Source organism: Ruegeria profundi (assembly GCF_001507545.1).
In the GTDB taxonomy this organism is placed as follows: domain Bacteria; phylum Pseudomonadota; class Alphaproteobacteria; order Rhodobacterales; family Rhodobacteraceae; genus Ruegeria; species Ruegeria profundi.
Window position 1 is genome coordinate 1 of the sequence record NZ_LQBP01000001.1, and the last position, 57671, is coordinate 57671.

Consider the following 57671-nt stretch of genomic DNA (forward strand, 5'->3'; position numbering starts at 1 on the left):
CGCCACACGCTACGAGAAAACTTCACGCAACTTCCTGGCAATGATCAAACTGGCATCAGTGCGCCTTTGGATCGAGTTTTATGAGTCGGCTGCCTAGTCGTTTATGTCATGCCGAAAAGTTTTCACCTGACCACGGGGCAGGGCGTATACGCGCCGCAAGAGCAACCAGGCGACCAACGACAGCGCCGCAAAAATCATCAACAAAACGGGCAGCGACGGTGAAATGCCAGGTATGAGAAGCAGTAAACCAGTCACAGCAGCGCCAATTGCAAAGCCTAGAAAGATAAAGCCGGGCAGGGCGATCTCGAGTATGGCTAACAACAGCGCCCCGGCTAGCCAGATCCACCAGGTCATCCAGAAGAGATCAGCCATTATTTACCTCCTTTCAGCATCTTGAAGGCATCGCCAAAGGCTTCTAGCGCGTTGGCGGGCACGACGATCGTTTGCGATCCGGTACCATTACCTAGTGCATTCAGCGCCTCGACCTGTTTCAGCGCAACCTGATATTGCGCGGCCTCCATGCCATTGTCCTGAATGGCCTTGGCAACAACTCCCGTTGCATAAGCTTCGGCGTCCGCTTGTATGCGGCGTGCCTTGGCCGATTGTTCGGCCGCATAAAGCTCGGCATCGGCTTGCAATTCGACAGCACGTTTTTGGCCTTCCGCTTCGGTTACCTGCGCTCGGCGCGCGCGCTCGGCGTTAAGTTGTTGAAGCATCGCGTCGCGGGTGGCCTGATCCAGATTGACGTCCAGAATCTCGGCGCGGGTGACTTCAATGCCCCAATCGTCGACCGCAGTTTCGACGCTTTCCTGAATACGAGCGATCAACTGCGACCGGTTCGATTGGACCTCGTCCAGATCCATTTTACCGATTTCAGCCCGCACGATGCCGGCGACCGTGGTTGCGATGGCACCATCCACATCACGGATACGATACACTGTCTTTTCCGGTTCGAGAATGCGGTAAAACACGGATGTGTCGATCTGGACCAGAACGTTGTCCTTAGTGATTGCGTCCTGCGTCGCGTTTGGAAGCTGACGTTCCAGAATAGATATCTGATGACGTGCAACATCCAGAAAAGGAACAATAAAGTTGATACCGGGTCCAAGTACCGAATGCAGGCGTCCGAACCGCTCGACCACGAATTTTTCAGACTGCGGAACGATCTTCACACCTTTGAAGATGACAATGACGATCAGGACCGCTGCCAGCAAGTAAATGATGTTTGACGTCAGCAATCCAACAATCTGATCTTCGGTCATATCTGCCCTCTTTCTTGTGTACTGTTGTATACATTTATGAGTTGAGTCGTATAAATTCAACTTCGGTATGAGGGAAACGGGCGTAAATACAAGTCATTGACGCGGTAGATACACGGCGGAAGTTAACGATTGTGACTGCTTTGCATCCTGTTTTGTGCGCGGGTTCAATGGTTTGAAATACAATGGCGTCAGACATAAGGCTCAGGTAAATCGAGTGCCGCGCCGCCCGGACCCTTGGGTTGCAATAACCTAGCAGATCAGGCAAATGCTGCCGGGCTCAGTGACCCCGAGGCATCCAGATGACCAAGCGTTTTTCCTTTGACCTGAAAGCCACCGACGGCAAGGCCAGAACTGGCGTTATCAACACGCCGCGCGGCGAGGTGCGCACACCTGCTTTCATGCCCGTCGGTACTGCGGCGACGGTCAAAGCGATGATGCCCGAAAGCGTTCGCGCAACGGGCGCTGATATTCTGTTAGGCAATACCTACCACCTGATGTTACGGCCAACGGCCGAGCGGATCGACCGGCTGGGTGGGCTACATAAATTCATGAACTGGGAACGGCCTATTCTGACAGACTCGGGCGGTTTTCAGGTCATGTCGCTGGCCGGGTTGCGAAAGCTCACTGAAAAAGGCGTGACGTTCAAATCACATATCGACGGGTCAAAACACGAACTAACACCCGAACGATCGATCGAGATTCAGCGGCTATTGGGTTCGGACATCGTGATGTGTTTCGATGAATGTCCTGCCTTACCCGCTGACCGGGAACGAATTGCCGAGTCGATGCGCCTGTCGATGCGATGGGCCGAGCGGTCGCGCGAAGCGTTCGGGGATCGTCCTGGTCACGCACTGTTTGGCATCATGCAGGGCGGGCTAGAGCAAGACCTGCGCGAAGAAAGTGCCGAGGCGCTTAGGAAGATCGGTTTCGAAGGTTACGCCGTTGGTGGTCTGGCTGTGGGCGAGGGGCAGGAGGCCATGTTCGGTTGCCTCGATTATGCACCAGATTTCCTTCCGGTTGATAAGCCCAGATACCTCATGGGTGTTGGCAAACCGGACGACATCGTCGGCGCGGTCGCGCGCGGGATCGACATGATGGATTGTGTTCTGCCGTCGCGCTCAGGCCGCACCGGGCAAGCATTCACTCGACACGGTGTGGTGAATATCAAGAATGCCCGCCATGCGGACGATCCGCGACCGTTGGACGAGAACTGCTCGTGTCCGGCATGCTCGAATTACTCGCGCGCCTACTTGCACCACGTATTCCGTTCGAACGAGATGATCTCAGGAATGTTACTTACTTGGCACAACCTGCACTATTTCCAAGAAATCATGCAGGGCATGCGCGACGCAATTGCAGCTGGAACTTTTGAGGCATGGCAAGCAGAGTTCCATGCGCAGAGGGCGCAGGGCGATATTGAGCCGCTGTGACGGGGTACTCGTTTCGGCCTTGGTTTTTCCTTTAAGCCATCCAACTGCCTGCGGGTTTACACGCTAGATGAACCCGCCAAATCAGGTGAATTCCTTTTCGAAACGTCGAATATGGACGCGAACAAGCAAACTGAGCTTGTCACGACATTTTTTTGCCGCGAGCAGTTGACCCATTTTGTTAAATTCGGTGGATATATGCACCGGATGCCTTGCAGTCCGGAAAAGCTCGGGTCATTCTGACTCCTGACAATTGGCGGTAAGGTTGAAAAAGGGCATCGCGGCCCCACCTTTATCGTCCAAGACAGGAGATGGCCAAAGGTTGCCTCAGAAGGGACCAGAGCCATCTTGCCAACGATAAGGATTGAGCATGCAAGAGCCCCTTAACTCTTCGTACCCCGTACTTCCGCTGCGCGATATCGTGGTTTTCCCGCATATGATCGTGCCGCTGTTCGTGGGTCGGGAAAAATCCGTTCGCGCGCTGGAAGAAGTGATGCAGGACGACAAGCAAATTTTGCTGTCCAGCCAAATTGATCCGGGCGACGATGACCCGACGACCGACGGTATTTTCCGCGCCGGGGTTTTGGCAAACGTCCTGCAACTGCTGAAATTGCCCGATGGTACCGTGAAGGTCCTTGTTGAAGGACAAGCGCGCGTTCAGATCACCGAGTTTTTGGAAAACGAAGAGTTTTTCGAAGCCCGTGCAGAGTATCTGACTGAAATCCCCGGCGATGTGACGACAACCGAAGCGTTGCTGCGCACGGTTGCCGATGAGTTCGAGCGCTATGCCAAAGTGCGCAAGAACATCCCTGAGGAGGCCTTGTCCGCTGTCGGAGAAACGACAGAACCGGCGAAATTGGCTGATCTTGTCTCGGGCCACTTGGGTATTGAGGTCGAGCAAAAGCAGGAACTTCTGGAAACCCTCAGCGTTAGCGAGCGGCTTGAAAAGGTCTATGGCTTGATGCAGGGCGAAATGTCGGTTCTGCAGGTCGAGAAAAAGATCAAAACGCGCGTAAAATCCCAAATGGAGAAAACGCAGCGCGAGTACTATTTGAATGAGCAAATGAAGGCCATTCAGAAAGAGCTGGGCGATGGCGAGGACGGCTCGAACGAAGTGGCCGAGCTGGAAGCTAAGATCGCTGAAACCAAGCTGTCGAAAGAAGCGCGCGAAAAGGCAGAAGGTGAGCTGAAAAAGCTGCGCAACATGAGCCCGATGTCCGCTGAGGCGACGGTTGTGCGCAACTATCTGGACTGGATTCTGTCGCTGCCGTGGGGCAATAAATCCCGCGTTAAAAAAGATCTTGGCCGCGCGCAGGATATTCTGGATGCCGATCACTATGGCCTTGAAAAGGTCAAAGAACGGATCGTTGAATATCTGGCTGTCCAGCAACGTTCGAAGAAGTTGAAAGGCCCGATCTTGTGCCTTGTAGGCCCGCCGGGTGTGGGTAAAACAAGCTTGGGTAAGTCGGTGGCAAAGGCCACGGGACGCGAGTTTATTCGTATCTCGCTTGGCGGCGTACGTGATGAATCCGAGATTAGGGGACACCGCAGGACCTATATCGGCTCGATGCCGGGCAAGATCATCCAGTCGTTGAAAAAGGCAAAAACCACGAACCCGCTTATCCTGCTCGATGAGATTGACAAGATGGGCCAGGACTTCCGTGGTGATCCGGCGTCGGCAATGCTTGAGGTGTTGGACCCGGAACAGAACAACACGTTTATGGATCACTACCTTGAGGTCGAATATGACCTGTCCAACGTGATGTTCCTGACGACGTCGAACAGCTATAACATGCCCGGGCCACTGCTGGACCGGATGGAGATCATTCCGCTGGCCGGTTATACCGAAGAGGAAAAGAGTGAGATCGCGAAACAGCACCTGATCGGCAAGCAGGTTAAAAACCATGGTCTGAAGGCCAAGGAATTTGAACTGACAGACGAGGCGTTGCAGAAGATCATTCGCACTTATACCCGCGAAGCAGGTGTACGAAACCTTGAGCGCGAGATCGCCAAGGTGGCCCGTAAATCGCTGACCAAGATCATCAAGAAAGAGGCCGAGTCCATAACGGTGACTCCCGAAAATCTTGATGAATTTCTTGGCGTTCCAAAGTACCGTTACGGCTTGGCCGAGCAGGATGATCAGGTTGGCGTTGTAACCGGCCTCGCCTACACATCCGTGGGCGGCGACCTACTGCATATCGAAGCGCTGAAGCTGCCCGGTAAGGGGCGGATGAAGACCACCGGTAAGCTGGGCGATGTTATGAAGGAGTCCATTGACGCGGCGTCGTCTTATGTTCGCTCGATCTCTCCCCAGATTGGGGTAAAGCCGCCGAAATTCGATTCACTCGATATCCATGTCCACGTGCCGGATGGAGCAACGCCCAAGGATGGTCCCTCTGCCGGGTTGGCGATGGTAACCTCGATTGTATCCGTGCTGACTGGCATTCCGGTGCGGAAAGACATTGCCATGACCGGAGAGGTATCTCTGCGTGGCAACGCGATGCCGATTGGCGGTTTGAAAGAGAAACTGCTGGCGGCCCTTCGTGGTGGTATCAAAACAGTGCTGATACCAGAGGAAAACGAAAAGGACCTGGCCGAGATACCGGACAATGTGAAAGAAGGGCTTGAAATCATCCCCGTCACACATGTTTCCGAGGTGCTCAAGCACGCCTTGGTGAGTGTGCCAGAGCCTGTCGAATGGGACGAGGCGGCAGAAGAGGCTGCTGCGGCCGCAGCCAAATCGGCGGAGAACTCAGGGCCGTCTCAAACAGCACATTGACACAAAGAAAAGGCGGGTTCATCCCCGCCTTTTTTGTTCCCGAAAGCTCGCGATCTGTTTCGTTTCTGTGCTTTTGAGCTCTTTCCGTGACAACACTTGGCGGTCGGAAACGCAACGTGTTCGAAAGCGTGTTTGCAGAACAAATTTCGTGTCAACCGACCAAATGCTGAAGTGATCGTTCAACTATCTGGAAATCGCAGAGGAGTTTGGCCGTTTGGCCTTACCGAACTGTAGGTGCGTTCAGAAAGAGAATACCGGAAAAATGGTGGGTGATAAGAGATTTGAACTCCTGACATCTTCGATGTGAACGAAGCGCTCTACCACTGAGCTAATCACCCGTAAGGACGCGTAATACATAGAGTTTGGAGGGCTTGCAAGAGCGCCTAAAGCCCAATTCTTCAAGTGGCTCAAACCAGACAACGAGCGGTGCGAAACTGCTGCCGCTCGTATACGGGTCTGGTTCTACAGAATGAAATCGCTTTCGGTCAGATCATGCAGACCCGCCAGTTTGATAACCATTTCCGCGTCGCTGTCGCCATCAGTATCGACATAGACCAGCGTTTGATCCAAGTCGTTATTGGCATAATCCTGCTTTACGTAGTAGATTTCGCCTTCATCCGATGAGCTGATCGGAGTTTCTCCATTAAAAATAAAGGCTTCATTGCCACCAAGAACACTGCTGGCGTCGATTGCGCTTAGATTGATTTTGTCCTCACCCCTAGTGAAGTCCGTGATCTTGTCGGCCAAGCCCCCCCTTTGGCCACTGTCAGTGATGTCGTTGAAAACGAAGGTGTCCGTGCCAGCGCCACCGGTCATCGTATCCAAGCCAGCCCCACCAGTGATCAGGTCGATCCCCATGCCGCCGAAGATTGTGTCATTGCCGTTTCCGCCGTCAATGGTGTCAGCGCCTTTACCGCCCCTTAGGGTATCCCAGCCATTGTCGCCCGTGACGGTATCCTTACCAGCGCCTCCCTTCAGCAGGTCCGCGCCCTTGCGACCAACAAGTGTGTCGTATCCGTCGCTTCCGATAAGGGTATTTGCCTGATCATCGCCTGAGAGTTGATCGTCTTGAGCAGTGCCAGTGACATTTTCGACCAAATTGATTGTATCAATGCCGTAGCCGGTGTTCTGAGCCGTCGTTACAGATAGGTCGACCGTTGCGCCGACAGAACCGTTGAATGAGAGCGTATCAATATCTTCGCCGCCTGTTATGGTATCGTTGCCATCACTGTCTTTGACGACGAAATTGTCCCATCCAGCACCGCCCGTAATCGTGTCATCACCTGGACCACCAATCAGATAGTCGTTTCCCTGACCGCCTTTGATGGTGTCGTTTCCGTCGCCGCCAGCAACCGTGTCATCGCCCGAATTGCCAATCATCAAATTCGCAACATCATTGCCGTACAGGAAGTCACCGGCGTTTCCTCCGATGGCGTTTTCGATGACAACCCCGTTGGCGATCGTGAAACCACCGCTGACACCAAAGGCATACGAAGGCGATCCCCCGGCATCATGGCCTTCCAGATCAGCTGCTTTCAAGCTGATCAGAACGCTTTTCGACAAACCGCTGGCCGAAATTGCATCTGTTCCACCTGTATCCCAGATAGCTTTCCAGTAAGTACCAGGCGCATTGGAACCTTTCAGAGAATACACATTATCGCCAGTATTGTTCTCAGCAGTTCCGTAAATCGCCTGAAGCGCCGCGATGTCCAGCGCCATGGGTGACGCCACGCCGCCGAACTTGAACGAGGGCAGGGGGACTTTCTGCGGATAGCCTGAATTATACGACATGATTGTGTACACGGCCTGGTTCTGACCATCCGTTCCATAGTCATTGAAGGGTTGGGTTACGCCATCGTAAATCGTTGAACTTCCGCCTGCGTCATGCGGGTGTGCCAGGCCAAGGCCGTGCAAGATTTCGTGCAGGATGATTGCGAACCCTTCACCGCCTTTGGCGAGCGCTTCCCGACTAAAGAAAGGTGAGTCATATGCGAACAACCCGAACAGGGTGTCGATACCAAAGTCCTGTTGATACGGGGGCGTGTCGCCCGGAATCTGGTGAAAGCCCGCCGCGCCACCAAGGTCATCGGTGGTCACCAAACCCCACGAGATGTTCTCGTAGTAGGGTGTCCCTTGAGGAGCAAGGAAACCAACCTCGACAAAGTCAATTGGGATGAACGTTTCAATGACCGCGACTGCTTCGCGGAAGGCTTGTTTCTCATACTCAAAAAAATCTGCGAAACCCTGAACTGAAGAATCCGCAAAAGAATAGGTGATAGTGCCGGCTGGCCCCCCCACATTTGTTCCGATGTTCCATGAGGTTCCCCATATTATTCCGTCCAGGTACTCGTAGCCGGTAAAATTGGCACCCGGATAAAGCTCGTTAACAACTGACATTCTTTCAATTCCATCCGTTAAAACACAGCGAAGGGGCAGCGTTGCTTGTTCACGCTTCGGGTTTCGTAACAAATTCGGAAACCACAGCTCTTTTTTTGTTCAGATTGTTCCACGGCGAAGCTTTCTGGTGCAAGTAAAATTGCACGATATCTTTGACTGCGAGGAATGGTGTCGTCTCATGCTCACGCAATCTGGCCAACAAATGCTTTAAAGGTTTTGCACGTTAAGCCACCATCGCTTGCGGTCTAGCCTGCGAACCGGGAATGGACGTTGTTTGGAGTTTCTGTGCCGCGGGAAAGTCCAAATTGGTTCGATTTGGCGCACCGGGGCAACGCGCACTCAGAGTTTTCTGAGCCAAGGCACTGGAGGCTCCAAACCCTGCGGGTGGCTGTGCAGCCGTTCAGGCAACAACAAGTTTCCAAGAAGACAGTGCCCAAGTTGGGAAACATTTTTTGTGTTCTTCAAAAAAACTTCAAAACGCCGCTTGACGATGTGCAAGCGTAGCCATAATACACCCCAACGTTCAGCAACGAACGGGCAGCGGGCGGTTGTAGCTCAGTTGGTTAGAGTACCGGCCTGTCACGCCGGGGGTCGCGGGTTCGAGCCCCGTCAACCGCGCCATCGCTGCCAGCCTTTGATCCGGGCTAATGGATCAGACATAGACCCTAATGCGCGGTTGTAGCTCAGTTGGTTAGAGTACCGGCCTGTCACGCCGGGGGTCGCGGGTTCGAGCCCCGTCAACCGCGCCACTTTCTTTCGATTTGCCATAATACAGCCCCTCTCTTGGGGAACCTGATCGGAAATGGGTCACGTTGTCAGGAGATGTCGGCAATAATTCGTTCGTTCACACTTTGTTCTAACTTTTCTGTTGGAGACTCGGTGCTGCTCGCCTATCTCTATGACACTTGTGTGTTGGGGGCCAAAATGGCTGAGCTGAAGAATATCGAAGTGCGCGGCGCGCGTGAACACAACCTCAAAGGCATCGACGTGGATATTCCGCGCGATCAGTTGGTGGTGATCACCGGGCTGTCGGGCTCGGGCAAGTCCTCACTGGCATTCGACACGATCTACGCGGAAGGCCAGCGTCGCTACGTCGAAAGCTTGTCGGCCTATGCGCGCCAGTTTCTTGATATGATGGAAAAGCCGGATGTGGATCATATCAGCGGCTTGTCCCCGGCGATTTCGATTGAGCAGAAAACAACCTCGAAAAACCCGCGTTCGACGGTTGGGACAGTAACCGAGATTTACGACTATTTACGTCTTTTGTTCGCACGTGCCGGCACGCCCTACAGCCCAGCGACCGGTTTGCCGATCGAGGCACAGCAGGTGCAAGACATGGTCGATCGGATCATGGCGATGGAGGAGGGTACGCGTGGCTATCTTTTGGCGCCCATCGTGCGCGACCGGAAGGGCGAATACAAAAAGGAATTCCTAGAACTGCGCAAGCAGGGTTTCCAGCGCGTGAAAGTGGATGGTGAGTTCTACGAACTTGACGAACCGCCAACGTTAGACAAGAAATTCCGCCACGATATTGATGTTGTGGTCGATCGCCTGGTCGTTCGCGACGGGATGGAGACGCGGCTGGCCGACAGCCTGCGCACCGCTCTGGACCTTGCAGATGGTATTGCGGTTTTGGAGACTGCACCACGTGAAGGCGACCCAGAGCGCATCACGTTCAGCGAAAATTTTGCCTGCCCTGTCAGCGGCTTCACGATCCCCGAGATTGAACCCCGCCTGTTTTCGTTTAACGCCCCCTTTGGTGCGTGCCCGGACTGCGATGGGTTGGGGGTCGAGCTGTTTTTTGACGAACGGCTTGTGGTCCCTGACCAAACGTTGAAGCTCTACGATGGGGCATTGGCACCATGGCGCAAGGGAAAGTCGCCGTATTTCCTGCAAACCATTGAAGCTATTGCGCACCACTACGAATTTGACAAGAACACCCCGTGGAAAGACCTGCCCGAGAAGGTACAGCAGGTATTCCTGCGAGGCTCTGGCGATGAAGAGATCCAGTTTCGCTATGATGAAGGTGGCCGGGTCTATCAGGTCACGCGCAGCTTTGAAGGCGTCATTCCTAACATGGAGCGCCGTTACCGCGAGACGGACAGCGCCTGGATTCGTGAGGAATTCGAGCGCTATCAAAACAATCGCCCTTGCGGTACCTGCCACGGGTACCGGCTTCGGCCTGAGGCACTGGCTGTAAAGATAGCCGGGCTTCACGTGGGGCAGGTAGTTCAAATGTCGATCAAAGAGGCTTTGGCTTGGGTCGAAGACGCGCCAAACCATCTGAGCGTTCAAAAGAACGAAATTGCGCGGGCTATTCTGAAAGAAATCCGCGAAAGGCTCGGCTTTCTGAATAATGTGGGGTTAGAATATCTTACACTGTCACGTTCAAGTGGTACGTTGTCCGGTGGGGAAAGCCAGCGCATCCGCTTGGCAAGTCAGATCGGGTCGGGCCTGACCGGCGTTTTGTACGTGCTGGACGAACCTTCAATTGGGTTGCACCAACGCGATAACGACCGCCTGCTTGGCACTCTGAAAAACCTCCGTGATCAGGGCAATACCGTGATCGTGGTAGAGCATGATGAGGAAGCCATCCGCGAGGCTGATTACGTTTTTGATATTGGTCCCGGCGCGGGCGTACATGGCGGTCAGGTCGTCAGCAAGGGTACACCTGCTGATATATCATCCGATGCCGCCTCATTAACTGGTCAATATCTGGCCGGTACGCGTGAAATTCCCATTCCGACTGGCCGGCGCAAGGGGAATGGGAAAAAAGTCTCGGTCGTTAAGGCGACAGGGAACAACCTAAAAAACGTCACTGCCGATTTCCCTCTGGGTAAGTTTGTCTGCGTGACTGGTGTGTCTGGCGGTGGAAAATCGACCCTCACGATCGAAACGTTGTTCAAAACCGCGTCGATGCGCTTGAACGGGGCGCGGCAAACCCCGGCTCCTTGTGAAACGATCAAAGGTCTGGAACATCTCGACAAGGTGATTGATATCGACCAGCGTCCTATCGGCCGAACTCCGCGTTCAAATCCAGCGACTTACACCGGCGCTTTCACGCCAATCCGCGACTGGTTCGCCGGTTTACCCGAAGCCAAAACGCGCGGTTACAAGCCCGGCCGCTTCAGCTTCAACGTCAAAGGTGGACGGTGTGAGGCGTGCCAGGGCGACGGCGTCATTAAAATCGAGATGCACTTCCTGCCTGACGTTTATGTCACCTGCGAAACCTGCAAAGGCGCGCGGTACAACCGCGAAACGCTTGAAATCAAGTTTAAGGGCAAGTCCATAGCGGATGTGCTTGATATGACGGTAGAAGACGCGCAGGAGTTCTTTAAGGCCGTACCTTCGATCCGGGACAAGATGGACGCGCTTGCAAGGGTCGGTCTGGGTTATATCAAAGTTGGTCAGCAAGCGACGACCTTGTCAGGCGGTGAAGCGCAGCGGGTGAAGCTATCCAAAGAGCTTTCGAAACGCTCAACCGGACGGACCTTGTATATCTTGGACGAACCGACAACCGGGCTGCATTTCGAGGATGTGCGTAAGTTGTTAGAGGTGCTTCACGAGTTGGTCGATCAGGGCAATACGGTTGTCGTGATCGAGCATAACCTGGACGTTGTGAAAACGGCGGACCACATCATTGATATCGGTCCTGAAGGCGGAGATGGCGGTGGTGAGATCGTAGCTACAGGAACGCCCGAAGAAGTCGCGCAGGTCGAACGCAGCCATACCGGACGTTACCTGAAACCCATGTTAAATCCGGACCGAGTCGCGGCGGAGTAGGGCATACAACAACTTTCAACGTCGATCACGTACTGGCTGCAAGGATGGGTAGCAACGCCAAAAGGGTCGTGCACTGCAAACTGCTATGCACGGCGTCAAAAAGACGTAGATCAGGTCAGCTCCGCCCGCGCTTTTCGAACCGAGGAAGCATGGCGCTGAAGTCTTTGCCCAATCCGTCCTCAGCTTCGACAAATTGTTCATACAGCGCGGTTGCGGTCTGACCCAGCGGTGTGTCGGCATTGGAACTTTCGGCTGCCTGCTGGCTTAGGCGCAGGTCCTTCAGCATCAGTTCAGCGGCAAATCCGGGCTTGTAGTCGTTGTCCGCAGGACTTTGAGGGCCAACGCCCGGGGCAGGGCAATAGGCGTTCATTGTCCAGCTATAGCCTGATGAGGTACTGACCACGTCGAACATCTTCTGCCGGTCTAACCCTAGCTTGTCAGCAAGGGCGAAAGCCTCGCACGTGGCGATCATGGTGACGCCCAGAATCATGTTGTTGCAAATCTTAGCGGCCTGGCCGGCCCCGGACTTGCCGCAATGAACGGCCTTTTGGCCCATTATGTCGAATAAGGGGGCGGCTTTGGCAAAAGCCTCTTCGCTGCCACCGGCCATAAAGGTCAGCGTACCCGCGGCCGCACCGCCTATTCCACCCGAAACCGGTGCATCAACCGCAAGGACGCCAGCGTTCTGAGCCTGATCCGCAACTGCGCGGGCGCTATCGACGTCTACTGTCGAGCAATCAATCCAAACCGCGCCGGGCTGCATCGCGGGAATTATCTCATCCGCGACCGCGCGCAGGATTTTCCCGTTTGGCAGCATGGTGATAACAACCTCGGCGTCGGCAGCAGCTTCGGCGCCTGATCCAACCAGGGTGACACCCTCAACAGCGACATCTGCCATGTCGAAACCGGTCACGTCATGCCCGGCTTTGGCAAGGTTGGTGGCCATAGGATTGCCCATATTGCCTAGGCCGATAAACCCGATCTTCATCTCTTAGGTCTCCTCAAATGTCAGCATATTCTGGCCCAATGGTTGGAGCATTTTTGACACCGCCACTGCGGGGACGGACTGATCCGAAAACTGCCACCTTGGGCTGCGATCCTTGTCGATGATCTGGGCGCGAATGCCCTCCAGAAAATCTCCGTGCTCCATGGCGCGGTATGTGAATCGGTATTCAAGCTCTAACGCTTTGCGCTGTGTCAGGCTTGGGCCGCGCAGCCGGTGTAGCATCTCAACGATGCAGGCCATGGACAGCGGTGAATTGCGTCCCATCAACCTCAGTATTTCAGCCGGCGTTTCCTGTTCCGAATGCGACAGGGTGTTGAGGATATCACCCAGGCTTTCCCCGGCAAAATAGGAATCAATTTCGGGCTGTTGATCTTCAAGTTCGCTTTTAGGCGGCGTTTTGGCGTGTGTTTTGATCAGTTCCGCGTTGCCTGAGGCCTCAAGCATTTCGATCAGGTCAGACCATTCTGCGATAGGGATGAAGTGATCTGCAAACCCTGCGAAAATGGCGTCTCCTGGTCCCATGCGATAGCCCGTGGTGCCCAGGTATTCACCCAAACGTCCGGGGGCCAGGGCCAGCATCAGTGTGCTGCCCACGTCAGGAACCAGTCCGATCGAGCATTCCGGCAGTGCGATTTTTGAGCTTTCGCCAACGACACGGTGGCTGCCGTGACACCCTATCCCAACACCCCCACCCATCGTGAAACCCTGAAGAAAGCTGATCACCGGTTTGGGATACTCAAAAATCATTGCGTTCAGACGGTATTCGTCCCGCCAGAACTTTCGACCAAAATCGTAGTCCCCCTTGATGCCCGTTTCGTAAAGCTCGGCAATATCTCCGCCAGCGCAAAAAGCCTTGTCGCCTTCGGCGTCCATAATCACCAGATCCACACCGTCGTCTTCACGCCAGTTGCGCAGAGCCGTGTCGATCGCCATGCACATTTCATAGGTCAACGCATTCAGAGCCTTCGGACGCGTCAGTGTGATACGTCCTGCGCGACCAGTGGTGCATATTTCGATATCGGGCATAGTGTCCTCAGCGGTCAGCGAGCATTTGTCGGGCTACGATAACCCGCATGATTTCATTTGTACCTTCAAGGATCTGATGGACGCGCAGATCACGGACAAGTTTTTCGATACCGTAATCAGCCAGATACCCATAGCCGCCGTGCAACTGAAGACACTGATCGACGACTTTCGATCCTGTCTCGGTTACGAATTTCTTGGCCATAGCGCAGAACTTTGTGGCGTCTGGTGCGCCCTGATCCAGTTTCCACGCGGCTTGTCGCAGAAACGTACGGGCGGCCTGAAGCTCAATCTCCATGTCGGCCAGCCGGAACTGAAGCGCTTGGAATTGGTCGATGGACTGCCCAAAGGCTTTGCGTTCAGACATGTATTGAAGCGTCATATTCAGCCCGGCTTGCGCGGCGCCCAACGAGCATGAGGCGATGTTCAGCCGCCCGCCATCCAGACCCATCATCGCATACTTAAACCCGTCGCCCTCGGTGCCGACCAGGTTCCCGGATGGAATGTGACAGTCATCGAATTGCACCTGCGCCGTGGGTTGGCTTTTCCAACCCATCTTTTGTTCCAATGCCCCAAAGCTTAGACCCGGTGTGCCATCCTCAACATATACGGTTGAGATACCTTTTGGCCCATCCTGACCGGTGCGAACCATGCAAACATAGGCGTCGGAATACCCGCCACCTGAGATGAACGCCTTGGTCCCGTTCAGGGTATAGCCTTCATTGGTACGGTCCGCGCGGGTTTTCAGCGCCGCAGCGTCTGAGCCCGAGCCCGGCTCGGTCAAGCAATAGCTAAGCACTGTATTCAGGCTCAGAACGTCCGGCATGATGCGGGATTTCAGCGCGTCGCTGGCGAAACTGTCCAGCATCTTGGCGCACATATTGTGGATCGACAAAAACGCCGCGACCGAGGGGCAGGCCATCGAAAGAGCCTCGAACACAAGGGTCGCGTCAAGACGGCTTAAGCCGGAACCGCCACTGTCTTCGGACACATAAAGCGCACCAAAACCTAGTTCGCCAATCTGCGGCCAAAGCTCCTTGGGGATGGTTCCATCTGCCTCCCACTGGCGAGCGAATGGGGCGATGTTGTCCTGTCCGAAATCATACGCCATGTCGAAGATTGCGGTTTGCTCTTCTGTCAGTGCAAAATCCAAGGCTTGCCTCCCACGCTGCCGGATGAATTGAACGAGTGTTTATTTCGCAATCCTTACAGAAATTTTGCAGGTCCGGCAATCATTGGCACATGGGGCTTAAAGGTCATGATGATACTCGTCTATCAGATGCTTTACGACGGCTTTTCCGGGGTCTTCATCCCGCGCTGCGGCTTCGGCATAGGCGCGGCGTTGTCGGGTTGCCGAGGTTCCGTTCTGCGCAATCTGCTGCAGCCGCGCCAATTCTGTCATGGTACCAAGGGCTTCGGCATCTTCGGCCAGCAAGCCCATTAATTCTCCCATCAACTCGGGCATTGGCTTGATCGAACGGTCGCCAAAATCTATCAGACCTTCGCCAACTCCATAGCGCTGCGCCCGCCAGCGATTTTCACCGATAAGAAATCGATCATAGTGCCGCCAGCGGAGGTTGCGATCTTTCAAACGGCACAGCATACGTGTCAGCGCCTGAACCATTGCCGCCAACGACAGGGCGTCCTCTAACCTTGGCTGCACATCCATTATCCGCGTTTCCAGCGTTGGAAAACGATGAGACGGCCGCAGATCCCACCAGATTTTGGTAGTGTCCTCAATCACGCCGAGATCAACCAGAATACCAGTGGTACGCTCATAGTCCGCCCAACTGGCCAGAACCGGAGGCAACCCTGTGCGCGGAAGGTTGTCGAACACGGTCAGGCGATAGGATGACAGGCCCGAATCCTCTCCGTTCCAATACGGCGAAGACGTGGACAGCGCCAACAGATGCGGCAGAAAATACGAGAGCTGAGGCATTAGGTCAGCGCGCAGGGCAGGGTCCTCGACACCGACGTGAACATGCATGCCGCAGATCAACATGCGCCGTGCAACGCCTCCAAGGGCATGATGAAGCGCGTCGTAGCGATCTTTCCGGGTATGATGCTGTTTCTTCCAGTCTGCGAATGGATGGCAGGACACGGCAATTGGAGCAAGATTGAATTCAGCGGCCCTTTCGGCCACGCAAAACCGCAGGCGCTTCAAGTCTTCGCGGGCTGAGTCCACAGTAGTATGGGGTCGGGTACCGACTTCGATCTGGCACTGCAAAAACTCGGGACTGACCTGTCCTTCAAAATCTGACTGACAGGCTTCCATCAAGGCCTCAGGCGCTTCGGCGAGTTCAAGACTGTCGCGATCGACCAGCAGATACTCTTCCTCGATACCCAATGTGAATTCCTGCTGCATGGCTGCCCTCGATTTTTTCCGTTCCAACCAGTGAATACGCAAATTTCTGTTTTGCCAAGCGTTTGGCGCCGCACTTCTTGCAGAGCCCGGTCAAGCAACGGTAAGGAAAAGGCGTACCGAAAAGTGGAGCCGCCCGTGAAACCCAGAAAATTTCCCAAGATCAACGACGCCCTTGATGAACTGGGGGTTAAGCTGGTTGACAAGGCCGTTGAGCGGGAAGAACGCGCTAGGCTTGAGGCGTTTGAGAAAGCGGGCGGATTGGCTCGCCCGGCCTATGCCCTGTCGCCGGGGATGGAGGGGTTTGATATCAGCCAGATCGTTGCCGAATACACGCGCCATGCCGATGCGTTGATGGCTCTCAAAGACCCTGCGCGAAATCAGACAGGCTATTGTCCGGGTAACGGGTACTACGACAGTCCGGATGCTGACGCGCTTTATCTTATGATACGTCGGTTTGAACCCAAACGGGTGATCGAGGTTGGCTGTGGCAACTCAACCCGAGTGACTCGGCAGGCGATCCTTGACGGTGCGCTAGACACCAAGATAACTGCGATTGATCCTCATCCACGGGCTGATATCGCCCATGTCGTCGATCAATTCGAACAAAAACGGCTAGAGGACGTTGATCCGGCCGTATTCGAACAGCTTGAGTCAGGCGACGTGCTGTTCATTGACTCCAGCCATGTGGTTCGGATCAGCAACGATGTTGCGCATCTTTTCTGCCGCATCATTCCATCGTTGAAACCGGGTGTCGTCATCCATGTACACGACGTTTTCCTGCCCTACGAATACCCCAAGCGTTTCTTCTATGATTGTCCAGGGTGGGGCGAACAGTATGTTCTGCACGCCTTGTTGCAATCCGATTTCTATTCAATGCTGTGGCCGGGATATTACCTGCAACAAGAGCGGCCCGATGCCGTCAAGGCTTTGCCGTTCCTCAACGAGGGTCGCGCGCAGAGTCTCTGGTTTCAGGTAAAAGAAAATTGATCAAATAGTGATCCACTGCGGCAAAATGCCCGTAATCCCTTCTGTAACAAGCTGGAAAGGAGACAACAGCAATGTTCCGTCGCACATTCATGGGCGCCGCCGCCGCACTTGCCCTTGCACTGCCTGCACAGGCCCAAGACGCTGATATCGTGGATACCGCCGTATCGGCAGGTTCGTTCAACACTTTGGTCGCTGCTGTTCAGGCCGCCGGTCTGGTTGATACGTTGAAGGGGGATGGCCCGTTTACCGTATTCGCCCCAACAGACGAAGCATTTGCCGCGCTGCCCGAGGGCACGGTAGAAACATTGCTTTTGCCCGAGAACAAGGATCAATTGGTTGAAATCCTGACATATCACGTTGTCCCGGCCAAAGTCATGTCAAGCGACATCGCGGGCAAGCGTGCGCAGGTCCTGACTGTGCAGGGCGACCGTCTGAGCGTCAATGCAAAGCGTGGCGTCAAGGTCAATGACGCCGAAGTGGTTCAGGCTGACATCGAGGCCAGCAACGGTGTGATCCACGTGGTCGACGCTGTGATCCTGCCAGAGTAATTCCTGCCCAAACAAAAAGCCCCGGTCCATTTGGCCGGGGCTTTTTCTGTCAGACCAATCTGACCTGAGTTCCGATCTGCACCAGAGGATACAACTCCTCAACATGCTGATTATACAGGCCTATGCAGCCAGAAGAGCTTTGACGGCCAATCTTGCGCGTGTCGTGGGTGCCATGCACAAGGTAAGCAGGCCAATCCAGATACATCGCGCGTGTACCCAGCGGGTTTCCGGGATCGCCGCCTTCCATGCGGACGGGCAGGGACGGATCACGCTCGCGCATGGACGCGGTTGGGGTCCAGCTTGGGTATTCTGTCTTACGCACAACTTTGGTGTAGCCGCGCTTTGTCAGTTCTTCACTCATCGGCACTGAACTGGGATATAGCTTATATGTCCCATCCGAGCCCCAGTAATGCACCGCGCGGCTTGTGATATCGGCCAGCAAGCAACCAACGCCAATCTCACTGAAATGATCCTGCCAGTTCTGGTGTGAGAACGAGGATACGTTTCGACGCACAGGCAATTGCGTGCTGATGGCTTCTTCACTCTGCGGAAATGCATCGGTGCTTTGCGCACGCACAATTGCGGGCGTCGCAACAAGAGATGCAGCGCCCAACAAAGCAGAGCGGCGAGTCATTCGATGGTTTGACAAATTAGCCTCCGGTTCAGGAACTGCTCAAGCGTTAATAACCCGGTAAAATATAAGTTATCGCATCGATTTTCCAGAGTTCGCAGTCTGAAATTTTTGTGAATCTGCTTGTTTTGGGGCGGATCTACAAAAATAAACCCGACCGTTTTAAGGCCGGGTTTATCTTTTGTGCTAAGCGCCTGAATCAGTCCATCGCTTTGAAATTGAACTCGCCACCTTCTTTGATGCCCGAGGGCCACCGAGATGTGACCGTTTTCGTGCGCGTGTAGAACTTGAAACTATCCGGTCCGTGCTGGTTCAGATCGCCAAACATGGATTTTTTCCAGCCGCCGAAAGTGTGATAGGCCAGCGGCACGGGGATCGGAACGTTAATACCGACCATGCCAATGTTAACCCGGCTGGCGAAATCGCGCGCAGTGTCACCATCGCGCGTAAAGATGGCGGTACCGTTGCCGTATTCATGGTCCATGGCCAGTTTCAGCGCTTCTTCATACGATCCGGCGCGGACGGTGCTGAGGACGGGACCAAAGATCTCCTGTTTGTAGATGTCCATATCCGGTGTCACGTGGTCGAACAAATGGGGGCCGACAAAGAAGCCGTCCTCATACCCTTGCAAGCTGAAATCGCGGTTATCGACAACCAGTTTCGCGCCTTGCTCGACGCCCGAGTTGATCAGCCCGAGAATACGCTCTTTCGCGGCCTTGGTCACAACGGGACCCATGTCAACGTCATCGCCGGCGGTATAGGGGGCAACCTTCAGCTTTTCGATCCGCGGCACCAGCTTTTCTATCAGCGCATCGGCTGTTTCCTCACCCACGGGGACAGCAACGGACACGGCCATGCAGCGTTCGCCCGCAGCACCGAACCCAGCACCGACCAAGGCGTCAGCGGCCTGATCCATGTCTGCATCCGGCATGACAATCATGTGGTTCTTGGCGCCACCGAAACACTGCGCGCGCTTACCGTTCGCCGTTGCGCGGGAATAGATATACTGCGCGATCGGCGTTGAACCGACAAAGGAAACGCCTTGAATGATCTCGCTGTCCAGCAGGGTATCCACGGCCTCTTTGTCGCCATTTACGACTTGGAAGACACCTTTTGGTAGGCCAGCTTCGACGAACAATTCAGCCAACATCAGTGGCACCGAGGGATCACGTTCAGACGGTTTCAGAACAACAGCGTTACCACAGGCCAGCGCCGGGCCCACGTGCCACAAAGGCATCATGGCGGGAAAGTTGAAGGGCATGATCGAAGCCACGACACCCAAAGGCTGACGCATCGAATACATATCGATACCGGGGCCCGCGCTGTCAGTGAACTCTCCCTTCAGCATCTGAGGCGCACCGATGCAGTATTCGATCACTTCCAATCCACGCTGCAAATCGCCTTTTGCATCTGGTAGGGTTTTGCCATGCTCGCGGCTCAGCGCTTCGGCCAGTTTGTCCATGTCGCGGTTCATGAGGTTGACCATCGCCATCATGACGCGCGCGCGTTTTTGCGGATTGGTCGCGCCCCATGCGGGCTGTGCGATCGCCGCCTGTTCTATGGCTGCTGTGGTTTCAGCCGCGCTTGCCATCGGACACTTATACTGTACTTCACCCGTGGCAGGGTTGAAGACGTCGTCGAACCGGCCCGACGTGCCAGCGACATATTCACCATTCAGGAAGTGTGTCAGGTCTTGCATCGAAAACTCCTCCGATAATTTGCGGCTAGAATAGGCTTGCATAAATCGCACGAACAGAGGCAATGTTTCAAAATTGCTTTGCAAAAATGCAAAAGGAACACCATGACCCCGAACTGGGATGACATGCGGATTTTTCTGGCCGTCGCACGCGAGGAAAGCCTGTCTTCCGCAGGGCGTATCCTAAAGATAGATCCGGCCACGGTCGGGCGGCGGATTGCCCGGCTTGAGGCATCTTTGGACACAACTTTATTTACGAAGTCACAACAAGGATACGTGTTGACCGCCTCGGGTGAACGTCTGCTGGATCACGGCTTGCATGCGGAAGAAGCGATGCGCGCGGCGGCGGGGGCCGTTGCAGGTTCTGCCAAATCACTCAGTGGTCAGATACGGATCGGCGCCCCGGACGGTAGCGCCAACTACTTGCTACCGCAGGTTTGTGCGAAAATCAGCGATGCCAACCCGGATTTGGATATCCAAATCCTCGCCCTGCCTCGAATCATAAACCTGTCCCGACGAGAGGCGGACATGGCCGTCACCGTCAGCGCGCCCACTGCTGGCAAGCTACTAATCAAGAAAATCAGCGACTACAGACTGCATTTGGTGGCGGCGCAAGACTACCTGGATCGTCACGTTCCAGTTCGGTCAGTCGAGGAACTCAAGGGGCATCGCCTGATCGGGTACATCCCGGATATGATCTTTGACCGAGAGCTGGACTATCTCAGCGACATAGGCATTGACCGTGTCGTCCTTGCATCAAATTCGGTTTCGGTTCAGCTGCGACAAGTTTCGCTGGGTACCGGTGTCTGTGTAGCGCACGACTTTACCTTGCCGTTCCATCCAACACTGCGGAAAATCCTGACGGATCAAGTGAGTTTGACGCGAAGTTTCTACCTTGTCCGGCATCAGGGGGATCAGCGCAACGAAAGGTTGAACCGCTTTGCCGGAGCGTTGATGCAGGGCATCCGGGAAGAGATCGCGCGACTTGAGGCCGAAGCCGACGCTTGACAGGGTTGGCCATTCCGGCAACGCTTTGGAAAACAGTACGTTATTTTCCGGAGGTTTTTATATGCTTGTTCAGGCTATTCTTACATCCAAGGCGACGGACGGGGTGGTTACGGTTGCCCCGACAGCGACGGTTTCTGAGGCCGCTAAGATTCTGGCCCAAAAACGGATCGGTACAGTTGTCGTGTCAGAGGATGAAGGCAAAACGGCCATCGGCATCCTGTCCGAAAGAGATATCGTGCGAGAATTGGCCGCCAGCGGCAGCGGGTGTCTGAACCAACCGGTCGAATCTTACATGACGCGCGAGTTGATGACTGCGACGCAACAAGAAAGCGTGCAGGATATAATGACCCGCATGACCGAAGGTCGCTTTCGCCATATGCCAATTGTCGAAGACGGAAAGCTGATTGGCATCGTAACCATTGGTGACGTGGTCAAAGCGCAACTGACCGAACTGGCTATGGAAAAAGACGCCCTTCAGGGCATGATTATGGGGCACTAACAGGCCCGGTTTCTTTGCGACCTCTTGCGCTGTCAGCAAAGTTGTGTTTGCTGACGCGTAATTTCCAGGACGCAGGAGAGTGCGATGCGGGTTGCTCTGTACCCAGGAACATTTGACCCGATTACTCTGGGCCATATAGATATCATTCGCCGCGCCTCGGCCTTGGTGGACAAACTGGTTATCGGTGTCGCCATAAACCGCGACAAAGGGCCGTTGTTCTCATTGGAGGAACGCGTGGCCATGATCGAGGCAGAGTGCGCGTATCTTTCGCAGCAGACCGGAACCGAGATTGTAGCCCACCCGTTTGAAAACCTGCTGATCGATTGCGCCCGTGATGTGGGTGCTCAAATCATCGTACGTGGGCTGCGGGCCGTGGCGGATTTCGAGTATGAATTCCAGATGGTTGGCATGAACCGCGCACTGGATGACTCGATCGAGACTGTCTTTTTGATGGCTGAGGCGCGGCACCAGGCCATCGCATCAAAACTTGTGAAAGAGATCGCTCGTCTTGGCGGGGACGTGTCGAAATTCGTCACGCCCCAGGTTAATGAAGCCTTGCGAGAGAGATTAGGCTAGGGCACCCATTGCGGCCGCTGTGTCCAGCATGCGGTTCGCAAATCCCCACTCATTGTCGTACCAGGCCAACACACGCACCAGCGTGCCATCGGTGACTTTGGTTTCAGCCAGCGACACGGTCGAGCTGTGTGAATCGTGATTGAAATCAATCGACACCAGCGGGCGATTTTCGGCGGCCAGAACACCGGGGATTTTTGCAGCCGCTTCAACAAACAGCGCATTCACCTCTTCATCCGTGGTCGGGCGCGAAACCTCTGCCACCAGATCAACAACCGACACGTTCGGTGTGGGTACGCGAATGGCCTGACCCGTCAGTTTACCGACCAGTTGCGGCAGAACCAGACCAACTGCAGCAGCAGCGCCGGTGGTGGTTGGGATCATCGATAGGGCTGCAGCGCGGGAAAGATAAGGGTCTTTGCCTACTGTGTCATGAACTGGCTGGCTGGCGGTGTAGGCGTGTACGGTTGTCATGTTACCGTGTACAATGCCAAGGCCCGCGTCAAGAACGGCTGCGACAGGTGAAAGACAGTTAGTGGTGCAGGACGCATTTGAAACGACTGTGTCTTCGGCTGTCAGCTCGTGATCGTTCACACCAAAAACAATCGTTTTAACCGCCGCATCTCCGCGTGCAGGTGCCGAGATCAAAACCTTCTTCGCGCCGTTTTTCAGGTGGCGTTCCGCCGCTTCGCGCGTGCGAAACACGCCGGTGCATTCCAGAACGACATCTACATCCGACCAATCAAGCGCTTCGGGGTCGCGTTCGCTAGTCAGACGGATCGGGCCAGCACCAACATCCAATCCTTCGTCGGTCAGCGTAACCTTATGAGGGTAACGGCCATGAACGCTGTCAAACTCAAACAGGTGTGCGTTCATTTCGGGTTTGCCAAGGTCGTTGATTGCGACGACTTCCAGATCAGTACGGTTGTTCTCCATCACTGCGCGAAGAACTCCGCGTCCGATCCGTCCAAATCCGTTGATTGCCAGCTTTAATGTCATGTTCTGCTCCGTCCGAATTTCGGCTGTTGACGAGTTAGCGCTAACAAATCCAGTTGGGCAGAAATGTCAAGTAAAACATCTATCAGCGCCAGAATGCGAGCCAGTCCAAAAAGGCAAACAGCTTCTTGCCAAGGAAGACCAAATGCTCGGACCCAAACATGGTTAAGTCTAAAATAATTCCACCAAGAATCAAAAGGCCAAGCCAGATAGCGATTTGGTTGGTCATTGCGGCCCCAAACGAAAATGCCCGCCCAGATAACCTGAGCGGGCAAAAAGGTTCAAGAAATCAAATCGCTGTTAGTTAAGCCGACCCATCGCGACGGCGACATCGGCCATACGAACCGAAAAACCCCATTCGTTGTCGTACCACGCCAGAACGCGTACCATGCGGTTGTCGACAACACGCGTTTGATCCGGCGCAAAGATCGAGCTTTCCTCGGTATGGTTAAAGTCGGTCGAAACCAGCGGGGCAGGTTCATAACCCAATACACGCTGCATCGGGCCTTGTGCGGCGTGGCGCACGATGTCGTTGACTTCGTCAACCGTTACATCACGCGCAGCGCGGAAGGTCAGGTCCACCGCCGACACATTCGGGGTTGGCACACGGATGGCTGAGCCGTCCAATCGACCTTTCAGATTGGGCAGAACCTCGCCCAAAGCCTTCGCAGCGCCTGTCGAGGTCGGGATCATCGACATAGCGGCCGCACGGGCGCGGTACAGATCGCTGTGGCGACGGTCCAGCGTCGGCTGGTCGCCCGTATAGGCGTGGATTGTCGTCATTATACCGTTCTCGATGCCGATACCTTCATCCAGAACCTTGGCAAGCGGAGCAAGGCAGTTCGTGGTGCAGGAGCCGTTCGAAACCATATTATCGTTTGCAGTCAGTGTGTTGTGGTTCACGCCAAACACGATGGTTTTATCGACATTCTTTCCGGGCGCCGACAGCAGAACCTTGGCTGCACCACGCTCGAGATGGGTTTTCGCCTTGTTGCCATCATTGAATTTGCCAGTGCATTCCAGAACGACGTCGCAGCCTTCCCAGTCCAACTCAGCCATATCGTAGGTCGAAAACATCTCCATTGGGCCGCGCCCCAGATCCATCGTATTGCCGTTGACGGCGATATCGCGCGGAAAGCGACCGTGGATGCTGTCATATTTCAAAAGATGCGCCGAGGTTTCCAGCGGGCCGGTTGCGTTGACCTTGATCACTTCGATGTCGTTACGTCCTGACGCGGCGATGTGCGACAGGGTGCAGCGGCCGATGCGGCCAAATCCGTTGATCCCGACCTTGATGGTCATGTGACGTCTCCAAATGCGCTTGCGTTGCAGGCCGTATAGCGGTGATTTCTGAATCCCAAAAGACTAAAAACGGCATATTTTTAAGGTGTTAGCGCAAACCTCACGCGATTGCGCTAACGCTTGCGCTAGCTGTGAGATCGGGTAGGGTCCGAGTGCGGCAGGTGACACGAAAGGATGCGCGATGAGCGGTCTACTGGCCCTATTGGATGACGTGGCGGGCATTGCCAAAGTGGCGGCAGCTTCGGTGGACGACGTGGTTGCAGCGGCCGGTAAGGCAGGCACAAAAACGGCTGGGGTCATCATCGACGATGCGGCGGTCACGCCGAAATACGTGCAAGGTTTTGCGCCAGCGCGCGAGTTACCAATTATCTGGCGCATCGCCCGCGGGTCGGTGTTCAACAAAATCGTGCTTCTGCTTCCAGTAGCACTATTGCTGGCAAATTTCGCGCCTTGGCTGATTACACCACTATTGATGATTGGTGGCTCGTATTTGTGTTTCGAGGGGGCAGAAAAGATATTCCATGTCCTTTTCCCGCACGGCAGTCAGGCAATCGAAGAAGACATGAGCGTGAAAGATCCGGGCCATCTTGAGGAACAAAAGGTCAAAGGTGCAATCAAGACCGATTTCATTCTGTCCGCGGAAATCATGACCATCGCTCTTGCCGCTATTGAGGCACCGAACCTTTGGATGCAAGCGGCTACCTTGGCAGTAGTGGGTCTTGGCGTAACGATTGCCGTTTATGGATCGGTAGCGATGATCGTTAAGATGGATGATGTTGGGCTATACTTGGCCCAGAATGCCTTGACCCCGATCGGGAGGGGGTTCGGGCGCGGTTTAGTCAGGGCGATGCCGAGCGTAATGAAGACCCTTTCGATTGTCGGCACGGCGGCAATGCTGTGGGTCGGTGGGTCGATCATCATCCACGGGATGGAGGTTTTAGGCTTTGCCTGGCTTGGGCACCACATTCATGACTGGGCCTATGCCATTGGACATTCGGTCTCGGAACAATGGGTCGGGGCAGTTGAGTGGATATCCAAGGCCATGATGGATGGCGTTTTTGGTTTGGCGTGGGGATTTGTCTTGATCCCGGTAGCAACCAAGGTGATCGGACCGATGCTGTCCAAGACACCCAAAGCGCACTAGGTTCCAACTCAAAAGGGCGACCAATGCCGCCCTTTGCTTGTTTTCTGAACGGGCTTAAAGCCCAAGCAAGCCCTTGACCTTGGCCACTGTTGCCTCAGCTGTTATGCCGAAATGCTTGTACAGTTCACCTGCGGGGGCTGATGCACCAAAGCTCGACATGCCGATAAACCCGGCTTTTGCTTCACGGCCACGCTCACCCAGCAGCCAACGGTCCCAGCCACCAGCGCGAACAGCGGCCTCGATGCCAACACGCACAGGACCTGCTGGCAGTACGCGTTTGCGGTAGGCTTCGTCTTGCTGCGCGAAAAGTTCCATGCAGGGCATTGAGACGACGCGGGTGCCGATGCCTTCGGCTTCAAGCATCGCTTTGGCTTCCATCGCCAGCGAAACCTCAGAGCCCGTGGCGATCAGGATGGCCTGACGCTTGGCTTCGGCCTCTGCCAGCACGTACGCACCTTGCGCAACCATGTTCTTGGTCTTGTGCTGGGTGCGCACGGTCGGCACACCCTGACGCGTCAGTGACAGGACCGAGGGACTGTCCTTGAAGGTCAGCGCCAGCTCCCAGGCCTCGGCGGTTTCAATGGTGTCAGCGGGGCGGAAAACATAAGTGTTCGGCGTTGCGCGCGAGATCGCCAGATGTTCAACCGGCTGATGGGTTGGGCCGTCTTCACCGAGACCGATCGAGTCATGTGTCATCACGAAAACCGACGGGATCTTCATCAGCGCCGACAAGCGCATCGCCGGGCGTGCATAGTCGGTGAACGCCATGAACGTTCCACCATAGGGACGGATACCGCCGTGCAAGGCCATGCCGTTCATTGCAGCGGCCATGCCGTGTTCGCGGATACCGTAGTGGATATAGCGACCCTTTCGGTTTTCCGGCAGGAACACGCCCATATCTGCGGATTTGGTGTTGTTCGAACCGGTCAGGTCGGCCGAACCGCCCACGGTCTCGGTCATGATCGGGTTCACAACATTCAAAACCTTCTCGGACGAGGCGCGCGTGGCCAGTTTCGGCTGCTCTTCCGACATCTGTTTTTTGAATGCGCGGATCGCACCAGCGAGCTTTTTGGGCGCTTCGAGTGCGTAAGCGCGGTTGAACTCAGCCTGCTTACGCTCGGACAACTCGGCGAACCGCTCTTCCCAAGCTGTCCGCTCGGTTGCTCCGCGGGCACCGATGGCTTCCCATGCGGACTTGACCGAGGCAGGAATTTCGAACGGACCATGCGGCCAGCCATAGCCATCTTTAGCCGCTTTCAACTGGTCCTTGTCGGTCAGGGCGCCATGGCCTTTCGACGTGTCCTGTGCTGCGTGACCCAGAGCTATGTGGCTTTCACACGCGATCATTGTTGGTTTGTTCGATTTTTTGGCCTGCACGATGGCCGCATCGATCGCCTGAGGGTCATGACCGTCGATCTCAATCACATGCCAGCCCGAGGCCGTGAAGCGGCGCACCTGATCGGTGCGATCAGCGATATCTACTGTGCCGTCGATAGTGATGTTGTTGTTGTCCCAAAAGACGATCAGCTTACTCAGCTCGTGTCGACCGGCCAGGGTGACGGCCTCTTGGCTGACGCCTTCCATAAGGCAGCCGTCGCCAGCGATCACGTAGGTGTAGTGATCGACGACCTTTTTGCCGTAATGCGCGCGCTGGATTTCCTCAGCCATTGCAAAACCGACAGCATTCGCAATGCCCTGGCCCAGCGGTCCGGTTGTGGTTTCAATGCCGTTGATCAGGAAGTTTTCAGGATGGCCCGCAGTCTTTGCACCCAACTGCCTGAAATTCTTGATCTCTTCCAGTGTCACATCCGCATGACCTGTCAGATATAGCAGCGAATAAACCAGCATCGAGCCGTGGCCCGCCGACAGAATAAACCGGTCGCGGTCGGGCCAGTTCGGGGCAGAGGCGTCGAACTTCAGGTGCTTTTCGAACAGTACGGTCGCTACGTCGGCCATGCCCATCGGCATGCCGGAATGGCCGGAATTGGCAGCAGCGACGGCGTCAAGGGTCAGGGTGCGGATGGCCGCAGCTTTGTCCCAGTGTTCAGGGTTTGCATTGCGCAGCGCAGTCAGGTCCACGGGCGTTGTTCCTTTGGATTACAGGCAGATGGGCCGCTGAATACCATTCACCCCCCAAAGTGCAAGCAGAACCCCGCGTTTTAATGACAGTATGGTTCAAGAAAACAGCCCAAGTCGTTGAAAGCAAACAGTGGGTATTTTCAGTACCGTTAGGATACACTAGGGCAAGTTGCGGCCGGAAATGATTCGGATAAACCCGCAATAGAAACGAACCTTGGGTAAGAGGTGGCAGGGGCATGAGCCAGATCGAAGAATTACAGCGCCGTATCGTTGCCGCGATGGATCGGATCGGGGCCGGCGTCGACACGTTATTAGATGCTTCAGTAGATGCTTCGCTGGATACGGCTCCGGCTGAAAGTGGCGGCGATGACGCCCTTCGCGCGGCGCTGGAGGATGAGCGTATCGCCAATGCGCAGTTGGAAGAGCGGCTAAAAGCATTGAAAGAACGCCATGAGCAGGAAGCTGACGCGATGCGCGCAGAACTGGAAAGCCTGCGAACGGCACCGGCGGGCGACCCTGAGAGCGCCGCGTTGCGAGAACAACTGGCTGAAGCGCATACAAAACTCGCTGCAGTCGAAGCCGCGCGCGCCGAACTTGCTGAGGCCAAGGCGGCGCTTGAAAACCAGGACGAGCTTGAGGCTTTGAAAACCGAGAATGCGCAGTTGAAAGCCGTTGCCGCCTCGGCTCAGGAGACGAAGGCAGAGAACGCCCGCCTGCGTGCCGAATTGGCAGATAGTGAGCGCGTGACCGAGCTGAGCGCCGAATTGGATATGCTGCGCGCCGAGCGGTCAAGCCACGGCGCAGCGATGTCGCGGCTGGATGACGATCTGCAGCGGATGCGCAAGGCGAACGAACAACTACGACGGTCGATTGACGAGTTGCGGGCAGCCACCGAAGACGGCGTGCCGGATGCTGATCTGCTAAACCGTGCAACGGTTGCCGAGCTTGAGGCAACCCGCGCTGCGCAGGCGACGGATGCGGCCGAAGCACACGCGGTTCTTGCCCGGCTTGAACCATTGCTGTCCAAAGCGAAACTGGCGGAAGGAGAGGTTGAATAATGCCCGAGGTGACCATTCAAATCGGTGGGCGCGGCTTTGACGTCTCGTGCCAGGAAGGTGAAGAGGCGTTCCTGTATTCTGCAGCCAAGATGCTGGATGATGAGGCGCAGATCTTGTCCGATCAGATCGGGCGTATGCCTGAATCGCGTATGCTGCTGATGGCAGGTCTGATGCTGGCCGATAAAGTCGCCGGCACGGATGACAGGATCAAAGCGCTTGAGGCCAAGCTGGCTGAGGTCGAGGCCGAATTGCAAGCTGTGAAGAACATGCCGCAACCAGAACCAGAGCGGTTCGAGGTGGCCGTGGTGCCACCATCGGTAACGGATACGCTGGCCGAGGTTGCCGCCCGGGCAGAGGCGATTGCATCGGTGATCGAGGAGAGGTCCGGCGGATGAGCGCACTGAAACCGGCGGTTGTTGTTGCGCTGTTCGCTTTGCCGCCAACGGTGGCATCGGCTGACATCGATATTCTGCCGGTCACGTTTACCTGCCAGAACGGTGTCGAACTAAAAGTTGCCTATTTCAACACGACAGACGGGTCGAGTGCAGCCGCTATGGTGGTAGACAATCAGTTGGTTACTCTGCGTCAAATCCCGAGCGGCTCGGGCATCCGCTATGAATCAGATGGCAGCGTTGGCACATACATTTTGCGGTCGAAGGGCTGGGACGCGACCGTCAGTTTCCTGGCGACAGGTTCAGATGCCGCCAGTGAACAGGTTGTTTTGGAAGGCTGTGAAAGCCGCTGATCAGGCGTTCGCTTCGCGGATCTTGTCGGCTGCATCCTTGTTGTAGCCAACACCGTTATCGTCAAACAGTGTGTCCAGCTCACCAGACAAGGTCATCTCGGTGATGATGTCGCAGCCGCCTACGAACTCGCCCTTTACATAAAGCTGGGGAACGGTCGGCCAATCGGAATAGTCTTTGATACCCTGGCGAATATTCTCATCGGCCAGCACGTTTACGTCGGTGTATTCGACACCCATGTAGTTCAAAACACCTGCCACGCGCGACGAGAACCCGCATTGAGGCATCTCTTTCGTGCCTTTCATATACAGCACGACATCGTTGGCTTTGACTGTTTCGTTGATCTGGGTCTTAACATCAGTCATTTCGCGTTTCCTTTGCTCTTAGGCATCATCGCTTTGGCATAATCTTGGGGGACTCTGAAACACTTTAGTAAGAGAAATGCCCACCTTCGGACCCGCCAAGGTCAATGTTTGCTTGTAGTGTGCGTCATCCAATTTCAGAAAGAGAACCTTGCTTGGACTTGGGATCATTTTTAGATCGGCTCCAATTTAACAGCGCGGTTTTGGCAATAGCGACTTCGAAGCTGATCGCGCGGTGCCTAGTCCAAGTTCCATACTATTCTGGCGCTTTCGTAGTCAGTGCCAGCGCATGCAACTCCCCGTCCGGGCCATCCATTTTTCCCTTCAACGCGGCATAGACTGCACGCTGTTGCTGAACCCGGTTTTTGCCGCGAAAGCTTTCGTCCACCACCATGGCGGACATATGAACACCGTCATGCCCGCCAACCTGAATCTCAGCATCAGGGAAGGCTTCGCGCAGCAGGTGTTCGATTTCGTGGGCGCTCATCGGCATGTAGGTAACTCCTGAAAGTCTTTCCCAAGATGTAGAGCGCCCGGTCGAGGCGCGCAAGGGTGTGATAGGGGGCTAAAAATCACAAAACCCACGCAATTGGTGCGCAGGTTTCGTGATGCGGTTGCGATGTGATCTCAGGCCACGGCTGCGGAAAAACTGCTGCGGAAGGTATCCGCAAGGTCGGTCAGCGGAGCTTCGGAGTTCCCGATCTTGACAGTGTCACCAGTGAAGCGTCCCACAGACACCAGCGGGACACCGGCCTGACCTGCTGCGATCATCAAAGCCTCGGCCTGATCAAAATTACACGCGATCAGATAGCGGGCCTGATCTTCGCCAAACAGGAACTCGGTCGACGCCTCGTCGAGATGGATACCGACACCGGCAGATTCGGCCAGTTCAAACGCCGCCAAGGCAAGCCCGCCATCGCCAAGATCAGTACATGCTTTGATCAACTCACGGTTTTCACGGACAAAGTCGCCATTGCGCTTTTCAGCGTCCAGATCAACATGCGGAGCATCCCCGTCTTCGCGGTTGAACACCTCAGCAAGCAGGGCGGATTGACCAAGATGGCCGTGAGATTCTCCGATTACCAGCGCGACGTGACCTTCGCGGACTTCGGTGCCGATGATCTCATCCGTATGGTTCAACAAGCCTACTGCGCCGATGGTTGGAGTGGGCAAGATCGCCTGACCGTCAGTTTCGTTATAAAGCGAGACATTGCCCGAAACGATTGGCATATCCAGTGCTGCGACGGCCTCGCCGATACCCTTGATCGCACCGACGAACTGACCCATGATCTCGGGCTTTTCAGGATTGCCAAAGTTCAGGTTATCGGTGGTCGCCAGCGGTTTGGCCCCAACGGCGGTCAGGTTTCGATAGGCTTCGGCCACCGCCTGTTTGCCACCCTCGACTGGATTTGCCCGGACATAGCGCGGGGTCACGTCGCTGGTGAAAGCCAACGCCTTGTTGGTTCCATGAACGCGGACCATGCCAGCACCCAAACCGGGCGTGCGGGCAGTGTCAGCCATCACCATCGTGTCATACTGTTCGTACACCCACTGCTTGCCAGCATAGTTGGGGGAAGAGAGCAGGGCGCGCAGGCCATCAATTGGGTCGATCTGAGGGACTTCGGCCAGCTCCTCAGCCGCCGGTGTCGGAACCCACGGGCGGTCGTATTCCGGCGCAGTAGAGGACAGCTTAGACAGGACAAGATCCGCTTTGACCTCTCCGTTGTGGATAATCAAAAAACGGTCTTCGGCAATGGTTTCACCGACGATGGCGAAATCCAAGTCCCATTTTTCGAAGACAGCGCGGGCTTCGGCTTCAAGCTCGGGCTTCAGCACCATGAGCATGCGTTCCTGCGATTCAGACAGCATCATCTCATACGCTGTCATGTTCTCTTCGCGCTGGGGTACGTTCTCCAGATCAAGACGAACGCCCAGACCACCCTTGTCGCCCATTTCAACGGCAGAACAGGTCAGGCCAGCGGCGCCCATGTCCTGAATCGAGATTACGGCGCCTGTCTGCATCAGCTCTAGTGTCGCTTCCATCAGGCGTTTTTCGGTGAACGGGTCACCTACCTGTACGGTCGGGCGCTTTTCTTCAATCGTGTCGTCGAATTCAGCCGATGCCATCGTTGCTCCGCCCACGCCATCGCGACCGGTTTTGGCGCCCAGGTAAACCACCGGCATACCGACGCCGGAGGCTGCCGAATAGAAAATCTTGTCGCTGTCAGCCAGACCTGCGGCAAAGGCATTCACAAGGCAGTTGCCGTTGTATGCGGGATGGAATCGCACTTCACCGCCAACGCAAGGCACGCCGAAGCAATTACCATACCCACCGATGCCTTCGACCACGCCGTTGACGAGCTGGCGTGTCTTGTGGTGGTCAGGCTCACCAAACGAGAGGGCATTCATCGAAGCAATCGGCCGCGCGCCCATGGTGAACACATCGCGCAGAATACCCCCGACACCGGTCGCGGCACCCTGATAAGGTTCGATGTACGAGGGGTGATTGTGGCTTTCCATCTTGAAAACAACGGCTTGCCCATCGCCAATATCGACAACGCCGGCGTTTTCACCCGGCCCACAGATTACCTGAGGGCCAGAGGTCGGCAAGGTGCGGAGCCATTTCTTCGAGGATTTGTATGAGCAGTGCTCGTTCCACATGGCGGAAAAAATGCCCAGTTCGGTGAAGGTCGGTTCGCGCCCGATGATCTCAAGGATCATGTCATATTCTTCGGGCTTCAATCCGTGGGCGGCAATCAGATCCGGTGTGATGGCGGGCTCTTGCATCGTCTGTCCTGTTCTCAAGGTGGCCGAGATTGCGCGCGTTTTAGGGCAAGGCCGCGTCGGTGGAAAGGGTTAAGACCAACCGCATCGGGTTTCCTGCGGCAATCGGATGAAAAAGGCCGCCCTTGGAACGGCCTTTTGACTATTTGCAATGGCCCGTAGGTTACTTCGGCGCGCCGTGTGTCGAGCCGGGTTTCTGCGCTTGCTGCTCAACCTGTTGATTGACAGCTTCGCCCGCTGCAGCCCCGATCGCGGCCTTTTGCTCTTCGCTCAGGTGGTCGGCATCGTCCAAACCGGGGATCGCAACGCGAACTTCGCGCCGCGCAAAGTCAATCCCGTTTTCATTGAACGCGGCCTTAACGCGGTTGAAAATCTCTTTGCGCAGGGTGAATTGCTTGCCGGGCTTAGCCATGAATTTGCCTCGGATGATCATGCCGACATCATCGAAGTCAAACACACCCTGAGACTTGAAGGGCTGAAGGAAACCGTCCTTGAAGGCTTCGTCGGCCATCATCTCGGCCCCGATCTTCTTGAAAATCTTCTTCACTTTGTTGGGGTCGGTGTCGAAGGGTACGGTGAATTTCAGCTTCATGATGACCCAGTCGCGGCTGTAATTCGTCAGCTTTTGGATTTCACCGTAAGGAATGGTGTGAACCGGACCGCGATGGTGGCGTAGTTGCATTGAACGGATCGAGATTTTTTCGACCGTGCCAGTGGTGCCGCCAACGTCGACATATTCGCCCACCCGGAAAGCATCATCGACAAGAAAGAAAATCCCGCCAACAATATCGGCAACCAACTTTTGTGCGCCAAAGCCGATAGCCAGACCCAGTACACCGGCACCGGCAAGCAGCGGCGTGATATTGATACCCAACGCCCCAAGCGCCAGAAGAACAAAGATCACTGCGATGGCAACTTGGGCCGTCACGCGCAGAAGGGGCAAAACGGTCGCAAGGCGTGAGCCGCCAGAGCCACCGCCTTCGCCGGCTTCGGCGTCGGGGCTCTGCTCGGCTTCGGTTTGCTCTTTTGCCAGACGGCGATTGATCCAAAGAGAGACAAGCTCATTCAGGATGTACCCGACAGCGATAATAATGAAGAACTGGATTAACCTTCCGCCAGCTTCTTCTCTGCCGCCTGCAATTTCTTCGAGGTCAAAATCCCACGCCCTTGCAATCATGAGAATGATCACAATGCCCGCAAGGACCCGACCAATTCGGATATAGCTGCGCTTGGTGGATTTGTAGGCTCTTTCAGCCACGCGACCTTCACCTTGCATCGGAGGTTGCAGATGACGCACCAACCCCCGTATCAGCGTATCCAGTGCGGGCGCGATCAACAGCCAGAACATGGTGATGAAATGCGCCCCTTGAACCAGCAGGGCAATTTTCGCCGGATCGCGCTGCGCAGCCAGAAATTCAACAAGAAACCAGAAGGCTGCCGAGACCCCGATGGCGAAATACGGGTAATAACGGGCCACCTCTTCGTCGAATTTTGTGCGGTCTGGATCTGTGCCTAGCATCATCTGTGACAGGCCTTCGCGTGCAGTCCATGCGATGACGCCGATATAGATGTGGATCGCCGCATTCAGCCAGAAACCGATGCGCGTATCCTCGCCCGTAATTCCGTTCAAGGCGTTAAAACGAAGGATAAACAGCGTAAATCCGATCAGAATGAGAAGTCCGACCAAATTGCGATACAGGTACTTCGCCCAATGATCATCGATATTCACCAGGCGGAAATGAGGCTTGGAAGGGGCCAAAATAAACCGCGAGGCGGCTGCACCGAGGCGAGGAATCCAAATCAAATAAAACACAAATGGCCCGGCGAAGGTAAGTTGCTCGGGCGTTAGCAGTCCGCGGCCCAACGCTCGGATGACGACATAGAATACGACCAAACCGGCGATCTCACGGCAAAATCGATTGAACAGATAGCTCACCGCACCCCAAAGATCGTTTTCATCAGCCGGTTCAGGCCTGTTTCGCCAGTTTCGAGTGAGCAAGCCAAACAGCTTTTCGGCGATCAGCCCGGCGACCAGAACACTCAGAACCAAACCCAACAGAACAAAGACACCGTTTGCTCCGAAAGTTCCGATAAAGTTGCCGACCGCCTGCGTCTGTGCGGTAAACAAATTGGGCACGGTGACCGCCACATCAGTCCATGAAGCCACCATTGCGGCCCATATTTCGCCGATTTCCGTGATCGGATCTTCACGCTCTGCCTCTTCGGCCTGGTTTTGTTCGGCAACTGCGTCCAAACGCTCAAGCAGAATGGCGCGGACCTGGTCATCGGACATGCGCGCGACCAGGTCATCGACTTGTTCCGGGGTCAGATCTTGGGGAATGCTGACCGTGCCCGTGGGGCTGGGCGCCTCATTTTCCTGCGCAGACACGGGATAGCAAAGGCAACAAATTGAAAAGATCGCCAGAAAAAGGCGAACAGAAGTAAGCATCGAATCTGTCCTCGAACACACAACTTTATAAATTTTGCGTGATCATAAGAATAAGTGCCCGAGAATCATAGATGTTTTGCCCTTTGAACGCCGTATGCGTCGCCCAAAGGCAAAAAAAAGGCCGAGCACTAAGCTCGGCCGTAGTCCAACAGGGAGGTATGAAGATGATGAGCGTTTCGGCATCATCGCCTTCGAATGCTCATTTAGGGATCAGTTTGTTAACGATCAAGACATTTCAGTTTGATCGCTGGTCATGTCCGCTATGCCATCTGCGCATAGCTAGAGTTTTCCCAATAGCTTCAACTGTTTGCGTTGCTCAATGATCTCGTCTTGAACGAAATCGCGAAAGGCTGCGACGCGTTTAGAATGACGCAACTCCTCTGGATAGGCGAGGTAAACAGGTACATCTGCGCTTTCGATATCGGGCAGGATGGGAACGACATTGGGCAGCCCATGGGTGACATAGTCGGGCAAGACGCCGATACCCAGATGGTGCAATACGCCTTGCAGGACACCGAAATAGTTGTTGACCGTCAGCAGTGAGCCCGGGTTGTAGGTCATCAAATGCCGAACCATGGCTGCGCTGGCACCAACTTGCGGGGCCGCAGGTGTTTGGCAGATCAATCGGTGGTGCTCGATGTCCTCCAGAGAGGCAGGCATACCTCCGCGTGTGTCGAGATATTCCTGCGTCGCATAAAGCTGCATTTGCACCGTCATTAGACGCTTGCGAACAAGATCCGCCTGACTAGGTTCTTTCATGCGAATGGCGACGTCAGCTTCGCGCATCGGCAAGTCCAACACACGTTCTTCCAACATCAGGTCGATGTTCAAGTCAGGATATTGTTCGTAAAGTTTCGGAAGGCGCGGGGCCAGCCACAGGGTGCCGAAACCAAATGTCGTTGTCACCCGCAGGACTCCGAACACCTCTTCTTCACTGTCGCGGATGCGCGCTGCGGCCGCATCCAGGCGCTTCGACATGGCCGAAGTCGCATCAAACAGAAGCTCGCCTTGTTCGGTCAGGATCAGCCCCCGCGCATGGCGGTGAAACAGGGTCGAATCAAGCGACTCCTCCAACGCTCTGATCTGTCGGCTTACCGCTGATTGAGACAGATTCAGCTTATCACCCGCATGAGTCAGGCTGCCTGCATCCGCAACTGCGTGAAATATCCTAAGCTTGTCCCAATCCATCGCCGCAACTTTCGTTATCCTTCGGAAGGCCTATATGAAATAGGTAACAACTTCTACATTCAAACTCTGAAATCCTTGGGATACTGAGGATAAATACTATACAGGTCAGAAATTATGACCTAAAATGGATACAAATGCAGCACACTGATCTGACGAGGGGAGACGTCTGATGAGTCAGCCACAAATATCGCTGAACGATAGATTTGATTTGGAAAAAAGTCCCGTTCTTCTGAACGGCACACAAGCGCTTGTGCGTCTGATGCTGATGCAGAAGGCAAGGGATACACAGGCGGGCCTAAACACGGCTGGTCTGGTGACTGGATACCGTGGCTCACCGCTGGGCGCCGTCGATACGCAAATGACGCGGGCGCAAAAATGGCTGGCGGAAAGCGACGTCACCTTTCAATACGGGCTGAACGAGGACCTTGCCGCAACCGCGCTTTGGGGAAGCCAGCAGGCGGGGCTGCGTGGGGATGGCCGGTTTGATGGTGTGTTCGGCCTTTGGTACGGCAAGGGCCCCGGCGTTGACCGGTCCGGCGACGTGATGCGTCATGCCAATATGGCGGGCACGGCCAAGCACGGTGGCGTGCTGATGGCGATGGGGGATGACCATACGGGCGAAAGCTCGACCGTTTTACACCAATCCGAATGGTCGCTGGTCGATATGTACATGCCGATCGTCAGCCCCGCTGGTGTGCAGGAAATTCTGGATTATGGCATCTACGGCTTCGCGCTTAGCCGGTTCGCAGGAGTCTGGGTTGGTCTGAAAACGATGAAAGACACGATCGAGGTAACGTCGGTCGTGGATGGAAGCGCCAACCGGATGAACCTAGTTGTACCCGACTTTAGCATGCCCGAAGGCGGGTTGAACATCCGTTTGGGCGACACACCGCATCTGCAAGAAGCGCGCATTATCGACTATAAACGCTTTGCGGCTGAAACGTTTTCGCACGCGAACAAGATGGACAAGCGTGTCTGGGGTAAACCCGGTGCCAAGATAGGCTTTGTTGCGGCAGGTAAAAACTGGCTTGACCTTATGCACGCCATGTCTCTGCTGAATATTGATGCCGAAGAAGCCGAGCGGCTGGGGATCACCACCTACAAGATCGGCCAGACCTTCCCATTGGATATGTCCGGTTTCCACGATTGGGCCGAAGGGCTGGACCTAGTTGTTATCGTGGAAGAAAAGCGCAAGCTTATCGAGGTTCAGGTCAAAGAGGCCATCTTTGATGACCGTCGGGGGCGTCGTGTTTACGGGTGGTACAAAGGCGGGGCCGGAGCCTTGCACCGCGAGGAGCTGTTCCCAACACGTGGCGCGCTTGACCCAAACATGATCGCTGAGAAGCTGGGCGAAATCCTGATCGAAGAGGGCCGCGATACGGATGGCGTTCGCGCAGGTTTAGCCAAGCTGTCCGAGGCGCGCCGTGCCGACAACGCCGAAGAAATCGCGACGCGATTGCCGTATTTCTGCTCGGGGTGCCCTCATAATACCTCGACCAAAGTTCCGGATGGCAGCCGTGCCTATGCCGGTATTGGCTGTCACTACATGGTGCAGTGGATGGACCGGGAAACAACCGGGTTCACCCAGATGGGCGGCGAGGGAGCCAACTGGATTGGTGAAGCGCCGTTTTCGACCACCAAGCACGTTTTCCAGAACCTTGGTGACGGCACGTATAACCACTCGGGCGTGCAGGCAATCCGTGCCGCGCTTGCCGCAGGTACGAACATCACCTTTAAAATCCTGTATAATGACGCCGTCGCAATGACCGGGGGGCAAGAGAACGAAGGTGATTTGACTGCCGAGCGGATCGTCGCCGAGGTCACGGCAATGGGCGTACAGCACGTGGCAGTGGTGTATGACGAAAAAGAAGACGTGAACTTCAAGGCTCTGCCGTCAGGTGTCGAGACGGCAGAACGCGCTGAGTTGATGCGGGTTCAGGAGCGATTCCGCGAAATCGCGGGCGTCTCGGTTATCGTATACGTGCAAACTTGTGCCGCCGAAAAACGCCGCCGGCGTAAGCGTGGTACTTTCCCCGATCCGGACAAGCGGGTGTTTATCAACACCGATATTTGCGAAGGCTGCGGCGATTGTGGGGTGCAATCGAACTGTGTTTCGATCGTTCCAAAAGAAACCGAATTGGGGCGCAAGCGTGCGATCGACCAATCAAGCTGCAACAAGGATTTTTCCTGCCTCAAAGGCTTTTGCCCGTCCTTTGTAACGTTGGAAGGTGCAAAAATCCGTAAAGAAGCCACGACTGAGATTGATCTACCTCACCTGCCTGATCCCGCGCTACCGGAAATCGAAGGAACGCATAACGTGGTGATCACCGGGGTTGGTGGCACCGGCGTGGTGACGTTGGGTGCGGTCCTGGCACAGGCGGCGCAGATAGACGGCAAGGGCGCAGGTATGATGGAGATGGCGGGACTGGCCCAAAAGGGTGGTGCCGTACATATCCATTGCCGTCTTGCAAATAAACCCGAAGACATCAGCGCCATTCGCGTTGCGACCGGCGAGGCGCACGCATTGATCGGCGGTGATTTGGTTGTTTCGGCCGGTGCGAAAACACTGGGCCTGACACGTTCAGGACAAACCGGCGCGGTGGTCAACAACCATGAAACAGTAACGGGTGATTTCACTCGCGATACCAATTTCCGCATTCCTGGAGATCGGCTTGAACTGGCCTTGCAGGCACGGTTGAAAGAAGGCGTCTCTTTGTTCGATGCGACTGAACTGGCGCGCGCGGTGATGGGAGACTCGATTTATTCTAACATGATGGTTTTTGGTGCGGCGTGGCAGCGGGGTTTGCTGCCGATCAGCAAAAGCGCCATGACGCAGGCTATCGAATTGAACGGCACCGCTGTTGAACGGAACAAACGCGCGTTTGATATCGGGCGTTGGGCGGTTTTGCATCCATCCGAAGTGGAAGCAATTCTAAAGCCCAATGTGGCGGAAATGCCGAAAACACTGGATCAAAAGATCGATTATCGCGCCGAGCATCTGACTGCGTATCAAAGCAACCGTTTAGCCAAACGCTATCGTGCATTCGTGGACCGGTTTGACGATACTCAGGTCCGGGAAGCCGTGGCAAAAGGCTATCATAAGCTTTTGTCTTACAAGGATGAATACGAAGTTGCCCGGCTGATGCTGGACAGTCGTAACAAGGCGGCAGCCGAATTTGATGGTGACTTTAAAATGACGTTCCATCTGGCTCCTCCAATTTTGGGCGGGAAAGGTCCAGACGGGCGACCCCAAAAGCGCGCATTTGGTGAGTGGATGCTTACGCCAATGAAGCTCCTCGCCAAGCTTAAAGTCCTGCGCGGCACACCGCTGGATATCTTCAGCTATAGCGAAGAACGGCGAATGGAGCGTGATCTGATCAAGCAATACGAGCGTGATTTCAAAGAGGTGGAGCCCTTGATTAATGCGCAAACCCGCGACGCGGTGATCGCCTTGGCGCAACTTCCGCTGGATATCCGGGGGTTCGGTCCGGTTTTGCGGGCGAATGAGGCAAAGGCCGCCAAAAGGCGCGAAGAATTGCTGAGTATCATCAAGAGCGGAGGCCCAGAGCTACGCGCTGCTGCTGAATAAATCGTCACAGGGTTGTCACGATACCTAGGCAAAATAGTTGCCTGACCCTATTTTGCCGGCAGCAACCTTCGGAGACTCGGATGCCCTCACGCCGTCATGTCGCTCGGGACATTTCCTATGCCCATTCCGCCGAAACAAAAGGCGGCCGCATGGTCATTAAACTTATGGAAAACACCACCGGCAGACTGCGACTGATCAAGCGCGCGGACGGATATGAGAAAGAGGTCGCGAATGGGCGTGATTTCTGGTCGGTCATGGTGGACCGCTACGGTCTGTCGCTGGATGTGGTTGGCGGCTCGCTGGCAAATATCCCCAAGACAGGGCCATTGATTCTGATTGCCAACCATCCCTATGGCATTCTGGACGGGATGATGATGGGGCATATTTTGTCTCAGACTCGCGGTGATTTCCGTATTTTGGCCAATCGGGTATTCCGAAAGGCCGAAGATCTGAACCGCATCATACTTCCGATTTCGTTTGATGAAACGAAAGACGCGATGAAGCTAAACCTTGAGACGCGAAAAACAGCCTTGAATTACTTGGGCTCTGGCGGGGCCATCGGGATATTTCCCGGCGGCACGGTAAGCACGGCGGTTAAACCCTTCTCGCACCCAATGGATCCGGGCTGGCGCGGCTTCACGGCACGGATGGTTGCGAAATCGAACGCCACGGTGGTGCCGGTTTTCTTTGACGGCCACACCTCGCGCCTGTTCCAGATCGCCAGTCATTTGCATAACACTCTGCGCATGGGTCTGTTGATCAAAGAGTTCAAAAAACGGGTGGATACTCCTGTCAGAGTGGTCATTGGCGACCCCATCGGTAGGGAAGTTTTGGATCCTTTGGCCAAGGATACGCGCAAGATGATGGATTTCTTGCGCAAAGCCACGTATGAGCTGTCTCCGACGCCGTTGAAGTCTTATGACTACGGCTATGAATTTGAGGAACGGCATCGCGCCTAAAGGGGCAAATGGCAGTAGGCATCTTTGATTCTGGCTTGGGCGGTCTGACCGTTCTTGACGCTGTGCAGAAACGTCTTCCGGACGTGGATTTTCTATATTACGCGGACAGTGCGCATGCGCCGTATGGCGTACGTGACGCTGAAAACATACATGAGCTGACGCGGCACGCGGTGAACGATCTGTGGAACCGCGGTTGTGAACTGGTGATTCTGGCTTGCAACACCGCCAGTGCTGCTGCTTTGCGCCGGATGCAGGAAGAAGGCGTGCCAGAGGGTAAGCGCGTTTTAGGTGTATTTGTACCCCTGATCGAGGCCCTGACCGAACGTCAATGGGGTGACAACAGCCCTCCGCGTGAAGTTGCCATAAAGCATGTGGCCTTATTTGCGACACCCGCGACCGTTTCCAGCCGCGCGTTTCAGCGGGAATTGGCATTTCGGGCAATCGGTGTGGATGTCGAGGCACAGGCCTGCGGCGGCGTGGTTGATGCGATCGAAGATGGTGACATGATCCTTGCCGAGGCACTGGTGCGCAGCCATGTGGATGCGCTGAAACGCAAAATGCCGGAACCGCAGGCGGCTATACTTGGGTGTACGCACTACCCATTGATGGCCGACACGTTTCAGGCCGCGCTTGGGCCAACGGTGCAGGTTTTCAGCCAAGGCACGCTGGTGGCCGAAAGCCTTGCTGATTACCTGCAGCGCCATCCAAAAATGCAGGGTAACGCCGAAGGTGGATTCCTGACGACGGGCAAGCCGGAATTCGTGAGCGATCGGGCGACACAGTTCCTCCGACGACAGATCAAGTTCCAGGCAGCCTGACGCAGGTCAAGGACCCCGCTGCGCTCTTTCAATTACTCAAAGACCGTCGCGTCGGCGGTCGTGACAGATGACACCATGAAGTAAGAGGTCTGACATGACCCATAAAATCGCAATCCTCGGTGCTTCCGGTTACACCGGCGCCGAACTCGTGAGGCTGATCGCCGAGCACCCGAACATGGAAATTACTGCCTTGGCAGCCGAACGCAAGGCGGGCATGTCGATGGCACAGGTTTTCCCGCATCTGCGCCACATGGCACTGCCCGACCTGTGCAAAATCTCTGAAATTGATTTTTCGCAGATTGACCTGTGTTTTTGCGCATTGCCGCATAAAACCAGTCAGGAAGTCATTCGCGATTTGCCGAAAGACCTGAAGATAATCGACTTGTCTGCCGATTTCCGGCTGCGGGATGCCGGAGAATATGAAAAATGGTACGGCAATCCGCATGCTGCGTTGGAGATGCAGGAAGAGGCCGTTTACGGCCTGACCGAGTTCTACCGCGATGAAATTAGAAACGCGCGACTGGTCGCAGGGACCGGCTGTAATGCTGCGACGGGGCAATACGTGCTGCGGCCGCTAATTTCAGGCGGCGTTATTGACTTGGATGACATCGTTCTGGATCTGAAATGTGCCGTATCGGGGGCTGGTCGATCGTTGAAGGAAAACCTGCTTCACTCAGAGTTGAGCGAGGGGTACAACGCCTATGCTGTCGGCGGAACTCATCGGCATTTGGGTGAATTCGATCAGGAGTTTTCGGCACTAGCCGGACGCACGGTGCATGTGCAGTTCACACCGCACCTTATGCCAGCCAACAGGGGCATTCTGGCAACGACCTACGTAAAAGGCGATCCGGCCAGCGTGTATGAAACACTCGTCACCGCTTATGAAAACGAACCATTCATCCAGATGTTGCCATTTGGCGAGACACCTTCCACGCATCATGTACGAGGATCGAATTTCTGCCATATTGGCGTCGTCAGCGACCGTATCGAACGTCGTGCAATCGTAATCGGCGCGCTGGATAACCTGACAAAAGGTAGCAGTGGACAAGCCTTGCAGAACGCGAACCTGATGTTAGGTGAGGATGAAACAACGGGTTTGATGATGGCCCCCTTATTCCCGTGAGGACGGTATGAAAACGCTCAAGAAACGTCGTCGTGTTCAAGTCATCGTGCTGGCCGTTGTGGCCTTGGCCTTGTCGACGGGGTTGATTGGGTACGCGATGCGGGACGGTATCAACTTTTTCCGCTCACCCAGCCAGGTGATTGCTGAACCACCTTTGCCGACCGAAGTGTTCCGCATTGGCGGGCTGGTTGAGGAAGGCTCGATCGTGCGCGGGCAGGGTGAGACGGTGCACTTTGTCGTTACCGATGGCGGAGAAAGTGTACCGGTGGCGTTCACCGGTGTTCTGCCGGATCTTTTTTCAGAAAATCAGGGGATGGTGGGCACTGGATCTTACGTGAACGGCGTATTTGAAGCCACTGAAATCCTTGCGAAACACGATGAGACATATATGCCGAAAGAGGTAGTGGATGCCCTGAAGGAACAAGGCGTCTACAAAGAAACTGGCGGTAGTTAACCACCTTCATCTTTTTTTGAGAGGGCGTTGCACGAGCAGCGCCCTTTCTTTTTTCGGACCCTTAACCGGAATGAAGCAGCGTTCACCCAACAACTAAAGGAGGGTGAATTGAAGACGGTCAGACAGATAGCAACCGAGATCGTGGCGCGTGAAGGTGGGTTTATCGACGATAATGACGACCCGGGCGGTGCGACGAAATATGGCGTTACCATTCACACGATGCGACGTTTGGGATTGGACCTGTCCAATGACGGGGTGATCGACACGAAAGATGTGCGGATGCTCAGTAAATCTGAGGCTACAGAGATTTTTGTCCAGCACTACTATGAGTTGCCCCGCCTGAACCTTCTGCCCGCGGCGATCCGTCCCTCGGTTTTCGATATGTATGTGAATGCTGGCGGACAGGCTGTCAAAATACTGCAACTTCTGTTGCGTGAGATGGGGTATGAACTTGCTGTAGATGGGGTCGTCGGTCCCAATACGGCGCAAGCATGCCAAAAGGCTGCGCAGCCCGACCCGATCACGCTACGGGATGCGTATGGTGTAGCACGGCGCAACTTCTATTTTCGTCTGGCTGATCTTAGACCTGCATCCCGCAACTACGTACGCCGCCGGGATGGTGGCAAAGGTGGCTGGATTCGAAGGGCCGAGGAGTTCGTCTCGTCCAAATATCACCTGAGCCATGATGAGTTTCAACAAAGGGTTGCAGCATGGGTTTGATCGCCGACGTATTGTCTTTTCTCTTCGGTAGTAACCGCAACATCGTGCGTGAAACCGTTGAGATATTTCGTGAAAACTCTGAAAAAGGGGCCGAGCGGGATCTGGGACTGCAACAGCAAGCGATGGTTCAGTTCCGTGACGAGTTCAAGGCACAGCAGAAAAGCCTGTTTGATCGGTTCATAGATGGGTTGAACCGCCTTCCGCGCCCGGCGATGGCGCTTGGCACGTTGGGTCTTTTTGTTGCTGCGATGGTCGATCCGCTATGGTTTGCCGCGCGAATGCAGGGCATCGCATTGGTGCCCGAGCCGTTGTGGTGGCTGCTGGGCGTTATCGTTTCTTTCTATTTCGGTGCGCGTCATCAAGCCAAGATGCAGGACCTTCAACGCGAGATTTCGGCCACGATGCGGCGCACACCAGACGTAATGGATAACTTACACGCCATAAACTTAATGCGCAGCGATGCAATCGGTTCGGCAGATCCCGGACCAGATGTTGCACTGGCTGAACGGGCGAGCCGCCCAGATCGCAATCCCGCGCTGAATGATTGGCGACTTTCGCGCCGCGCTTGAGCCGCGACACTATGGTCGTCTGAAAAGGGCGAAAGTTATTGGAGCTCACCGCCCAACCGAATTATACATTTGGCCATGTTTACAGAACTTGGCCATTTCGCCCTGATCCTCGCTTTTTTGGTTGCCATCGTGCAGACGGTGGTTCCGCTGATAGGTGCCGCCAAAAGATGGCCCAGCTGGATGAGTTTCGCCGAGTCCGCGGCGATTATCCAATTCTCGTTAGTTGCTTTCTCATTCGCTGCACTGGTCTGGGCCTTTGTGAACTCGGACTTTTCATTAAGGATCGTGGTCGAGAATAGCCATTCGGCCAAACCGATGCTGTACAAGATCAGCGGAACTTGGGGAAACCATGAAGGGTCCATGTTGCTGTGGGTGCTTATCGTGGCCCTGTTCGGCGCGATGGCCGCGTTTTTCGGAGGTGGTCTGCCGCCGACCTTGAAAGCGCGAGTTCTGGCGGTGCAGGCCTCGATCGCAGTTGCGTTCTTTGCCTTCATCCTGTTCACTTCTAACCCGTTTGACCGGCTGGTTGTTGCGCCTTTTGACGGTCGCGATTTGAACCCGCTGTTGCAGGACCCCGGCTTGGCCTTCCATCCGCCATTTCTGTATTTGGGCTATGTTGGCCTGAGCATGGCGTTCAGCTTTGCCGTGGCCGCATTGATTGAGGGCCGCGTTGACGCGGCTTGGGGCCGGTGGGTGCGCCCGTGGACGCTCGCGGCCTGGGTGTTCTTGACAATCGGTATCGCGCTTGGGTCTTGGTGGGCATATTACGAGCTGGGCTGGGGCGGGTTCTGGTTCTGGGACCCGGTTGAAAACGCATCCTTTATGCCGTGGCTGTTGGCAGCCGCCTTGTTGCATTCAGCGATTGTTGTGGAAAAGCGAGAGGCACTGAAAAGCTGGACCATCCTGTTGGCGATCATCGCATTTGGGTTCTCGCTGATCGGTACGTTCATCGTGCGTTCAGGTTTGCTAACCTCGGTCCATGCATTCGCAAACGATCCCGAACGCGGCGTCTTTATACTGCTTATCCTTGTGTTCTTCATGGGAGGAGCGCTGACGTTGTTCGCTGCCCGTGCGCAGACGATGGAGGCAAAGGGCGTTTTCGGCATGTTCAGCCGTGAAAGCGCACTGGTGCTGAACAACATCCTGCTGGCCGTTAGCTGTTTTGTCGTCTTTGTCGGAACGATGTGGCCGATGGTTGCCGAAATGGCCTTTGACCGGAAGCTATCGGTTGGTCCTCCGTTCTTTAACGCGGCCTTTACCCCGTTCATGGTCGCTTTGGGAATAGTGCTGCCAGTGGGTGCGATGCTGCCGTGGAAACGTGGCAAGCTTGGGAAAACAGCATATTCCTTCCGCTATGTCTTCATTCTGGCCCTTGCGCTGGCGTTGCTGGTTTGGGCGATGCAGACAGGCCGCAGCGCGCTGGGGCCGGTGGGTCTGTTCCTTGGTGCCTGGATCACGATGGGGGCGGCCTTCGATTTGTGGAGCCGAACCGGCCGCAACGGAAGTCTGAAGCGCCTTTTCCGTCTGCCCGGTGCGGACTGGGGCAAAGCTGTGGCGCATACTGGCCTCGGAGTGACCATGTTCGCCATCGCTGGCCTGACTGCGTGGGAGGTCGAGGATATTCGCGTCGCCCAGCCTGGTCAGCCGTTCGAGGTTGGCCAATTTACTCTGACCCTGGAAAACGTCCGGCGTGTACAGGGGCCAAACTATTTTTCTACAACAGCAGACGTGCTGGTCGAAAAAGATGGACGGAGCATTGGTACGCTGCATCCCGAAAAGCGTGATTACCCCGTGGCGCAGATGCCCACGACCGAAGCTGCCATCGATTATCGGTTCCTGCGTGATCTCTATGTGGTGATTGGTGATCAGCAAGCGAATGGAGGGTGGGTTGTTCGAACCTATATCAAGCCCTTTGCCAATTGGATTTGGGCCGGATGTATCCTGATGTCCCTGGGTGGATTGCTGAGCTTGTCGGATCGACGTTTCCGCGTCGCAGCCGGGGCGCGCAAGACGCCAGCGCGCGGGGTGCCCGCAGAATGAAGCGTCTGGTCTTAGTCCTGTCGCTGATTGCTTCGCCATTGTTCGCGGTGCAGCCGGACGAGGTACTGGATGATCCCGTATTGGAAGAAAGGGCGCGCGACCTTAGCACCGGCTTGCGCTGCCTTGTCTGCCGTAACGAAAGCATTGATGAAAGCAATGCAGACTTGGCCCGCGATCTGCGCCTATTGGTCCGTGAACGTTTGGTTGCCGGGGACACGGATGAAGAGGCAATTGCCTTCATAGTGGATCGTTATGGCGAGTACGTACTGCTTAAGCCAACTGTCACAGGCTCGAACCTGATGCTTTGGCTGGCCGGACCGACCATGCTGCTGATCGCGGCAGTTATGGGTTGGAGCTTTCTACGAAAACGCTCACAAGTGCAGGCTGAGGGTGAGAAAGATACCCTCAGTGAGGCCGAGAAAGAGCGTTTGCGCCAAATTCTTAAAGACTGACCCAGGGTTCATCTTTTCCTTCTTGTCTAATTGGGTCAAGGTTCGCCAAAGCTCAGATTTGGTGAGGGGTACATGGACTACGAAACGATCCTGCTGGATATCACGGATGATTTGGCGGTTGTTACCCTGAACCGCCCCGACAAGATGAACGCGATGACGGTGCAAATGCGCGCCGAGGTTACACACGCCATGATCTACGCCGCGCGGAACGCGCGCGCGATTGTTCTGACCGGGGCAGGTGGGGCGTTTTGCTCGGGGCAGGATCTCGGCGACGCGTCCAGCACCGGCAAAGTGGATCTGGAGCGCACGCTGCGTGATGAATACGAACCCATGTTGGAAGCGATCTACAACTGTCCGGTGCCGACAATCGCGGCCGTGAACGGGGCTGCGGCGGGGGCAGGCGCAAACCTTGCGCTGTGCGCCGATGTGGTGATCGCAACCGAAAGCGCCTATTTCTTGCAGGCGTTTGCTCGGATTGGACTGTTGCCCGACGCAGGCGGCACTTGGTTCATGCCGCGCCAGATGGGGTTTGCCAAAGCCATGGGCGCGGCCTTGTTTGCCGACAAAATCAGCGCGCGTGAGGCGGATCAATGGGGTCTGATCTGGGAGGCAGTGCCTGACGCTGAATTCGACGCCCATTGGCGCAAGCGTGCGGCGTATCTCGCGAACGGTCCGACAGCCGGATTTGGAGCGATTAAAAAGGCCATTCGCGGAACCTATGAAAAAACTCTGCCTCAGCAATTGGCGTTAGAGGCGAATTTGCAGGGCGAATGCGGGCGCAGCCGGGACTTCGCCGAAGGTGTCGTGGCATTTATGGAGAAACGCCCCCCGAAATTCGAAGGGCGTTGAACTGATTACGCGCGGCGGCGGCGGCGTGAGCGTCGCTCGGGCGCGGCAGCGCTGTCACCTGTACCGTCAGAGGCGGATGTAAACGGCCCCAATGCATCGGATATCTGATCCAAAGTTGGTCTGGACCCGCGTGGAGTGCTATCAAGCGCCTCGCGCATTTTGCGCATGTGCGCGGGCATCGTTCCGCAGCACCCGCCGATAATAGTCGCCCCGGCATCGCGTGCCATCACGGCGTATTGCGCCATCAGGTCGGGTGTACCGTCATACTGAATGCTACCATCCACATATTTTGGAATGCCTGCGTTTCCTTTTGAAATTAACGGCAGGTCCGTTCCCTGAGCCACAAAGCCCAAAACCGTCCGCATGATGTCAGATGAGCCCGTGCCGCAATTCGCGCCGAAGGCCAGAGGTTTGTTCGGAAGTGTTTCGACCAAATTGGCCAGATCTGCTGAAGTTACGCCCATCATTGTACGGCCAGCGGTGTCAAAACTCATCGTTCCGCACCACGGCATATCGGCCATCGCAAACGCCTCGGTCGCAGCACGGAATTCCTCGGGCGCGCTGATGGTTTCGACCCACAGAACGTCTGCACCACCTTCTTTTAGCGCTTCGGCCTGTTCGTGGAACATCTCAACCGCATCCGCGTGCGACAGGCTTCCGACCGGCTCCATGATTTCACCTGTAGGCCCGACCGAACCAGCAACAACGATAGTGCGACCTGCTTTGTCAGCAATTTCCCGACCAAGTTCCGCCCCGATGCGGTTTAATTCGGCCACCCGGTTCTGTGCGTCATGTAGCTTAAGACGTGCAGCCGTTCCTCCAAACGTGTTGGTCAGGAACAAATCACTGCCCGCATCAACCCAACCCTGATACAGCGCCCGAATTTTGTCTGGCGAATCCACATTCCACAGTTCAGGCGCGTCACCCGACTGCAGCCCCACATTGAACAGATTGGTGCCCGTGGCCCCATCTGCGAGAATGACATCGTTAGTCGCAAGAAGCTGGCTGAGTGCATTTGTCATTGGGGTATTCCGAAAAAAGGCGCAAATGGCCTGTCAAAAGAAGAGACGCCCCGTGTCTCATGACCGGGGCGTCAAATCAAATTCATAAATCTCATGAAGATCATGAGGTCGGTGTTAAGCCTTTATTCTGTCTCGCTTAAGACCTGGGATTTGGCGACGGGTAGAAGCTCAGCCATCTTGGCACGGATTTCATCAGCCGAGGACAAAGACCCAAGATCACCCGCGACCTTGCGCACCACGTCTTCGTGGCCGGCCTCTTCAAAATCCGCAATGACGACCGTCCTGGCGTATTCTGCCGCATCATCACCGGATTTACCCAGTTTTTCCGCGGCCCACAGGCCAAGCAGTTTGTTGCAGCGGGCCTGCGCCTTGAACTGCATCTCTTCGTCATGCGCATACTTGGCTTCAAAGGCGTTTTCGCGTTCGTCAAACGTGGTCATTGGTAGGGGACCTCTTGGGTTACAACTTGTTTGGTGATGATATGACCATACGACAAGCTGTTCGCAAGTGATTTGCGCTGCATCAAAGCCCCTTGGATCAGTAAACTTGCGGGAAAGGGGGGCTTGCACTATGAGAACGCCAAAGCGGAGGGAGTCATTCCCTCTCGACAGACTGGAAGGGTCGCTAATGGCGCGTCGCAAGAAAATCTATGAAGGTAAGGCCAAGATTCTGTATGAGGGTCCCGAACCCGGGACCATCGTGCAGTATTTCAAAGATGACGCCACTGCGTTCAACGCCGAGAAAAAAGACGTGATTGATGGCAAGGGTGTTCTGAACAATCGTCTGAGCGAGTTCTTTATGACCGGTCTGGCCCAGATCGGTGTACCAACACACTTCATTCGTCGCCTGAACATGCGCGAACAATTGGTGCGTAGCTGCGAAATCGTGCCTCTGGAAGTAATCGTGCGGAACTATGCCGCTGGTTCGATGTCTAAACGTCTGGGCGTCGACGAGGGTACGCAGCTTCCACGCCCGATTGTGGAATACTGCTACAAAGACGATGCTCTCGGCGACCCGCTGGTCTCAGAAGAGCATATCGCGGCGTTTGGTTGGGCCAGCCAGCAGGATATGGATGATATCCTGAGCCTTGCATTGCGTGTGAATGATTTCATGAGCGGCGTGATGTACTCAGTTGGCATCCGTTTGGTCGACTTCAAGATTGAAATTGGCCGCGTTTATGAAGGTGACTATCAGCGTTTGGTCGTCGCGGATGAGATCAGCCCGGACAGTTGCCGCCTGTGGGATATCGAAACTGGTCAAAAACTCGACAAGGACGTGTTTCGCCGCGACTTGGGGAGTCTGACGGACGCCTATTCCGAGGTCGCGCGGCGTCTGGGTGTTTTGCCGAAAAGCAATGTCTCAAAGCCGACGCTGATCAACTAGACCATAAACAACCGCAAATTGCTTGGGGCGCTGTTTTCTGCAAACGGCGCCCGTTTCTTTTGCCCTTGTGGTTTGACAGGGCGGTTGGACCTTCGCATTGTCAGGACAGGTGCAACTTACGGCAGTTCCAACATGGCCGAATTGTTTGATCAGGCGGTTTTTCTGAAATTTCTTGCGGCGCTACTGGCGATTTTTAATCCGCTATACGGTATTCCGATTTTCCTGAGCATGACCAAAGGATACTCGGCCACCGAACGTAAGCGCGTTGCTTTGATCGTAACCGGGACCGTCGTGACCGTTGCTTTGATATCGGTTCTGGTCGGTGAAGAGATTCTGGCGATTTTTGGGATCGACATCCCCTCGTTCCGCATCGCCGGGGGGCTGATCATTCTTGGGGTAGGGATGACCATGTTGAACGCGTCTGATCCGCCGAAAGGGGATCAGAAAGCTGCAGAGCATGGCCATAACAAGAAGAGTAATATCGCCGTGGTGCCGTTGGCGATTCCTTTGACGATTGGTCCGGGAACCATCGCTACGACTATTGTTTTTGCGCATACGCTTTCAGACGGGGCCGAGATTGTGACCCTGGGTTCGGCAGTGCTCATAGCCTGCGCGATTGTCGGAGCGGGTTTGTTGTTCGCGGACCCGATTTCTCGGTTTCTGGGTCCGACCATGATCAATGTAATCACCCGCGTAATGGCGATCATCCTTGTCGCTGTCGCCGTTGAAATGGTGCTGACTGGTACCTTTAATGCCATCGATACGCGATATCCTGGGCTTACGGGCGGGAACTGAGTTCAAAAACCAGTACGATCAATGCAAGGACGAGGGTTGTCGAATGACGCTTGGCACGTTATCCCCGCGCAACGGAACGGGCCTGAATCCTTGGCCCTTAGCTGGAGTTGCAGGAATGAAAGCACGGGTGCATGTGATGCTGAAGAACGGGGTCCTCGATCCGCAGGGTGAGGCCGTGCGGCATGCATTGGGCGCAATGGGTTTTGATCAGGTCGAAGGCGTGCGCCAAGGCAAGGTGATTGATCTTGAGCTGGCCGACGGCTCGACCGAGGCTGACATCACCGAGATGTGCGAAAAACTATTGGCCAACACGGTCATCGAGCGTTACGAGATCGAACTGGTCTGATCCCTTTACCCGGAGGCTCCGCAATGCGCGCTGCTGTCATCGTTTTCCCAGGCTCTAACTGTGACCGGGACCTTGCCGTCGCTTTTGAACAGGCGGGCTTTGAGGTTGATATGGTTTGGCACAAGGATGCCGCGCTGCCGCAGGGCATTGATATCGTGGGGGTCCCTGGCGGGTTTTCTTACGGTGACTATCTGCGTTGCGGCGCGATTGCCGCGCAATCTCCGATCTGCAAGGCGGTTGTCGAACACACCGATCGGGGTGGTTATGCCGTAGGTATCTGTAACGGATTCCAGATCCTGACCGAGACCGGTATCCTGCCCGGTGCACTTTTGCGCAATGCAGGTTTGAAGTACATCTGCAAGACAGTAGGTCTGAAGGTTGAAACCAGCGACAGTGCCTTTACCCAAGGCTACAATGCTGGCGACGTGTTGGGCATTCCGATTGCTCACCATGATGGAAACTATTTCGCAGATGACGGAACATTGTCCTCACTTCGTGATCAGGACAGGATCGCTTTCACCTATACCGAGAACCCCAACGGCTCGGTTGGCGACATTGCTGGCATACTTTCCGAAAACCGTCGCGTTCTGGGTATGATGCCGCATCCCGAACGCGCAGCGGATGAGGGTCATGGCGGGACTGACGGAACGGCGTTGTTCCGCGCATTGTCGGGTGTTCTTACTCCTGCGTGACTTGAGGTTACATCAATCCCCGCGTAACTTTTGGGGATGAGTTCCGACGAACGCTCAGGCGGGCTTAATCTAACAAATCCTTTTCGCGGCGCACCCCTTGGGTGGCGCCTGCGCCTCGCTGTTATCGCGCTTTTGGTGGCTGCGGTGGCAACGGTGTGGATCACGAACCGGCTTTTGACGGACAGGTTTACCGAGTCGACGCGTAACCGGGCCGAACTGCGTCTGGCCCTGTATTCGGGTAACCTTCTGAGCGAGCTGCGTAGAAATTCGATTGTGCCGCAACTTCTCGCCCGCGATCCGACGTTGATTTCGGCGCTTCAATCCAGTGACTTTTCACTGTCGACGCAACGCCTGATATCCTTTGTCGAAGAAATCGGTGCCGCATCGTTGATGCTTTTGGACAGGGATGGACGCTCTGTCGCGTCCACGGATCGCAACCGGTTGGGCGAGGCGCATCGAAGTTCGCCCTATTTCATTGACGCAGTACGTTCGAATGCAACCATCTTCACGGTGATCGAGAAGGAATCGGGCGGCTACAGCTTTGTTTATTCCCGCCGCATCGACGCGAATGCCGAAATCCTTGGCGTTATTGTTGTTGAAGTCGATCTGCGCAAATTCGAACTTGCCTGGGCAGGGATTTCGGATGCGGTAATGGTGGCGGACAGTACCGGCACCATCATTTTGTCGACCGAACCTCAGTGGCGCGGCCACAAGGAAGACGAGGCGTTGTTGCGACAGCCGCCTGAAGGTGCAATTCAGCGTGCCATCCGTGCAACCACCGACTGGGCCGCGCTGCCGCCAGACGCCTATTTGCAAGGCGAGGCCGTGATGCGAATGGAAACGCGCATACCGTTCCGAGGATGGCAAATGACGTCTTTCACAACTTACGCGTCGATCCGCGAAAGGGTGAACAGCGTTCTTGCGCTCGAAATAATGGGCTTTGCGATTCTTCTGGCGCTGGCCTTCTATGCGCTTAGCCGCCGGGCGACGTTCCGGATGACTTTGTTCCAGCGCGAGTCGGCAGAGCTTCGCGCATTGAACACCCGGCTACAGCGGGAAATTGCTGAGCGGGAGCGAGTTGAAAAGACCTTGGAAGTTGCCGAGCAGACGCTTGCGCAAAGCTCGAAACTTGCCGCCTTGGGCGAGATGTCGGCGGCTGTAAGCCACGAGTTGAATCAACCGTTGGCTGCAATGAAAACCTATCTGGCCGGAGCGCGTCTGTTGCTGCGCCGAAATCGTCCAGAAGAGGCGCTGGCCAGCTTTGGCCGTATCGACGGCTTGATTGAGCGGATGGGTGCAATTACGCGCCAGCTTAAATCCTATGCACGCAAGGGTGCAGATGCGTTTTCCCCTGTAAACCTTGGCGAAGCGCTGGCCTCGTCACTGTCGATGATGGAGCCACAGCTGCGTCAGCGACACGTCAAAATAACGCAGATTTTGCCGGAAGAACCTGTCATAGTGATGGGGGATCGGATGCGGATTGAACAGGTGATGGTCAATCTCTTGCGGAATGCGCTGGACGCCACCAAATCTGTATCGGACCCGGATGTTGAGATCATACTGGCAGCGGGCGACATGGCGGTGCTGACCGTGCGCGACAATGGCTACGGAATTGAAGATATCGAGAACCTTTTCGAGCCGTTCTACACCACCAAGCAACCCGGCGACGGGGTTGGTTTGGGTCTTGCCATTTCGTCGGGTATCGTGAACGACCACGGCGGACGGCTAACTGCACGTAACAGTCAGCAAGGCGGCGCTGTGTTCGAAATGCAGCTGCCGATACTGGGAAGCGACGGCCTCGCGGCCGCTGAGTAACGAGGATTGACTATGGCACAAGCCATGAAAATCGCCATTGTGGATGACGAACAGGACATGCGCCAGTCGATCAGCCAGTGGCTGGCCTTGTCGGGATATGACACCGAAACGTTTTCAAGCGCCGAAGACGCGTTGAAAGTCTTGGGGCCGGAATACCCGGGCATCGTGATATCCGACATTAAAATGCCGGGTATGGATGGCATTCAACTTCTGAAAAAGCTGATGGGCGCGGACAGCACTCTGCCGGTTATCATGATAACTGGGCATGGCGATGTACCGATGGCCGTGGAAGCGATGCGTGTCGGCGCATTCGACTTCCTTGAAAAGCCATTCAATCCCGATCGCATGTCGGAATTGGCGAAACGTGCCAGCAACGCGCGTCGCCTGACGCTGGACAACCGGGCGCTGCGGCGTGAACTGTCTGGCGGCACTCAGATCATGAACAAGCTGATCGGCGCCAGCCCGGTGATGGAGCGCTTGCGCGAGGATATTCTGGATTTGGGTCAGGCGGATGGTCACGTTCTGATTGATGGTGAAACGGGCACGGGTAAAACGCTGGTTGCGCATGCGCTGCACGCAGTGGGAAGCCGGGCCGGAAAGAAGTTTGTTCTGGTCTCATGCGCCGCGCTTGAGGAAGAGGCGCTTTCCAAACGGCTGTTCGGGCCGATGATGCCCGAAGATGCGCAATTGCCCGCTATCGAAGAGGCGCGCGGCGGTACCTTGGTACTGGAAGACATTGAGGCGCTCAGCGACACGCTTCAGGCGCGTTTGCTGAGTGTGATGAATGATCAAGGTACGCCGGCAGAGACGCGTATCGTCGCTATTTCGAACCTTCAAGAGGCAGGAAAGACCAGCGAAGATGTGCTGCGCCCCGACCTGTTCTATCGTCTCGCCGCGCTGCGCATCACTATGCCACCGCTCCGCCAGCGCGGAGAGGATATCCTGACCCTGTTCACGCGCCTCAGCGAGCAATTTGCAGAAGAATATGGCTGCGACGCACCGCAGGTGAGTGCTCAGGAGGCAGCGCAGCTGCTGCAGGCTCCGTGGCCAGGAAACGTGCGCCAATTGATCAACATCGCCGAACGCGCCGTACTGCAATCACGACGTGGATCAGGAACGATTGCTTCGCTGCTGATGTCAGATCATGAGGAAATGCAGCCGGTCATGACAACCGAGGGTAAGCCGCTCAAGGAATATGTCGAAGCGTTTGAGCGGATGTTGATTGATAACACCATGCGCCGTCACAAAGGCTCGATCGCTTCGGTCATGGAAGAGCTATGCCTGCCGCGGCGTACATTGAACGAGAAGATGGCAAAGTACAGCCTGCAAAGGTCGGACTACCTGTAAGTTGAAGAGTGAAGCACTCTGCAACGCACCAGCTTATGCGCTTAAGGTAGCCGCGACATTATTAGTCGAAGGATGGGGTCGCAATGGCGTCCACGAGGTTGCCGCGCAGTTTGCCCATTGTCTTTTCCACAAGACTGCCTTTATGGTGTCGAAACGGGCAGGGCGTTTTTATGCCCTTAAGCCCCGATTTTTTTGAGTTTCGCTGCTTTGTCGCGGATGGTGATGAAACCCACGAGGTAAAGCAGACCGATTATGCCCCAGTGGGGCTGTTGAACGCCTGAGCCCGCAAACGCGGGCGAAAGGAATAAATGGGCAGGTCGCGGCATACCGCACCTGTCGGAGAAGAACCGCGATGACGCGCGCGCAACGATCGAGTGTACGGGCAGGGGGCCACAGCGCCAGACCCTGCCGCGCGCCGTCCGAAATCGCCCTGACAAGACACCACCCCAAAAGCGCCTGTCCCCCCGGACGGGTAAGGACAACGCATTTGGCGCGGTGCACCAAGGAAACATGGCTAAAAAAATGCTTATCGACGCCACCCACGCGGAGGAAACCCGCGTTGTGGTGGTCGACGGAAACAAGGTTGAAGAGTTCGATTTTGAGTCCGAAAATAAACGTCAACTCGCAGGTAACATCTACCTTGCAAAAGTAACTCGGGTTGAACCTTCGCTACAGGCCGCCTTTGTAGATTACGGCGGAAATCGGCACGGGTTCCTTGCGTTTTCGGAAATCCACCCGGATTACTACCAGATCCCTGTCGCCGACCGCGAAGCTCTTATGGAAGAAGAGCGCGCTTATGCCGAAGCTATGAAGGCACGGGATGAGGCAGAAGAGTCCAAGCCCAAGAAGCGACGCTCACGATCACGGACCAAGGCAGCTGACGTAAAATCCGATGACGTGGTCGAGACCATCGAGGTGTCGGCAGAACCGACCGGGATGGAAACGATTGATCTGGATGAAGGTGAAGAGGGTACTGATTTGGCAGTTCCCGAGGGCACCTCACCGATGGATTATGTCGCCGAGACGCCTGTAGAAGAGCCCACTGATGATGAGGCGGAGACGACGGGCGAGGACCTTGACGTCGAAACTGTGGATGCAGACGAAGCTGAGGCACCGGTTGAGCCTGCACCACAAGCCGCGGATGAGGAGGTTCAGGCTCAAAACGATCCCGACGAGTCTGAAACCGCCGCTGCGGAGGCTGAGGATGTCGCGGCCGAGGAAGCCAGCGAAGAGGCCGATGGCAATGGCGATGCTGAAACCGTCTCCCGCTCGGACGCGGCGGCTAAGGACGACAGCATCGAGTCGGTGGCCGATGATGATGATAGCGAGGATATCCGCCCGCCGCGCAAGCCGCGACCACGCCGGTACAAGATCCAGGAAGTCATAAAGGTTCGTCAGGTTCTGCTGGTTCAGGTCGTGAAAGAAGAGCGTGGCAACAAGGGCGCTGCGCTCACGACTTATCTGTCTCTGGCCGGTCGGTACTGCGTTCTGATGCCCAACACGGCGCGGGGCGGCGGGATCAGCCGCAAGATAACAAACGCGCCGGATCGGAAAAAGCTGAAAGAAATCGCGGCGGAAATCGACGTACCCACTGGCGCCGGCCTGATCATCCGAACAGCAGGTGCCAAGCGCACCAAATCCGAGATCAAGCGTGACTATGAATATCTGCAGCGCATGTGGGAACAAATCCGCGAATTGACGTTGCAATCCATAGCACCGGCGAAGATTTATGAAGAAGGCGACCTGATCAAGCGGTCGATCCGCGACCTCTATAATCGCGATATTGACGAGGTTCTGGTTGAGGGCGAAGGCGGTTACCGCATCGCCAAGGACTTCATGAAAATGATCATGCCGTCCCACGCCAAGAATGTGAAACGGTACGAAGACGCCTTGCCATTGTTCGCGCGCTATCAGGTCGAAAGCTATCTGGCCGCAATGTTCAATCCGACGGTACAGTTGAAATCCGGTGGGTATATCGTAATTGGCGTTACCGAGGCGCTCGTCGCGATTGATGTGAACTCGGGCCGTGCGACCAAAGAAGGTTCGATCGAGGAAACCGCGCTCAAGACCAACTTGGAAGCTGCGGAAGAGGTGGCGCGGCAATTGCGCCTGCGTGACCTTGCGGGGCTGATCGTCATCGATTTTATCGATATGGATGAGCGCAAGAACAACTCAGCCGTCGAAAAACGGTTGAAGGAAAAGCTAAAGACCGATCGCGCACGCATTCAGGTGGGTCGAATCTCCGGTTTTGGCCTGATGGAGATGAGCCGCCAGCGTCTGCGCCCCGGTATGCTTGAGGCTACGACGCAGCCATGCCCATCGTGCCACGGTACCGGGCTGATCCGCTCGGACGACAACATGGCGCTGTCGATCCTGCGCCAGATCGAAGAAGAAGGCACCCGTCGCCGATCACGCGAGGTTCTGGTGCGCTGCCCGGTCGGTATTTCAAACTTCTTGATGAACCAAAAGCGCGAACACATTGCGCAAATCGAAGCACGCTATGGTATGTCAGTTCGGATTGAAGGCGACATTCATTTGGTCAGCCCTGATTTCTCGATGGAGAAGTTCAAAACCGCCAGCCGCGTCGTCCCCGAGGCAAGCGCGCCAGT

Annotated in this window: 49 protein-coding genes and 3 tRNA genes (1 of these 52 running past the window's edge); 31 read left to right on the forward strand and 21 right to left on the reverse strand. The window is 55.5% G+C overall.

Annotated features, from left to right (window positions below):
- Positions 1-93: 93 nt before the first annotated feature.
- Entirely contained in the window at positions 94-372 is a 279-nt protein-coding gene (locus AVO44_RS00010; protein WP_068331022.1) for an NfeD family protein, read from the reverse strand.
- Positions 372-1262 (reverse strand): SPFH domain-containing protein, encoded by an 891-nt coding sequence (locus AVO44_RS00015; RefSeq protein WP_068331024.1) that lies wholly within the window; start codon positions 1260-1262, stop codon positions 372-374. Before AVO44_RS00015 ends, AVO44_RS00010 begins: the two co-directional genes overlap by 1 nt.
- Positions 1263-1561: 299 nt before the next feature.
- On the opposite strand from AVO44_RS00015, the gene tgt reads away from it, so the two are divergent.
- Entirely contained in the window at positions 1562-2692 is a 1131-nt protein-coding gene (gene tgt / locus AVO44_RS00020) for a tRNA guanosine(34) transglycosylase Tgt (protein ID WP_068331026.1), read from the forward strand.
- Between the two features lie 367 nt (positions 2693-3059).
- Complete coding sequence (gene lon / locus AVO44_RS00025; protein WP_068331028.1) at positions 3060-5468, forward strand: endopeptidase La; 2409 nt, start codon at positions 3060-3062, stop codon at positions 5466-5468.
- A 263-nt stretch (positions 5469-5731) separates the two neighbouring features.
- On the opposite strand, the gene AVO44_RS00030 is transcribed toward lon, so the two are convergent.
- Both AVO44_RS00030 and AVO44_RS00035 read right to left on the reverse strand, forming a co-directional pair.
- Positions 5732-5806: transfer RNA gene (locus tag AVO44_RS00030), tRNA-Val, on the reverse strand.
- 124 nt (positions 5807-5930) lie between these two features.
- Positions 5931-7865 (reverse strand): M10 family metallopeptidase C-terminal domain-containing protein, encoded by a 1935-nt coding sequence (locus AVO44_RS00035; protein WP_068331030.1) that lies wholly within the window; start codon positions 7863-7865, stop codon positions 5931-5933.
- 544 nt (positions 7866-8409) lie between these two features.
- Between AVO44_RS00035 and AVO44_RS00040 the strand changes: the two genes are divergently transcribed.
- The 3 genes from AVO44_RS00040 (at position 8410) to uvrA (ending at position 11648) form a co-directional block, all read left to right on the forward strand.
- Positions 8410-8486 (forward strand) — tRNA-Asp (locus AVO44_RS00040).
- Positions 8487-8537: 51 nt separating this feature from the next.
- Positions 8538-8614, forward strand: a tRNA-Asp gene (locus AVO44_RS00045).
- Positions 8615-8789: 175 nt separating this feature from the next.
- The gene (gene uvrA / locus AVO44_RS00050; RefSeq protein ID WP_068332534.1) at positions 8790-11648 is read left to right on the forward strand and encodes an excinuclease ABC subunit UvrA; all 2859 of its coding nucleotides are present in this window, start codon (positions 8790-8792) and stop codon (positions 11646-11648) included.
- A 115-nt stretch (positions 11649-11763) separates the two neighbouring features.
- On the opposite strand, the gene mmsB is transcribed toward uvrA, so the two are convergent.
- From mmsB to AVO44_RS00070, 4 genes are all read right to left on the reverse strand, one after another.
- Entirely contained in the window at positions 11764-12636 is an 873-nt protein-coding gene (gene mmsB / locus AVO44_RS21505; protein ID WP_068331032.1) for a 3-hydroxyisobutyrate dehydrogenase, read from the reverse strand.
- Between the two features lie 3 nt (positions 12637-12639).
- Entirely contained in the window at positions 12640-13680 is a 1041-nt protein-coding gene (locus AVO44_RS21510) for an enoyl-CoA hydratase/isomerase family protein (protein ID WP_068331033.1), read from the reverse strand.
- Positions 13681-13687: 7 nt separating this feature from the next.
- Complete coding sequence (locus AVO44_RS00065; RefSeq protein ID WP_068331035.1) at positions 13688-14830, reverse strand: acyl-CoA dehydrogenase family protein; 1143 nt, start codon at positions 14828-14830, stop codon at positions 13688-13690.
- 96 nt (positions 14831-14926) lie between these two features.
- Positions 14927-16042: a carboxylate-amine ligase gene (locus AVO44_RS00070; protein ID WP_068331037.1), complete on the reverse strand. Its 1116-nt coding sequence runs from the start codon at positions 16040-16042 to the stop codon at positions 14927-14929.
- A 135-nt stretch (positions 16043-16177) separates the two neighbouring features.
- On the opposite strand from AVO44_RS00070, the gene AVO44_RS00075 reads away from it, so the two are divergent.
- Entirely contained in the window at positions 16178-17029 is an 852-nt protein-coding gene (locus AVO44_RS00075; protein ID WP_068332535.1) for a class I SAM-dependent methyltransferase, read from the forward strand.
- 71 nt (positions 17030-17100) lie between these two features.
- Entirely contained in the window at positions 17101-17577 is a 477-nt protein-coding gene (locus AVO44_RS00080) for a fasciclin domain-containing protein (RefSeq protein WP_068331039.1), read from the forward strand.
- A 49-nt stretch (positions 17578-17626) separates the two neighbouring features.
- Here AVO44_RS00080 and AVO44_RS00085 read toward each other — a convergent pair whose 3' ends face one another.
- Both AVO44_RS00085 and AVO44_RS00090 read right to left on the reverse strand, forming a co-directional pair.
- On the reverse strand, positions 17627-18211 hold the full coding sequence (locus AVO44_RS00085) for a L,D-transpeptidase (protein WP_205626514.1): 585 nt from the start codon (positions 18209-18211) through the stop codon (positions 17627-17629).
- A gap of 196 nt (positions 18212-18407) precedes the next feature.
- Positions 18408-19907 (reverse strand): CoA-acylating methylmalonate-semialdehyde dehydrogenase, encoded by a 1500-nt coding sequence (locus tag AVO44_RS00090; RefSeq protein WP_068331042.1) that lies wholly within the window; start codon positions 19905-19907, stop codon positions 18408-18410.
- A 102-nt stretch (positions 19908-20009) separates the two neighbouring features.
- On the opposite strand from AVO44_RS00090, the gene AVO44_RS00095 reads away from it, so the two are divergent.
- The 3 genes from AVO44_RS00095 to coaD all read left to right on the forward strand — a co-directional run bounded on the left by AVO44_RS00095 (position 20010) and on the right by coaD (position 21987).
- Complete coding sequence (locus tag AVO44_RS00095; RefSeq protein WP_068331044.1) at positions 20010-20912, forward strand: LysR family transcriptional regulator; 903 nt, start codon at positions 20010-20012, stop codon at positions 20910-20912.
- A gap of 61 nt (positions 20913-20973) precedes the next feature.
- Entirely contained in the window at positions 20974-21411 is a 438-nt protein-coding gene (locus AVO44_RS00100; RefSeq protein WP_068331046.1) for a CBS domain-containing protein, read from the forward strand.
- An 84-nt stretch (positions 21412-21495) separates the two neighbouring features.
- Complete coding sequence (gene coaD, locus AVO44_RS00105) at positions 21496-21987, forward strand: pantetheine-phosphate adenylyltransferase (RefSeq protein WP_068331048.1); 492 nt, start codon at positions 21496-21498, stop codon at positions 21985-21987.
- Here the strand turns inward: coaD and gap (AVO44_RS00110) are convergent.
- The 3 genes from gap (AVO44_RS00110) to gap (AVO44_RS00120) all read right to left on the reverse strand — a co-directional run bounded on the left by gap (AVO44_RS00110) (position 21979) and on the right by gap (AVO44_RS00120) (position 24282).
- Positions 21979-22983, reverse strand: coding sequence for a type I glyceraldehyde-3-phosphate dehydrogenase (gene gap / locus AVO44_RS00110; RefSeq protein WP_068331050.1), 1005 nt, complete (start codon positions 22981-22983; stop codon positions 21979-21981). The two genes, coaD and gap (AVO44_RS00110), sit on opposite strands and share 9 nt — an antisense overlap.
- An 82-nt stretch (positions 22984-23065) precedes the next feature.
- Positions 23066-23209, reverse strand: coding sequence for a glyceraldehyde-3-phosphate dehydrogenase (locus tag AVO44_RS21200; RefSeq protein WP_068331052.1), 144 nt, complete (start codon positions 23207-23209; stop codon positions 23066-23068).
- Positions 23210-23280: 71 nt separating this feature from the next.
- Positions 23281-24282 (reverse strand): type I glyceraldehyde-3-phosphate dehydrogenase, encoded by a 1002-nt coding sequence (gene gap / locus AVO44_RS00120; protein ID WP_068331054.1) that lies wholly within the window; start codon positions 24280-24282, stop codon positions 23281-23283.
- Between the two features lie 181 nt (positions 24283-24463).
- Here gap (AVO44_RS00120) and AVO44_RS00125 point away from each other — a divergent pair, with 181 nt between their 5' ends.
- On the forward strand, positions 24464-25426 hold the full coding sequence (locus tag AVO44_RS00125) for a DUF808 domain-containing protein (RefSeq protein WP_068331056.1): 963 nt from the start codon (positions 24464-24466) through the stop codon (positions 25424-25426).
- Between the two features lie 54 nt (positions 25427-25480).
- Here AVO44_RS00125 and tkt read toward each other — a convergent pair whose 3' ends face one another.
- Complete coding sequence (gene tkt / locus AVO44_RS00130) at positions 25481-27505, reverse strand: transketolase (protein WP_068331058.1); 2025 nt, start codon at positions 27503-27505, stop codon at positions 25481-25483.
- A 236-nt stretch (positions 27506-27741) separates the two neighbouring features.
- Between tkt and AVO44_RS00135 the strand changes: the two genes are divergently transcribed.
- Genes AVO44_RS00135 through AVO44_RS00145 form a run of 3 tightly spaced genes read left to right on the forward strand, consistent with a single transcriptional unit; the run spans position 27742 to position 29308 of the window.
- Positions 27742-28563, forward strand: coding sequence for a hypothetical protein (locus tag AVO44_RS00135; RefSeq protein WP_068331060.1), 822 nt, complete (start codon positions 27742-27744; stop codon positions 28561-28563).
- The gene (locus tag AVO44_RS00140) at positions 28563-28958 is read left to right on the forward strand and encodes a cell division protein ZapA (RefSeq protein ID WP_068331062.1); all 396 of its coding nucleotides are present in this window, start codon (positions 28563-28565) and stop codon (positions 28956-28958) included. The genes AVO44_RS00135 and AVO44_RS00140 overlap by 1 nt, the downstream gene beginning before the upstream one ends.
- The gene (locus AVO44_RS00145) at positions 28955-29308 is read left to right on the forward strand and encodes an MliC family protein (protein ID WP_068331064.1); all 354 of its coding nucleotides are present in this window, start codon (positions 28955-28957) and stop codon (positions 29306-29308) included. Before AVO44_RS00140 ends, AVO44_RS00145 begins: the two co-directional genes overlap by 4 nt.
- Here AVO44_RS00145 and grxD read toward each other — a convergent pair whose 3' ends face one another.
- The 5 genes from grxD to AVO44_RS00170 form a co-directional block, all read right to left on the reverse strand.
- Positions 29309-29671, reverse strand: coding sequence for a Grx4 family monothiol glutaredoxin (gene grxD / locus AVO44_RS00150; protein WP_068331066.1), 363 nt, complete (start codon positions 29669-29671; stop codon positions 29309-29311).
- 253 nt (positions 29672-29924) lie between these two features.
- The gene (locus AVO44_RS00155) at positions 29925-30161 is read right to left on the reverse strand and encodes a BolA/IbaG family iron-sulfur metabolism protein (protein WP_068331068.1); all 237 of its coding nucleotides are present in this window, start codon (positions 30159-30161) and stop codon (positions 29925-29927) included.
- 134 nt (positions 30162-30295) lie between these two features.
- A complete protein-coding gene (gene purL, locus AVO44_RS00160; protein ID WP_068331070.1) occupies positions 30296-32455 on the reverse strand; it encodes a phosphoribosylformylglycinamidine synthase subunit PurL in 2160 nt (719 codons plus the stop codon).
- A 160-nt stretch (positions 32456-32615) separates the two neighbouring features.
- Positions 32616-34901 carry a mechanosensitive ion channel family protein gene (locus AVO44_RS00165; RefSeq protein ID WP_068331072.1) on the reverse strand — a complete coding sequence of 762 codons (2286 nt, stop codon included), beginning with the start codon at positions 34899-34901 and terminating at the stop codon, positions 32616-32618.
- Positions 34902-35180: 279 nt separating this feature from the next.
- A complete protein-coding gene (locus AVO44_RS00170) occupies positions 35181-36089 on the reverse strand; it encodes a LysR family transcriptional regulator (protein ID WP_068331074.1) in 909 nt (302 codons plus the stop codon).
- A gap of 169 nt (positions 36090-36258) precedes the next feature.
- Here AVO44_RS00170 and AVO44_RS00175 point away from each other — a divergent pair, with 169 nt between their 5' ends.
- From AVO44_RS00175 to AVO44_RS00220, 10 genes are all read left to right on the forward strand, one after another.
- Positions 36259-39678 carry an indolepyruvate ferredoxin oxidoreductase family protein gene (locus AVO44_RS00175; protein WP_068331076.1) on the forward strand — a complete coding sequence of 1140 codons (3420 nt, stop codon included), beginning with the start codon at positions 36259-36261 and terminating at the stop codon, positions 39676-39678.
- 80 nt (positions 39679-39758) lie between these two features.
- Positions 39759-40637: a lysophospholipid acyltransferase family protein gene (locus tag AVO44_RS00180; RefSeq protein ID WP_068331078.1), complete on the forward strand. Its 879-nt coding sequence runs from the start codon at positions 39759-39761 to the stop codon at positions 40635-40637.
- A gap of 8 nt (positions 40638-40645) precedes the next feature.
- Positions 40646-41455: a glutamate racemase gene (gene murI, locus AVO44_RS00185; RefSeq protein ID WP_068331080.1), complete on the forward strand. Its 810-nt coding sequence runs from the start codon at positions 40646-40648 to the stop codon at positions 41453-41455.
- A 94-nt stretch (positions 41456-41549) separates the two neighbouring features.
- Positions 41550-42578 carry an N-acetyl-gamma-glutamyl-phosphate reductase gene (gene argC, locus AVO44_RS00190; protein ID WP_068331082.1) on the forward strand — a complete coding sequence of 343 codons (1029 nt, stop codon included), beginning with the start codon at positions 41550-41552 and terminating at the stop codon, positions 42576-42578.
- Between the two features lie 7 nt (positions 42579-42585).
- A complete protein-coding gene (gene ccmE, locus AVO44_RS00195) occupies positions 42586-43032 on the forward strand; it encodes a cytochrome c maturation protein CcmE (protein ID WP_068331084.1) in 447 nt (148 codons plus the stop codon).
- Between the two features lie 108 nt (positions 43033-43140).
- Positions 43141-43752 carry a holin-associated N-acetylmuramidase gene (locus AVO44_RS00200; RefSeq protein ID WP_068332538.1) on the forward strand — a complete coding sequence of 204 codons (612 nt, stop codon included), beginning with the start codon at positions 43141-43143 and terminating at the stop codon, positions 43750-43752.
- The gene (locus AVO44_RS00205) at positions 43743-44321 is read left to right on the forward strand and encodes a holin family protein (protein ID WP_068331086.1); all 579 of its coding nucleotides are present in this window, start codon (positions 43743-43745) and stop codon (positions 44319-44321) included. The genes AVO44_RS00200 and AVO44_RS00205 overlap by 10 nt, the downstream gene beginning before the upstream one ends.
- A 75-nt stretch (positions 44322-44396) precedes the next feature.
- On the forward strand, positions 44397-46361 hold the full coding sequence (locus AVO44_RS00210; protein WP_068331087.1) for a heme lyase CcmF/NrfE family subunit: 1965 nt from the start codon (positions 44397-44399) through the stop codon (positions 46359-46361).
- On the forward strand, positions 46358-46813 hold the full coding sequence (locus AVO44_RS00215) for a cytochrome c-type biogenesis protein (RefSeq protein WP_068331089.1): 456 nt from the start codon (positions 46358-46360) through the stop codon (positions 46811-46813). The genes AVO44_RS00210 and AVO44_RS00215 overlap by 4 nt, the downstream gene beginning before the upstream one ends.
- Positions 46814-46885: 72 nt before the next feature.
- Entirely contained in the window at positions 46886-47662 is a 777-nt protein-coding gene (locus AVO44_RS00220) for an enoyl-CoA hydratase-related protein (protein WP_068331091.1), read from the forward strand.
- A gap of 5 nt (positions 47663-47667) precedes the next feature.
- Here the strand turns inward: AVO44_RS00220 and bmt are convergent, their stop codons facing one another.
- Both bmt and AVO44_RS00230 read right to left on the reverse strand, forming a co-directional pair.
- On the reverse strand, positions 47668-48684 hold the full coding sequence (gene bmt, locus AVO44_RS00225; protein ID WP_068331093.1) for a betaine--homocysteine S-methyltransferase: 1017 nt from the start codon (positions 48682-48684) through the stop codon (positions 47668-47670).
- 122 nt (positions 48685-48806) lie between these two features.
- Positions 48807-49124 carry a DUF1476 domain-containing protein gene (locus AVO44_RS00230; RefSeq protein ID WP_068331095.1) on the reverse strand — a complete coding sequence of 106 codons (318 nt, stop codon included), beginning with the start codon at positions 49122-49124 and terminating at the stop codon, positions 48807-48809.
- A gap of 187 nt (positions 49125-49311) precedes the next feature.
- Between AVO44_RS00230 and purC the strand changes: the two genes are divergently transcribed.
- The 7 genes from purC to AVO44_RS00265 all read left to right on the forward strand — a co-directional run.
- Positions 49312-50067 carry a phosphoribosylaminoimidazolesuccinocarboxamide synthase gene (purC, locus tag AVO44_RS00235; RefSeq protein ID WP_068331097.1) on the forward strand — a complete coding sequence of 252 codons (756 nt, stop codon included), beginning with the start codon at positions 49312-49314 and terminating at the stop codon, positions 50065-50067.
- Between the two features lie 132 nt (positions 50068-50199).
- The gene (locus tag AVO44_RS00240) at positions 50200-50862 is read left to right on the forward strand and encodes a MarC family protein (RefSeq protein WP_068331099.1); all 663 of its coding nucleotides are present in this window, start codon (positions 50200-50202) and stop codon (positions 50860-50862) included.
- 115 nt (positions 50863-50977) lie between these two features.
- Positions 50978-51208, forward strand: a complete 231-nt coding sequence (gene purS, locus AVO44_RS00245; protein WP_068331101.1) for a phosphoribosylformylglycinamidine synthase subunit PurS — start codon at positions 50978-50980, stop codon at positions 51206-51208.
- 23 nt (positions 51209-51231) lie between these two features.
- Complete coding sequence (gene purQ, locus AVO44_RS00250; RefSeq protein ID WP_068331103.1) at positions 51232-51900, forward strand: phosphoribosylformylglycinamidine synthase subunit PurQ; 669 nt, start codon at positions 51232-51234, stop codon at positions 51898-51900.
- Between the two features lie 36 nt (positions 51901-51936).
- On the forward strand, positions 51937-53715 hold the full coding sequence (locus AVO44_RS00255; protein WP_068331105.1) for a sensor histidine kinase: 1779 nt from the start codon (positions 51937-51939) through the stop codon (positions 53713-53715).
- Between the two features lie 12 nt (positions 53716-53727).
- Positions 53728-55062 (forward strand): sigma-54-dependent transcriptional regulator, encoded by a 1335-nt coding sequence (locus tag AVO44_RS00260; RefSeq protein ID WP_068331107.1) that lies wholly within the window; start codon positions 53728-53730, stop codon positions 55060-55062.
- Positions 55063-55572: 510 nt separating this feature from the next.
- Positions 55573-57671: the 5' portion of an Rne/Rng family ribonuclease gene (locus AVO44_RS00265; protein WP_068331109.1), read on the forward strand. The gene runs 712 nt beyond the window's last position; the window shows 2099 of its 2811 coding nt (coding positions 1-2099); the start codon lies at positions 55573-55575; its stop codon lies off the right edge, out of view.

Bases quoted from the DNA above. Each gene is read 5' to 3' on its own strand.
- AVO44_RS00010 (WP_068331022.1), bottom strand. From the start codon at position 372: ATGGCTGATCTCTTCTGGATGACCTGGTGGATCTGGCTAGCCGGGGCG.
- AVO44_RS00015 (WP_068331024.1), bottom strand. From the start codon at position 1,262: ATGACCGAAGATCAGATTGTTGGATTGCTGACGTCAAACATCATTTAC.
- tgt (WP_068331026.1), top strand. From the start codon at position 1,562: ATGACCAAGCGTTTTTCCTTTGACCTGAAAGCCACCGACGGCAAGGCC.
- lon (WP_068331028.1), top strand. From the start codon at position 3,060: ATGCAAGAGCCCCTTAACTCTTCGTACCCCGTACTTCCGCTGCGCGAT.
- AVO44_RS00035 (WP_068331030.1), bottom strand. From the start codon at position 7,865: ATGTCAGTTGTTAACGAGCTTTATCCGGGTGCCAATTTTACCGGCTAC.
- uvrA (WP_068332534.1), top strand. From the start codon at position 8,790: ATGGCTGAGCTGAAGAATATCGAAGTGCGCGGCGCGCGTGAACACAAC.
- mmsB (WP_068331032.1), bottom strand. From the start codon at position 12,636: ATGAAGATCGGGTTTATCGGCCTAGGCAATATGGGCAATCCTATGGCC.
- AVO44_RS21510 (WP_068331033.1), bottom strand. From the start codon at position 13,680: ATGCCCGATATCGAAATATGCACCACTGGTCGCGCAGGACGTATCACA.
- AVO44_RS00070 (WP_068331037.1), bottom strand. From the start codon at position 16,042: ATGCAGCAGGAATTCACATTGGGTATCGAGGAAGAGTATCTGCTGGTC.
- AVO44_RS00080 (WP_068331039.1), top strand. From the start codon at position 17,101: ATGTTCCGTCGCACATTCATGGGCGCCGCCGCCGCACTTGCCCTTGCA.
- AVO44_RS00085 (WP_205626514.1), bottom strand. From the start codon at position 18,211: ATGACTCGCCGCTCTGCTTTGTTGGGCGCTGCATCTCTTGTTGCGACG.
- AVO44_RS00090 (WP_068331042.1), bottom strand. From the start codon at position 19,907: ATGCAAGACCTGACACACTTCCTGAATGGTGAATATGTCGCTGGCACG.
- AVO44_RS00095 (WP_068331044.1), top strand. From the start codon at position 20,010: ATGACCCCGAACTGGGATGACATGCGGATTTTTCTGGCCGTCGCACGC.
- AVO44_RS00100 (WP_068331046.1), top strand. From the start codon at position 20,974: ATGCTTGTTCAGGCTATTCTTACATCCAAGGCGACGGACGGGGTGGTT.
- coaD (WP_068331048.1), top strand. From the start codon at position 21,496: ATGCGGGTTGCTCTGTACCCAGGAACATTTGACCCGATTACTCTGGGC.
- gap (WP_068331050.1), bottom strand. From the start codon at position 22,983: ATGACATTAAAGCTGGCAATCAACGGATTTGGACGGATCGGACGCGGA.
- AVO44_RS21200 (WP_068331052.1), bottom strand. From the start codon at position 23,209: ATGACCAACCAAATCGCTATCTGGCTTGGCCTTTTGATTCTTGGTGGA.
- gap (WP_068331054.1), bottom strand. From the start codon at position 24,282: ATGACCATCAAGGTCGGGATCAACGGATTTGGCCGCATCGGCCGCTGC.
- AVO44_RS00125 (WP_068331056.1), top strand. From the start codon at position 24,464: ATGAGCGGTCTACTGGCCCTATTGGATGACGTGGCGGGCATTGCCAAA.
- AVO44_RS00135 (WP_068331060.1), top strand. From the start codon at position 27,742: ATGAGCCAGATCGAAGAATTACAGCGCCGTATCGTTGCCGCGATGGAT.
- AVO44_RS00140 (WP_068331062.1), top strand. From the start codon at position 28,563: ATGCCCGAGGTGACCATTCAAATCGGTGGGCGCGGCTTTGACGTCTCG.
- AVO44_RS00145 (WP_068331064.1), top strand. From the start codon at position 28,955: ATGAGCGCACTGAAACCGGCGGTTGTTGTTGCGCTGTTCGCTTTGCCG.
- grxD (WP_068331066.1), bottom strand. From the start codon at position 29,671: ATGACTGATGTTAAGACCCAGATCAACGAAACAGTCAAAGCCAACGAT.
- AVO44_RS00155 (WP_068331068.1), bottom strand. From the start codon at position 30,161: ATGCCGATGAGCGCCCACGAAATCGAACACCTGCTGCGCGAAGCCTTC.
- purL (WP_068331070.1), bottom strand. From the start codon at position 32,455: ATGCAAGAGCCCGCCATCACACCGGATCTGATTGCCGCCCACGGATTG.
- AVO44_RS00165 (WP_068331072.1), bottom strand. From the start codon at position 34,901: ATGCTTACTTCTGTTCGCCTTTTTCTGGCGATCTTTTCAATTTGTTGC.
- AVO44_RS00170 (WP_068331074.1), bottom strand. From the start codon at position 36,089: ATGGATTGGGACAAGCTTAGGATATTTCACGCAGTTGCGGATGCAGGC.
- AVO44_RS00175 (WP_068331076.1), top strand. From the start codon at position 36,259: ATGAGTCAGCCACAAATATCGCTGAACGATAGATTTGATTTGGAAAAA.
- AVO44_RS00180 (WP_068331078.1), top strand. From the start codon at position 39,759: ATGCCCTCACGCCGTCATGTCGCTCGGGACATTTCCTATGCCCATTCC.
- murI (WP_068331080.1), top strand. From the start codon at position 40,646: ATGGCAGTAGGCATCTTTGATTCTGGCTTGGGCGGTCTGACCGTTCTT.
- argC (WP_068331082.1), top strand. From the start codon at position 41,550: ATGACCCATAAAATCGCAATCCTCGGTGCTTCCGGTTACACCGGCGCC.
- ccmE (WP_068331084.1), top strand. From the start codon at position 42,586: ATGAAAACGCTCAAGAAACGTCGTCGTGTTCAAGTCATCGTGCTGGCC.
- AVO44_RS00205 (WP_068331086.1), top strand. From the start codon at position 43,743: ATGGGTTTGATCGCCGACGTATTGTCTTTTCTCTTCGGTAGTAACCGC.
- AVO44_RS00210 (WP_068331087.1), top strand. From the start codon at position 44,397: ATGTTTACAGAACTTGGCCATTTCGCCCTGATCCTCGCTTTTTTGGTT.
- AVO44_RS00215 (WP_068331089.1), top strand. From the start codon at position 46,358: ATGAAGCGTCTGGTCTTAGTCCTGTCGCTGATTGCTTCGCCATTGTTC.
- AVO44_RS00220 (WP_068331091.1), top strand. From the start codon at position 46,886: ATGGACTACGAAACGATCCTGCTGGATATCACGGATGATTTGGCGGTT.
- bmt (WP_068331093.1), bottom strand. From the start codon at position 48,684: ATGACAAATGCACTCAGCCAGCTTCTTGCGACTAACGATGTCATTCTC.
- AVO44_RS00230 (WP_068331095.1), bottom strand. From the start codon at position 49,124: ATGACCACGTTTGACGAACGCGAAAACGCCTTTGAAGCCAAGTATGCG.
- purC (WP_068331097.1), top strand. From the start codon at position 49,312: ATGGCGCGTCGCAAGAAAATCTATGAAGGTAAGGCCAAGATTCTGTAT.
- AVO44_RS00240 (WP_068331099.1), top strand. From the start codon at position 50,200: ATGGCCGAATTGTTTGATCAGGCGGTTTTTCTGAAATTTCTTGCGGCG.
- purS (WP_068331101.1), top strand. From the start codon at position 50,978: ATGAAAGCACGGGTGCATGTGATGCTGAAGAACGGGGTCCTCGATCCG.
- purQ (WP_068331103.1), top strand. From the start codon at position 51,232: ATGCGCGCTGCTGTCATCGTTTTCCCAGGCTCTAACTGTGACCGGGAC.
- AVO44_RS00255 (WP_068331105.1), top strand. From the start codon at position 51,937: ATGAGTTCCGACGAACGCTCAGGCGGGCTTAATCTAACAAATCCTTTT.
- AVO44_RS00260 (WP_068331107.1), top strand. From the start codon at position 53,728: ATGGCACAAGCCATGAAAATCGCCATTGTGGATGACGAACAGGACATG.